Annotated in this window: 49 protein-coding genes, 3 tRNA genes and 1 pseudogene (2 of these 53 cut by a window edge); 29 read left to right on the top strand and 24 right to left on the bottom strand. The window is 65.8% G+C overall.

The genetic code is table 11. The annotated features are described in order from the left end of the window. Together V9K99_RS33975 and V9K99_RS33970 are read left to right on the top strand one after the other, a co-directional pair. A protein-coding gene (locus V9K99_RS33975) for a fibronectin type III domain-containing protein (RefSeq protein WP_337323712.1) crosses the window boundary here: on the top strand, positions 1 to 1,731 show its 3' portion. The gene continues 390 nt to the left of window position 1, outside the view; 1,731 of the gene's 2,121 nt are visible here — the last part of the coding sequence; its start codon lies beyond the left edge, outside the window; its stop codon occupies positions 1,729 to 1,731. Between the two features lie 52 nt (positions 1,732 to 1,783). Beyond that, positions 1,784 to 2,509, top strand: coding sequence for a DUF427 domain-containing protein (locus V9K99_RS33970; protein ID WP_337323713.1), 726 nt, complete (start codon positions 1,784 to 1,786; stop codon positions 2,507 to 2,509). A 9-nt stretch (positions 2,510 to 2,518) separates the two neighbouring features. Here V9K99_RS33970 and V9K99_RS42805 read toward each other — a convergent pair whose 3' ends face one another. Next, positions 2,519 to 2,638 (bottom strand): helix-turn-helix domain-containing protein, encoded by a 120-nt coding sequence (locus V9K99_RS42805; protein ID WP_443137105.1) that lies wholly within the window; start codon positions 2,636 to 2,638, stop codon positions 2,519 to 2,521. Beyond that, positions 2,638 to 3,411, bottom strand: a complete 774-nt coding sequence (locus tag V9K99_RS33965; RefSeq protein WP_337323714.1) for an SDR family NAD(P)-dependent oxidoreductase — start codon at positions 3,409 to 3,411, stop codon at positions 2,638 to 2,640. The genes V9K99_RS42805 and V9K99_RS33965 overlap by 1 nt, the downstream gene beginning before the upstream one ends. Positions 3,412 to 3,850: 439 nt before the next feature. Between V9K99_RS33965 and V9K99_RS33960 the strand changes: the two genes are divergently transcribed. Next, entirely contained in the window at positions 3,851 to 6,094 is a 2,244-nt protein-coding gene (locus V9K99_RS33960) for a bifunctional SulP family inorganic anion transporter/carbonic anhydrase (RefSeq protein WP_337336419.1), read from the top strand. Between the two features lie 117 nt (positions 6,095 to 6,211). On the opposite strand, the pseudogene V9K99_RS33955 reads toward V9K99_RS33960, so the two are convergent. After that, a pseudogene (locus tag V9K99_RS33955) lies at positions 6,212 to 6,625 on the bottom strand (phosphatase PAP2 family protein); the annotation flags it as partial. Positions 6,626 to 7,196: 571 nt separating this feature from the next. Here V9K99_RS33955 and V9K99_RS33950 point away from each other — a divergent pair. Continuing rightward, positions 7,197 to 7,796: an MFS transporter gene (locus V9K99_RS33950; RefSeq protein ID WP_337323716.1), complete on the top strand. Its 600-nt coding sequence runs from the start codon at positions 7,197 to 7,199 to the stop codon at positions 7,794 to 7,796. A gap of 158 nt (positions 7,797 to 7,954) precedes the next feature. Continuing rightward, entirely contained in the window at positions 7,955 to 8,383 is a 429-nt protein-coding gene (locus V9K99_RS33945; RefSeq protein WP_337323717.1) for a hypothetical protein, read from the top strand. Here the strand turns inward: V9K99_RS33945 and V9K99_RS33940 are convergent. From V9K99_RS33940 to V9K99_RS33925, 4 genes are read right to left on the bottom strand one after another with little or no spacing between them, the layout of a single operon-like run. Beyond that, on the bottom strand, positions 8,353 to 9,228 hold the full coding sequence (locus V9K99_RS33940; RefSeq protein WP_337323718.1) for a neutral zinc metallopeptidase: 876 nt from the start codon (positions 9,226 to 9,228) through the stop codon (positions 8,353 to 8,355). The two genes, V9K99_RS33945 and V9K99_RS33940, sit on opposite strands and share 31 nt — an antisense overlap. Positions 9,229 to 9,241: 13 nt before the next feature. After that, positions 9,242 to 9,598 (bottom strand): aconitase X swivel domain-containing protein, encoded by a 357-nt coding sequence (locus V9K99_RS33935; RefSeq protein ID WP_337323719.1) that lies wholly within the window; start codon positions 9,596 to 9,598, stop codon positions 9,242 to 9,244. 50 nt (positions 9,599 to 9,648) lie between these two features. Next, positions 9,649 to 10,905 carry an aconitase X catalytic domain-containing protein gene (locus V9K99_RS33930; RefSeq protein ID WP_337323720.1) on the bottom strand — a complete coding sequence of 419 codons (1,257 nt, stop codon included), beginning with the start codon at positions 10,903 to 10,905 and terminating at the stop codon, positions 9,649 to 9,651. 55 nt (positions 10,906 to 10,960) lie between these two features. Beyond that, positions 10,961 to 13,147, bottom strand: a complete 2,187-nt coding sequence (locus tag V9K99_RS33925) for a S41 family peptidase (protein WP_337323721.1) — start codon at positions 13,145 to 13,147, stop codon at positions 10,961 to 10,963. Between the two features lie 106 nt (positions 13,148 to 13,253). On the opposite strand from V9K99_RS33925, the gene V9K99_RS33920 reads away from it, so the two are divergent. After that, positions 13,254 to 13,958, top strand: a complete 705-nt coding sequence (locus tag V9K99_RS33920) for a M50 family metallopeptidase (RefSeq protein ID WP_337323722.1) — start codon at positions 13,254 to 13,256, stop codon at positions 13,956 to 13,958. Here the strand turns inward: V9K99_RS33920 and V9K99_RS33915 are convergent. Then, positions 13,955 to 14,689 (bottom strand): DUF5995 family protein, encoded by a 735-nt coding sequence (locus V9K99_RS33915; protein WP_337323723.1) that lies wholly within the window; start codon positions 14,687 to 14,689, stop codon positions 13,955 to 13,957. The two genes, V9K99_RS33920 and V9K99_RS33915, sit on opposite strands and share 4 nt — an antisense overlap. 24 nt (positions 14,690 to 14,713) lie before the next feature. Between V9K99_RS33915 and V9K99_RS33910 the strand changes: the two genes are divergently transcribed. Then, the gene (locus V9K99_RS33910) at positions 14,714 to 15,298 is read left to right on the top strand and encodes a hypothetical protein (protein WP_337323724.1); all 585 of its coding nucleotides are present in this window, start codon (positions 14,714 to 14,716) and stop codon (positions 15,296 to 15,298) included. Here V9K99_RS33910 and V9K99_RS33905 read toward each other — a convergent pair. After that, positions 15,279 to 16,310 carry an aldo/keto reductase gene (locus tag V9K99_RS33905; RefSeq protein WP_337323725.1) on the bottom strand — a complete coding sequence of 344 codons (1,032 nt, stop codon included), beginning with the start codon at positions 16,308 to 16,310 and terminating at the stop codon, positions 15,279 to 15,281. The two genes, V9K99_RS33910 and V9K99_RS33905, sit on opposite strands and share 20 nt — an antisense overlap. Positions 16,311 to 16,359: 49 nt before the next feature. Between V9K99_RS33905 and V9K99_RS33900 the strand changes: the two genes are divergently transcribed. Beyond that, positions 16,360 to 16,860, top strand: coding sequence for a mycothiol transferase (locus tag V9K99_RS33900; protein ID WP_337323726.1), 501 nt, complete (start codon positions 16,360 to 16,362; stop codon positions 16,858 to 16,860). On the opposite strand, the gene V9K99_RS33895 is transcribed toward V9K99_RS33900, so the two are convergent. Both V9K99_RS33895 and V9K99_RS33890 read right to left on the bottom strand, forming a co-directional pair. Further along, on the bottom strand, positions 16,853 to 17,968 hold the full coding sequence (locus tag V9K99_RS33895) for a hypothetical protein (RefSeq protein ID WP_337323727.1): 1,116 nt from the start codon (positions 17,966 to 17,968) through the stop codon (positions 16,853 to 16,855). The genes V9K99_RS33900 and V9K99_RS33895 overlap by 8 nt on opposite strands. Then, positions 17,968 to 18,837, bottom strand: a complete 870-nt coding sequence (locus tag V9K99_RS33890; RefSeq protein ID WP_337323728.1) for an exodeoxyribonuclease III — start codon at positions 18,835 to 18,837, stop codon at positions 17,968 to 17,970. Before V9K99_RS33890 ends, V9K99_RS33895 begins: the two co-directional genes overlap by 1 nt. A 76-nt stretch (positions 18,838 to 18,913) precedes the next feature. Between V9K99_RS33890 and V9K99_RS33885 the strand changes: the two genes are divergently transcribed. The 4 genes from V9K99_RS33885 (at position 18,914) to V9K99_RS33870 (ending at position 21,734) form a co-directional block, all read left to right on the top strand. Beyond that, positions 18,914 to 19,456 (top strand): hypothetical protein, encoded by a 543-nt coding sequence (locus V9K99_RS33885; RefSeq protein WP_337323729.1) that lies wholly within the window; start codon positions 18,914 to 18,916, stop codon positions 19,454 to 19,456. 300 nt (positions 19,457 to 19,756) lie between these two features. Continuing rightward, positions 19,757 to 20,662: a sigma-70 family RNA polymerase sigma factor gene (locus tag V9K99_RS33880; protein ID WP_337336418.1), complete on the top strand. Its 906-nt coding sequence runs from the start codon at positions 19,757 to 19,759 to the stop codon at positions 20,660 to 20,662. Positions 20,663 to 20,968: 306 nt separating this feature from the next. After that, a complete protein-coding gene (locus V9K99_RS33875; RefSeq protein WP_337323731.1) occupies positions 20,969 to 21,535 on the top strand; it encodes a hypothetical protein in 567 nt (188 codons plus the stop codon). Positions 21,536 to 21,661: 126 nt separating this feature from the next. Continuing rightward, positions 21,662 to 21,734 (top strand) — tRNA-Asn (locus tag V9K99_RS33870). 232 nt (positions 21,735 to 21,966) lie between these two features. Here the strand turns inward: V9K99_RS33870 and V9K99_RS33865 are convergent. Beyond that, on the bottom strand, positions 21,967 to 22,107 hold the full coding sequence (locus V9K99_RS33865; RefSeq protein WP_337323732.1) for a hypothetical protein: 141 nt from the start codon (positions 22,105 to 22,107) through the stop codon (positions 21,967 to 21,969). Positions 22,108 to 22,236: 129 nt separating this feature from the next. Between V9K99_RS33865 and V9K99_RS33860 the strand changes: the two genes are divergently transcribed. Together V9K99_RS33860 and V9K99_RS33855 are read left to right on the top strand one after the other, a co-directional pair. Then, positions 22,237 to 22,310: transfer RNA gene (locus V9K99_RS33860), tRNA-Ile, on the top strand. Between the two features lie 142 nt (positions 22,311 to 22,452). Further along, positions 22,453 to 24,006, top strand: coding sequence for a GntR family transcriptional regulator (locus V9K99_RS33855; protein ID WP_337323733.1), 1,554 nt, complete (start codon positions 22,453 to 22,455; stop codon positions 24,004 to 24,006). Between the two features lie 49 nt (positions 24,007 to 24,055). Here the strand turns inward: V9K99_RS33855 and V9K99_RS33850 are convergent, their stop codons facing one another. From V9K99_RS33850 to V9K99_RS33840, 3 genes are all read right to left on the bottom strand, one after another. Beyond that, a complete protein-coding gene (locus V9K99_RS33850; RefSeq protein ID WP_337323734.1) occupies positions 24,056 to 24,508 on the bottom strand; it encodes a hypothetical protein in 453 nt (150 codons plus the stop codon). Positions 24,509 to 24,539: 31 nt separating this feature from the next. Beyond that, positions 24,540 to 24,800, bottom strand: a complete 261-nt coding sequence (locus tag V9K99_RS33845; RefSeq protein WP_337323735.1) for a hypothetical protein — start codon at positions 24,798 to 24,800, stop codon at positions 24,540 to 24,542. A gap of 160 nt (positions 24,801 to 24,960) precedes the next feature. After that, positions 24,961 to 28,170 carry an NACHT domain-containing protein gene (locus V9K99_RS33840; RefSeq protein WP_443137111.1) on the bottom strand — a complete coding sequence of 1,070 codons (3,210 nt, stop codon included), beginning with the start codon at positions 28,168 to 28,170 and terminating at the stop codon, positions 24,961 to 24,963. Between the two features lie 604 nt (positions 28,171 to 28,774). Between V9K99_RS33840 and V9K99_RS33835 the strand changes: the two genes are divergently transcribed. After that, positions 28,775 to 28,851, top strand: a tRNA-Arg gene (locus V9K99_RS33835). 677 nt (positions 28,852 to 29,528) lie between these two features. Here the strand turns inward: V9K99_RS33835 and V9K99_RS33830 are convergent. After that, positions 29,529 to 29,744, bottom strand: coding sequence for a hypothetical protein (locus V9K99_RS33830; RefSeq protein ID WP_337323737.1), 216 nt, complete (start codon positions 29,742 to 29,744; stop codon positions 29,529 to 29,531). A gap of 56 nt (positions 29,745 to 29,800) precedes the next feature. After that, positions 29,801 to 29,983 carry a hypothetical protein gene (locus tag V9K99_RS33825; protein ID WP_337323738.1) on the bottom strand — a complete coding sequence of 61 codons (183 nt, stop codon included), beginning with the start codon at positions 29,981 to 29,983 and terminating at the stop codon, positions 29,801 to 29,803. An 88-nt stretch (positions 29,984 to 30,071) separates the two neighbouring features. Here V9K99_RS33825 and V9K99_RS33820 point away from each other — a divergent pair, with 88 nt between their 5' ends. Continuing rightward, entirely contained in the window at positions 30,072 to 33,701 is a 3,630-nt protein-coding gene (locus V9K99_RS33820) for a hypothetical protein (protein ID WP_337323739.1), read from the top strand. Positions 33,702 to 34,472: 771 nt separating this feature from the next. Further along, a complete protein-coding gene (locus tag V9K99_RS33815) occupies positions 34,473 to 35,843 on the top strand; it encodes a hypothetical protein (RefSeq protein ID WP_337323740.1) in 1,371 nt (456 codons plus the stop codon). A 375-nt stretch (positions 35,844 to 36,218) separates the two neighbouring features. Here V9K99_RS33815 and V9K99_RS33810 read toward each other — a convergent pair whose 3' ends face one another. From V9K99_RS33810 to V9K99_RS33800, 3 genes are all read right to left on the bottom strand, one after another. Continuing rightward, on the bottom strand, positions 36,219 to 37,229 hold the full coding sequence (locus V9K99_RS33810; protein ID WP_337323741.1) for a hypothetical protein: 1,011 nt from the start codon (positions 37,227 to 37,229) through the stop codon (positions 36,219 to 36,221). Between the two features lie 642 nt (positions 37,230 to 37,871). Continuing rightward, positions 37,872 to 40,973: a tetratricopeptide repeat protein gene (locus V9K99_RS33805; RefSeq protein ID WP_337323742.1), complete on the bottom strand. Its 3,102-nt coding sequence runs from the start codon at positions 40,971 to 40,973 to the stop codon at positions 37,872 to 37,874. Positions 40,974 to 41,511: 538 nt separating this feature from the next. Further along, the gene (locus V9K99_RS33800; protein WP_337323743.1) at positions 41,512 to 41,790 is read right to left on the bottom strand and encodes a helix-turn-helix domain-containing protein; all 279 of its coding nucleotides are present in this window, start codon (positions 41,788 to 41,790) and stop codon (positions 41,512 to 41,514) included. Positions 41,791 to 41,978: 188 nt separating this feature from the next. Between V9K99_RS33800 and V9K99_RS33795 the strand changes: the two genes are divergently transcribed. From V9K99_RS33795 to istB, 10 genes are all read left to right on the top strand, one after another. Further along, a complete protein-coding gene (locus tag V9K99_RS33795; RefSeq protein WP_337323744.1) occupies positions 41,979 to 42,335 on the top strand; it encodes a hypothetical protein in 357 nt (118 codons plus the stop codon). A gap of 44 nt (positions 42,336 to 42,379) precedes the next feature. Further along, complete coding sequence (locus V9K99_RS33790; protein WP_337323745.1) at positions 42,380 to 42,628, top strand: hypothetical protein; 249 nt, start codon at positions 42,380 to 42,382, stop codon at positions 42,626 to 42,628. 104 nt (positions 42,629 to 42,732) lie between these two features. After that, positions 42,733 to 43,374: a PadR family transcriptional regulator gene (locus tag V9K99_RS33785; protein ID WP_337323746.1), complete on the top strand. Its 642-nt coding sequence runs from the start codon at positions 42,733 to 42,735 to the stop codon at positions 43,372 to 43,374. 103 nt (positions 43,375 to 43,477) lie between these two features. Then, the gene (locus tag V9K99_RS33780) at positions 43,478 to 44,443 is read left to right on the top strand and encodes an ATP-binding cassette domain-containing protein (RefSeq protein WP_337323747.1); all 966 of its coding nucleotides are present in this window, start codon (positions 43,478 to 43,480) and stop codon (positions 44,441 to 44,443) included. Then, the gene (locus V9K99_RS33775; protein ID WP_337323748.1) at positions 44,440 to 45,285 is read left to right on the top strand and encodes an ABC transporter permease; all 846 of its coding nucleotides are present in this window, start codon (positions 44,440 to 44,442) and stop codon (positions 45,283 to 45,285) included. Before V9K99_RS33780 ends, V9K99_RS33775 begins: the two co-directional genes overlap by 4 nt. Positions 45,286 to 45,388: 103 nt before the next feature. Then, positions 45,389 to 45,811, top strand: coding sequence for a DoxX family protein (locus tag V9K99_RS33770; RefSeq protein ID WP_074946215.1), 423 nt, complete (start codon positions 45,389 to 45,391; stop codon positions 45,809 to 45,811). 48 nt (positions 45,812 to 45,859) lie between these two features. Continuing rightward, positions 45,860 to 46,690 (top strand): alpha/beta fold hydrolase, encoded by an 831-nt coding sequence (locus V9K99_RS33765; protein ID WP_337323749.1) that lies wholly within the window; start codon positions 45,860 to 45,862, stop codon positions 46,688 to 46,690. A 12-nt stretch (positions 46,691 to 46,702) separates the two neighbouring features. Further along, positions 46,703 to 46,993: a hypothetical protein gene (locus V9K99_RS33760; RefSeq protein WP_337323750.1), complete on the top strand. Its 291-nt coding sequence runs from the start codon at positions 46,703 to 46,705 to the stop codon at positions 46,991 to 46,993. A 119-nt stretch (positions 46,994 to 47,112) separates the two neighbouring features. Beyond that, positions 47,113 to 48,789 carry an IS21 family transposase gene (gene istA / locus V9K99_RS33755; RefSeq protein ID WP_337323751.1) on the top strand — a complete coding sequence of 559 codons (1,677 nt, stop codon included), beginning with the start codon at positions 47,113 to 47,115 and terminating at the stop codon, positions 48,787 to 48,789. Next, positions 48,786 to 49,565 carry an IS21-like element helper ATPase IstB gene (gene istB / locus V9K99_RS33750; protein WP_106536463.1) on the top strand — a complete coding sequence of 260 codons (780 nt, stop codon included), beginning with the start codon at positions 48,786 to 48,788 and terminating at the stop codon, positions 49,563 to 49,565. Before istA ends, istB begins: the two co-directional genes overlap by 4 nt. A gap of 172 nt (positions 49,566 to 49,737) precedes the next feature. Here istB and V9K99_RS33745 read toward each other — a convergent pair whose 3' ends face one another. Continuing rightward, positions 49,738 to 52,182, bottom strand: coding sequence for a hypothetical protein (locus tag V9K99_RS33745; RefSeq protein WP_337323752.1), 2,445 nt, complete (start codon positions 52,180 to 52,182; stop codon positions 49,738 to 49,740). A 683-nt stretch (positions 52,183 to 52,865) separates the two neighbouring features. Between V9K99_RS33745 and V9K99_RS33740 the strand changes: the two genes are divergently transcribed. Further along, on the top strand, positions 52,866 to 53,126 hold the full coding sequence (locus V9K99_RS33740) for a hypothetical protein (protein ID WP_337323753.1): 261 nt from the start codon (positions 52,866 to 52,868) through the stop codon (positions 53,124 to 53,126). Between the two features lie 47 nt (positions 53,127 to 53,173). Here V9K99_RS33740 and V9K99_RS42800 read toward each other — a convergent pair whose 3' ends face one another. From V9K99_RS42800 to V9K99_RS33730, 3 genes are all read right to left on the bottom strand, one after another. Next, complete coding sequence (locus V9K99_RS42800; protein WP_443137123.1) at positions 53,174 to 54,217, bottom strand: DUF6011 domain-containing protein; 1,044 nt, start codon at positions 54,215 to 54,217, stop codon at positions 53,174 to 53,176. A gap of 621 nt (positions 54,218 to 54,838) precedes the next feature. Beyond that, positions 54,839 to 55,225, bottom strand: a complete 387-nt coding sequence (locus V9K99_RS33735; protein ID WP_337323754.1) for a hypothetical protein — start codon at positions 55,223 to 55,225, stop codon at positions 54,839 to 54,841. Between the two features lie 137 nt (positions 55,226 to 55,362). Continuing rightward, positions 55,363 to 56,757: a hypothetical protein gene (locus V9K99_RS33730; protein WP_337323755.1), complete on the bottom strand. Its 1,395-nt coding sequence runs from the start codon at positions 56,755 to 56,757 to the stop codon at positions 55,363 to 55,365. Positions 56,758 to 57,089: 332 nt separating this feature from the next. Here V9K99_RS33730 and V9K99_RS33725 point away from each other — a divergent pair, with 332 nt between their 5' ends. After that, a protein-coding gene (locus tag V9K99_RS33725) for a helix-turn-helix transcriptional regulator (protein WP_337323756.1) crosses the window boundary here: on the top strand, positions 57,090 to 57,671 show its 5' end (the start). Its footprint extends 2,283 nt past the window's final position; 582 of the gene's 2,865 nt are visible here — the first part of the coding sequence; its start codon is at positions 57,090 to 57,092; its stop codon lies off the right edge, out of view.

The following is a 57,671-nucleotide window of genomic DNA, read 5'->3' as shown; positions in this document are numbered from 1 at the left end:
CAGCTCGGCGGTGACGAGTACGGCCGCCCGATCGCGAACACCAGTCGGTTCCCGCGCGGGATGAAGGCGGTCGGCGACGACATCCACAAGCTCGGCCTGAAGTTCGGCATCTACACCGTGGTCGGCCTCGGCTTCGACGTGTACCGCGACGGCAACACGCCGATCTACGACGCACCCGGCTGTTTCACCCGCGACATCGTCTACCCGGACCTGCGCACCACGAACGGCTGGGACCAGGCGTACAAGATCAACTACGCGAGCCCGTGCGCGCAGAAGTACGCCGACTCGATCGCGAACCTGTTCGCGAGTTGGGGCGTCGACTTCATCAAGATGGACGGTGTCGGCCCGGGCTCGTGGAAGGGCGCGCCGGACGACCCGAACCACAACAACACCGAGGACGTCGAGGCTTGGTGGCGCGCGGTGCAGAACGCCGGCCGCCCGATGATGTACACGCTGTCGTGGTCGCTCAGCCACCGGTACGCCGACGTCTGGAAGCAGAACTCGAACGGCTGGCGGATCGACACCGACGTGGAGTGCTACTGCGACACCATCGTCCGCTGGGACGGCTCGGTGAAGCAGCGCTGGTGGGACCTGCCGCAGTGGGTCGACGACGCCGGACCGGGTCACTGGAACAACCTGGACGCGATCAACGTCGGCGTCGGCGAGATGGACGGCCTCAACGAGGCCGAGCGGCAGAGCTACATGACGTTCTGGGCGATCAACGCGGCTCCGCTGTTCGTCGGTGACGACATGACGAAGCTCGACGCGTACGGTCTGAAGCTGCTGACCAACCGCGAGGTCATCGCGATCAACCAGTCCGGCAACCCGGCCCGCCCGCTGAACCAGGACCAGCTGCAGCAGGTCTGGTACGCCAAGAACGCTGACGGCAGCGTCACGGTCGGCCTGTTCAACCTGGCCGAGACCCCGGCCACGGTGACCGGGAACTTCGACCAGCTCGGCATTACCGGCAAGGCGACCGTCCGCGACGTGTGGGCGAACCAGAACACCCGCAATGTGGCAGGTCAGGTCAGCGCGGCGCTCCCGGCGCATGGCTCGAAGCTGTACAAGATCACGCCGAACAACGCCGGCAGCCCGACCAAACCGGCCGACCTGACCGCGACCGATGTCAGCCGGACCACCGTGTCCCTGAACTGGCAGCCGAGCACGGGTGCTTCGTCGTACAAGGTGTTTGCCAATGGCAAGCAGGTTGCGACCAGCTCGAGCACGAGCACTGTGGTGACCGGGCTGCTGCCGCAGACGCAGTACACCTTCACCGTCCAGGGCGTGGTTAGCGGCCGTACGTCGGAGGCGAGCGCGCCGGTCACCATGTTCACCTCGAAGTCGGGTGGACCGGTGCGGTACGAGGCCGAGGCGTCGACCAGCACGCTGACCGGAAACGCTGGCGTCTCCGGTTGCAACCTGTGCTCGGGCGGGGCGAAGATCGGCAACATCGGTTACGACGCGTCGGTGACGCTGAACAACATCACCGTGCCGACCACCGGGACGTACCTGGTGAAGATCGCCTACACCGACGGCGACACCAGCCGGCAGAGCATGCTCACCGTCAACGACGCCGACAGCTACTGGGTGAACTACCACGGCCTCGGCGACAACGACTGGGGTACGCCGCAGGTCACCTACCTGCCGATGAAGCTCCAGGCCGGAGCCAACTCGATCAAGGTGCACAACCCGACCGGCTACATCGCCGACATCGACTGGATCACCGTCTGATCATGGTGGGGCCGGCCTTCCCTGCGGCCGGCCCCACGCCTTTACTGGACGAATGAGCGCCTACCCCGCACCTCTGGTTCCACCCGGCTCCACGGCTCCGGTTCCCCGGCGGATCCGCGCGACTCTCGGCGATCGCGTCGTACTGGACACGACGGACGCGATCTACCTGTGGGAGTTCCCGCCGTACCCGCAGTACTACGTCCCGGTCGCGGACGTGGCGGACGGGGTGCTGACCGACACCGGCGAGACCAAGACGTTCGAACACGGGGTCGCGCGGGTACACACCGCCGGGTCGGGCAAGGCCTGGGTGTACGACGACGGGATCGCGAAGGACCGGGTCCGGTTCCAATGGGACGCGCTGGACAGCTGGTTCGAGGAGGACGAGGAAGTCTTCGTCCATCCACGGAACCCATACGCCCGTTGTGACGCGATCCGGTCCGGCCGGCACGTCAAGGTCGAGGTGAAGGGCAAGGTTCTGGCCGAGTCCCGATCGACCGTCATCGTCTTCGAAACCGGTCTGCCGCCGCGCTACTACTTCCCACGCCCGGACGTGAACTTCGACAACCTCACCCCGAGCGACACCCGGACCGCGTGCCCCTACAAGGGCCGCACCACGGGCTACTGGTCCGTCGACGGCCGAGACGTCGCCTGGTCCTACGACTTCCCAACCGCACCCCTACTCCCGGTCGCCGGCCTCATAGCCTTCTTCGACGAACGCGTCGACATGACCTTGGACGGCGTACGACAGGACCGCCCGATCACCCCGTTCTCCGACTGAGCTCCGCGATCATCGACTGGAAGTGGGGGCATTCGGGGCAGCTGGGGTGAGCAAGCCCTCGTCCTCCCAGTGCCTGAGGACGTGGGTCGCGAGGCCGAAGCGGGCGGCCAGTACGCCGATTTCGAACATTAGATGGCTGAGGTCACACCGCCGTCCATGGTGATGATGGAGCCGGTGACGTAGCTGGCCAGTGGGGAGGCGAGGAAGACGGCGACGTTGGCGACCTCGGCGGGTTCGCCGGCGCGGCCCATCGGGATCTCGGCGACCATCTCCGCCAGCAGCTCCTCCTTCGGCCGGCCGCTGGCCCGGACCGCCGCCTCGAGCCCTTCGTCCACTCGGGCCGTGCGCGTCATGCCGGGGTTGATCACGTTCACCCTCACGCCCTGACCGGCGTACGCCTTGGCATAGCCGACCGACGCCAGCATCAGTGCCGCGTTGGCCGCGCCGCCGCCGATGTGCAACGGGTTCGCCGCGCGCCCGCCCTGGCCGACCACGTTCACGATCGCGCCGCTGCCGCGCTCGGCCATGGCCCGGATGATCGCCTCGGTCGCGTGCATGTAGGTGAAGTACTTCGCCTCCATCGCCGCATGCAACGCCTTGCTGTCGAGCTCGTCGACCGGCGTACGGCGAGCCGCTCCCGCGCAGTTGATCAGAATGTCCGGTACGCCGATCCGCGCGAAAGCCGCCCTGGTCGCGTCGGCGTCGGTGAGGTCGACCGCCTCGACCTCGTAGCTCAGCCCCTTGGCCGCCAGCTCCTCCTGCGCCTTCGCGAGATTGCCGGGATCACGGGAGATTCCGGTCACCTTCACGCCCTCGCGCAAGAGCGCCTCCGCACAGGCGAGGCCGATGCCCTTGCTGGCTCCGGTAACGACCGCGGTCCGACCAGACAGTTGCAGATCCACGTGCTGGCTCCTCTGTGGCGGGGACTATTGCTGCTGCTAGCGGTGTCAGCGTATAAAACGTGACGAGCAACCGTTGAACCTGTTCATCACCGCCCTTCCCGGGCGTCCGTCGGTCAGGTCACTGGCGAGGTCTGGCGTCGGGTTCCCACGTCATCCAGGCCCACCGACAGTACGCGGCTTCGCCGGGCCGGTGGTGCCTATGACAACCACGGTGCAGGCGTCTTCACTGTTTCCGGCGGGCGGATCGTCGCGGTTCGGGAGTACACCGACACCGACCACGCGCGCCGGGTGCTGTTCCCGCCCGAGTAGATGCCCTGAGCAATCGTCAGTTTTCGCGGGTTCCCGGGCCTTCGGCAACGAATTGGAATTGTCGCTACTCCGGCCTTGAACGGCCAGCTACGATGGGTAATCAGATCGACACTCTTTGTTTCGACGCCTGATGCCCAGAGCACCGACGCCGGAGGGACCCGTGCCGACCATGTCAACATCCCACTCCCCGCCAGTCACCAGTCCTGCGCCTGAACGCAGTACCTGGCGGTCGATTCTCCACCATGACCTACCGGCCTCGCTGGTGGTCTTCCTGATTGCCATTCCACTCTCCCTGGGGATCGCCGCCGCGTCCGGCGCCCCGCTGATCGCCGGCCTGGTGGCCGCGGTGGTCGGCGGTATCGTCGCCGGAGCGCTCGGCGGCTCCCCGTTGCAGGTCAGCGGTCCCGCCGCCGGCCTCACCGTTGTCGTCGCCGGCCTCGTCAGCCAGTTCGGCTGGGCCGCGACCGCCGGCATCACCTGCGCCGCCGGCCTGTTGCAGATCCTGCTGGGCGTCACCCGGATCGGGCGGCTCGCCCTCTCCCTTTCTCCCGCCGTGGTGCACGGCATGCTCGCGGGGATCGGCGTCACCATCGCCGTCCAGCAGCTGCAAGTGGTGCTCGGCGGGCAGGCGCAGAGCTCTTTGATCGCCAACCTGACGGCACTGCCCGGCCAACTCGTCGCCCACCACCCCAACTCGGTGCTGGTCGGCGTACTGACCGTTGTCATCCTGCTGGCCTGGCCCAGATTGCCCAAAGTGAAGGCGATTCCGGCACCCCTGGTCGCCGTTGTCGCGGTCACCGCACTGGCCGCCGTCTTCATGACTGACGTCACCCGGGTCAACCTGCCGGACCAGCCGCTACAAGAGCTGATCGTGCCGGCGGTGCCCGACGGCGCCCCGATGGAGATCATCACCGCCGTACTGACTGTCGCTCTGGTCGCGAGCGTGGAGTCGTTGCTCTCGGCCGTTGCCGTGGACAAACTTCATCGCGGCAAACGGAGCAACCTCGACCGCGAGCTGATCGGCCAAGGCGCCGCGAACGCGGTGTCCGGCGCACTCGGTGGCATGCCGGTGACCGGCGTGATCGTGCGCAGCTCCACCAACGTCGCGGCCGGTGCGCGCACCCGCGCGTCGGCCATCCTGCACGGCGTCTGGATCGCCGCGTTCGTGCTCGCCGCCGGCGCGATGCTCGAACTCATCCCGATGGCCGCGCTGGCCGGCGTACTGCTCGTCACCGGCTTGCGGCTTGTCCAGCTCGCACACATCCGCACCCTGCGCCGGCATGACGAGTTGCTCGTGTACGTCGTGACTGCTGCCGGCGTCGCTGTACTCGGGCTGGCCGAAGGCGTCCTCATCGGTCTGGTGCTCGCACTCGCTCGAGTGCTGTACCGACTGGCTCGGGCGACTGTCACCACGACCGAGCAGGACGGCCTGTGGACCGTGCGGATCCGCGGCACGCTGGTCTTCCTCGGCGTCGCGTCGCTGATCCGGACGCTGCGGACGATCCCGTTCGGCGCCCGGGTGCGCGTCGACCTGGAGGTTCACCATCTCGACCACGCGGCCTACGAGGCCATCGAGGACTGGCGCCGCGGTCACCTCGCGCGCGGCGGCTCGGTCGAACTGAACCGGGTCGCGTTGCGGGCCGCGATGCACACCGATCCGGCCCGGCGGCTGCTGCCCTGGCAACGCCAGGTGATCCCCGAGCCCGACCAGCGCGTGTCGATGCTGGACGGGATCCGTGAGTTCGAGGCGTCGGCCGATCTGATCCGGCCGATGCTGGCGAAACTCGCGGCCGACGGGCAGCGGCCGGCGCACCTGTTCATCACCTGCGCGGACTCGCGGATCGTGCCGAACATGATCACCACGAGTGGTCCGGGCGACCAGTTCTGCGTCCGCAACATCGGCAACCTGGTGCCGCCGAAGGGGTCGAACAGCAACTCCGTCGACGCCGCGATCGAATACGCCGTCGAGGTGCTCGGCGTGAAGTCGATCGTGGTCTGCGGTCACTCACACTGCGGCGCTGCCGCAGCCGCGCTGGAGGCGAACATCCCGGCCGGCTCCGGCCTGCAGAACTGGCTGCGCCATCTGGAGCCGTCGGTACGTCGTGCCGTCGGCCTGCCGGACATTATCGACCCGGCGACCGGGGTGACCCTGTCCCCGGCCGACAAACTGTCCGTCGCGAATGTCGGCGTACAACTGGCGAACCTGCGCAGTTTCGCCTGTGTGCGTACGGCGGAAGCGGAAGGACGGCTCGAGCTGATCGGGCTGTGGTTCGACATCGGCGCGGCCGCAGCCCGGCTGGTGCTCGACCGCGAGCCCTACCTGGTCCGCGCGGACGAGGAACTCGCCACCGCGGGCCCCTCCGCCAAACGCTGATCGGTGACGTCGGCGGGGATGCGCACCCCGCCGTACGTCGAAGATCACCAGCAACGGCAGCGCCAACGCGATCGCGACCAGGCCGTCCAGCCAGTAGTGGTTGGCCGTCACCACGACGACGGCGAACGTGAGCACCGGATGCGCGATCCACAGCCAGCGCCAGCGCGAGCGGGTCGCCCGGATCAGGATCACCGCGACCATGAACGCCCAGCCGACATGCAGACTCGGCATCGCGGCGAACTGGTTCGCCACGCCGGAGTCTGTGGTCGGGCCGTACACGGACTGGCCGAGCACGACGCCGGTGTCCACCCAGCCCGGCATCATCCGCGGAGGCGCCAGCGGGAAGAACATGTGCCCGATCAACGCCAGCCCGGTCAGTGACGCCAGCGCCCAACGGGCTTTGCCGTACTCGGCCGGCCGCCGGATCATCAACCACAGCAGGACCGCCGCGGTCAGCGGGAAGTGCACGCTCGCGTAGAAGACGTTGGCGGCGTCGGCGAGACCGGGGATCTGCAGGGCCTCATGCTGCACGGTCGCCTCACTCGGTAACCCGAGCCACGCCTCCCAACCGATGAGCTTGTCCGCATGTCTGTACGCCGAACCCGCGTGCTCGGCGGACAGGAAACGTCCGAGGTTGTAGACGCCGAACAGGACTGCCAGCAGGGCCACTTCGCGGATGATCCGCCGTACTCCGGCGTGCGGCTTGACCGCCACCGAGTGCTCCACCCGCTCCAGAGTCAGCTGCGCCACGTCGACCCCCACCTCAAACCGAACGTCCGTTCTCTGAACTTCCACCCTGCGCCGGTGGCCCACGGAAAATCAAGAACGGTCATTCGTTTTGCACTGTGATCCTGACCGCATCGAGCCACTCTTCCAAATTATCGCAACCTGCTTATAGTTGCGAAGAATATGAACCAACTCACACCCGGGGTTCAGTGGCACCGGATGGGTGGGGAGCGGGAGGGTGGGGCCTGGCGTACCGACGAACGGGTAGTCATAGGCCGGGATCACGCGCCGCCCGCCTGCGGGCCCATCGCCCACTCCCGGATCAGCCACTACTACCCGTCCCTCGGTACGCCGGGAGGCGAGGGTGCGAGTTGTGGTGACCGTGTTTGTCCGCTGGACGTGGCTGCGGGCGGTGCTGCACAACGGGTGGTGGCTCGTGACGAGCGTCTACCTGGTCGTCGACGCCGGCCTCTCCCCCGCCCAGCTGGTGCTGATCGGTTCAATGCAGAGCGCCTCCGCGTTGCTGTTCGAGGTGCCGGCCGGAGTCTTCGCGGACACCATCAGCCGCAAGTGGTCGCTGGTGATCTCGCAGCTCCTGATGGGTACGGCGATGCTCACCACGGGCCTGGTCTCGTCGTTCCCCTTGCTCCTCGCCACACAGGTGCTCTGGGGTATCTCCTGGACGTTCGCCAGCGGTTCCGACATCGCCTGGATCACCGACGAACTCGACCAGCCCGACCGCATCACCGCCGTACTCGCTCGTGCCGCTCGCGCCCAGCTCACCGGCGCGGCGACCGGCCTGATCGTGCTCGGTCTGCTCGCCTGGGCGACCCGTCGCGATATCACGATCGTCGTCGCCGGCATCGCGATGATGTCGCTCGCGCTCTACGTCGCACTCAGGTTCACCGAGCACCGGTTCGTCCCCTGCGGACCGCGCGCTGGTCGGCGTCCTGGACCACCTTCCGCCGAGGTCTGACGCTGGTACGGCGAAGTCGCGAGATCCTGCTCATCTTCGCCGCGACCTTCCTCGGCAACGGCGCCTGGGGCTCCGCCGGCCGGCTGATCCAGAAGCGACTGCTCGATCTCGGCCTGCCCAGCGATCCGGATCCGGTTGTCTGGTTCACCGGTCTCGGTGTGATCGGGCTGATCCTCGGCGCGCTGGCCCTTCGTGTGGTCGCCAAGCGCATCGACGGTGCCCACGCCCGCAACGACTACGCCCTCGCCGCTGTGGCCGGTGTGCTCGGCATGCTCCTGCTGGCGTTCGCCCGCGATCCGGTCGTCGGCGCCATCGCCGTCGTACTGGTCTCAGGCATCGTCAACCCACTCACCCGGGTGATCAGCGCGATCTGGGTCAACGCACGGACGACTGCTGACATCCGCGCGACCACGCACTCGTTCCTGGAACAGCTCAAGTACCTCGGCGAGATCGTCTGTGGTGTGGGCATCGCGGCAACCGCCCAATTGACGAACCTGCCGCTGGCGCTCGGCGCGTCTGCGGTGCTGTTCGCGGCGACCGCCGTACTGATGAAGGGTCAGCCGACGAAAGAGGCGTCCGCGTTGTAGGTGTTGCAGGCGCCAGGCCCGCCTGCCTCGAAGCCTGCATCGGTCCAGTGGGCGTGGTTCGCCGCGCTTCCGTGGTCGCCGGCGGGGTCCTCACTCGCGGCGATGACCTCGTCCCAGACCTCCCGCCACCCGTCGTCGGCCGGGAAGTAGTCGCGGTCGGCCCCGAGGTAGGCGGCGCTGAAGCAGGAAGCCTGGAGCTCCAGCCGACGGTTCTCCTCCAGTTGCAGGTCGACACCGTTGAGCTGCAGGCCGCGCTTGTACTTCGCCTCGAGGATGCCGGTCAGCGCCTGGACGTGATGGCCGTACTCGTGCCCGATCAGCAACGCCATCCACGCCCGGGCCCAGTCCGGATCCTCCTTGTACGTCGTGATGTCGACCTTGGCGTCCATGTAGATCGTGTCACCGCAGTAGTAGGCCTGCCCGTCGTCGAAGTCGCACGGCGACGAGGGTGACTTCCCGAGCACGACGACCAACTTCGGGGCGACGAACGTGAAGCCGGCCTTGCGGATCGCCGGCGCCCACACGTCGTTGAGGCAGGCGACGTACTGCGTGTAGTACTCGCGAACGTTCGCGAGCGAAGTGGCCGGCGCTGTCGGCTCCTCACACTGCGATGCGGCCAGCTTGCCGACGCGGTAGATCGGGTTCTTCGCCAGTGCGGCCGGCTGCGGTGGCGCGGAGACCGGTGCGGATGGCTCGGGCGTCGGCGTGGTGGTCGGAAGCGCCGACCTGAGTTTCTCCGCCTCCGACGCGGCCGCCTCATCGGCGGCAGGCTCGGCGGTCGACGTGCAGCCGGCGAGCAGTAAGACAGCGGCCGCGCAGGTGGCGGCCAGACCCCGTGTGTTCACCCGGCGAATGTAGTCACCAGGTGATGGTGGCGTCGACTGAACCGGCCTCGACTTGCAGGAACCGGTCAGTCGGCAGGTCGTCGTACGCGGGGCGGTCGACGACGACCACCGGGGTTTTCAGGCCGTAGAGCTCGTGGGCGACGAGGGCGCCCAGGGCAATGATCGTGTCTGGGCGGGCGAGGATGATCGCGGCCGGTGCGGTGTGGGCGCGGATCTGCTCGGCGAGCACACTGGACGCGGAACTGGAACCCCGGCCGGACTCCATCACGAGTACTCGACCGGCCAGGATCGTGCCGCACTGCGGGTGATGCGCGTCGACGATGCGGCCCTGCTCGTCGGTCCCACCCCAGAAGGACAACGGAGCGGTCAAGCGGATGGGCTCTCCGGATGCGCTCCCTGGATGGAGCGTGCGCGCGGGGATCATGCTTCGAGCTCGTGGAGGACGACTTGACCCGCTCGGGCGGACGCGACGCATTCCTCCAGGGAGCCGAGGACGACGTCGACGTTGATGTTGCCTGGTGCGTAGTGCGCCCACTTGCCGGAGTTCGTCATCACGTTCTTCCAGGCCGGGGACAGGATCGAGGTCACGTACGTGCAGGTGTCCACGACGACTGTGACACCGGCCGACTCGAGAGTCCGCAGTACGCCGGTCTCCTCGGCGCGGGCGCGCGTCGCCCGTCCGGTGGAGAGGTAGAAGGCGACCTTCAGCGGCGGCCCGTCGTGGACCAATCGCGCTAGCTCTTCGCATTCGGCGTACGACGCATGCGGCGTACCGACGCTCACGGCGTCCAGTCCGCCGGACGAGAAGGTGGACAACTTACTCCGGGTAACTCGCATCGTCTCGAGGTCGACGTCGTACGTCGGCAGCTCGTCGAGCGGACCCGTCGGCGCCTCCGGTGTAACTCCGACCGCGTGGAACAGCGCGACTCCGCCGGCCGACGCGGCGGCGGCGCCGAACGCCTTCAGCCGGTCCTCGCTCACATCCTCGGGAATCCCCACCAGCACAGGGATTTCGCTGCCCACCACCGACCCGACGTGATGCCCGAGCAGCGGATACGCGAGGTCCGACCGCAGGAACCGCTCACCCAGCGGACGGCAGTCGAAGACCACGGTCCCCCTGCGCGCGTCGATTGTCTGCAATCCGGAGTACGGCGCTCGTCCGGTGATCGCGGCGCAGATGTCGAGGAAGTCGCCGTACCGATCCGTCCGTGCACCGAGGACCGAGTTGGCGAACACGATCGCGTTCGACTCCGCCCAGGCGATGTGCTCGCCGAGACCTGGCCGATTCGGGAGCTGGTACGGCGCGCAGGTCCACGTCGGCGTGCAGCCGAGGTCGACGTACGCGGACATCAATTCGCGGCCGCGGAGGGCGGCCTCGCGTTCGGCGTCGGTGGCGGTGCGGATCAAGCCCGGGTGGAGGAGGTCCATCGAGCCGACGTTGAGGGTGGTCGGGACGCGGACCTTTGCGCCGAGATCGACCAGCTTGTGGGCGAAGTCAAGGCTGACCTGGCCGTGGTAGAGACACGAGTCGACGTGGGCGGAGGTGATCTCGACCAGTCGCGGCGCAGCCTCGATCCGGGCCAGGCTGACGATCACGCGCATCGCGAGCGCGACACCGTCGCCGTCCTGACCGCCGAGCATGAGTTCTTCCTCGGCGGTCAGGCGTAGATTGTCCACAATCCGAAAGTTACATCGTCCGACAGTTGACGATCCTCCCGACGGATCGGCGATGTCAGACGGTGCGGCGGCGGGAGGCGACCAGTTCACCTGCCTTGTAGCCGTCGGCCCTGAGCAACTGCCCCGGCTTGACGTCCAGGATGTCGATGCTGAGCGGTGCGCCGGTGAGGTCCTCGGAGCTGATCGGCCGATCGTCCAGGTACACGTCGACCCGGTCGATCCCTAGCACGTCCAGCGTGACCGTGAGCGTCGTACCAGTCAGCGAAGTCGTCACGCCGAGCCGCCGGTTCGGCATCTCCGCCAGCAACGAGCCGGCCTTGGCCAGCAGGTCGACGTTGCCTTCGAGCAGGTCGGCCCGCGTCATCCGGTGCGTCTCGTGCGGCCGGATACCGAGGTCTTCGACCGGGGTCCCGGACAGTTCGCCGACCCGCAGGGTGCGGCGGATCGAGACGCGCAGGTTGGCACCGTTCGGCAGCGCAACGTACGGCGAGGTCGGGTCCGGTGGCGGTGGTTCGTTCAGCAGCGCGGCGAGCAACCCGTGGGTCCACACGTTCGCGCCACCCGCGCCGGTGTTGTCGTCGACGCCGAGGATGGTGCCGATCTCGTGGTCGGCGAACCCGGCGGCGAAGATGTCGGTCGCCGAGTACACCCGGGCGTCGGTGATCAGCACCACCGGGCCGTGGTACGTCTGGCCGATGTCGTTCGCGCCGGCCTCCGGCGTGATCGGCTTCGCGGCCGAGTACGACGCACCCGTCTCGGTCGAGAGGTCGAGCGAGTCGAACCACGGGCCGAGGTCGATCCCGGCCGGGTTGTCCTTGTGCCGACGGCAGATCCTGAGGTTGAGCGGCGTACTGATGAACTGCACCGGCTCCGGCTCGATGTGTCGTGGGGTCATCGTCTGCAGGGTGAACTCGCTGGCGAAGATGTGTCCGCCGCCGTTGTCGCGAACGTCGACAATCAGACCATGCTGCGGCAATAGGCCGGCCAGCCGGACGAACTCGTCCCGGAAGGCGACCGGGTTCTGCACGCTGAAGGTGAAGATCCGCAGGTGCCCGAAGGTCCCGGACGGCGTAACCACCTCACGAGCCCGGAACACACCGGGCATCGTGGTCGGCAGATCAGCGCCGCCGACCGCGGCCGGCGTACTCAGCTCGGCCGAGCTCTGCCCCTCTTCCAACTCGACCACTTCGCGCACGTAGAGAGCCTTCTTCGCCCGGGCCTTCTCGTCGGAGTCCAGATCCAGGCCCATCGAGGCGGACGTCTCGCTGATCGCGTCCAGGTCCGTCATCGGCGGCAGGTTGGTGGCCACCTTCCACTGCGCACGCAGTTCCTGGGTCGAGCCGTCGAGACCGATGTAGGTGACATTCACCCAGTCCTCGTCCGGCGGCGACTGGATCACCAGCGGTCGCAGGGTGAGCGAATCCAGGCCGCGCGCGAGGTTGGCCGCGTCGTTGCTGCCGGCGAACTGTGCGCCGTTCAGGGCGACGGCGCGGGCGATCGGCGTACCGTTCCAGTGCGTCACCTCGGCGCCGGCGCCGAACTGCGGAGCCGAGAGGCCGGTGACGGTCCGGGTGATCAGGTAGTGCTCGTCGCCGGCCGCGTTGTGGCACTTCTCGATCATGAACGGCAGGAAGGCGATCTTGCCGGCGAACGGGGCCGGCAGCAGGTAGTTGGTGTGCAGGTCGCGGACCGAGTGGAAGATGCTCGACATCTGCCGGTGGAACATCCATTCGGGTTCCATCGTCTCGGCGCTCTGGCGCTCCATCCGCGAACGCATCACCCGCAACCGCTGCAGCGGGTTGACTGCGTGCATCGCGGCCTTCAGGGGCAGATGCACGTAGTTCTGCTCGAGGATCAGCAACGCTTGGTCGACGAGCAGTTTCCGCTGGCCGAGGGTCAACGTACCGGCCGCGGCGAGGAAGTCCGGCAGCGGTACGGCGGCCGCACCTTCGACAGCCGCGGCGCGGGCCTGACTGGTCCTGGTGGTGCTCGCCATCGTCTGCTTGGCCGCCCGCTTGCCACCGGTCGTCCTTCTCGTCGGCGTCTTCTTGGCGGTGCTCGTCTTCTCGACCGCACTGGCCCTCTTGGCAGTACTGGACTTCTTCGCGGTGGTGGACTTCTTGGCAGCACTTGTCTTCTTGGCAGTGCTGGACCGCTTGGTGGCAGTCGTCTTCTTGGCGGTTCCGGTCTTCTTCGCCGTCGTCTTCTTGGCAGTGGACTTGATGGTGCGTGGCTGTGACATCTCTCCCCCAATACGGCAGCCCCTCCCCGGGCCACGATTCCTCCACCGTCGTCCGCCCCCCGCACTATGTCAACGCCCTTGACCACCCTCCTGCAAAGATGGGGCGGTGAACGAGGTCTGGGACAGCTTGACGTCGGTGCAGCCGGAGCCGTCGCTCCGGGTGGTGATCGGTACCGGGATCGCCGCGTTGCTGCTGATCGCGTGGCGGCCGATCTGGCGGTACACGCGGCAGGTGGTGACGATCGCGCACGAGGGTGCGCACGGGCTGATCGCCGCGCTGGTCGGACGGAAGCTGGCCGGGATCCGGCTGCACTCCGACACCTCCGGGGTCACCGTGTCGCGCGGCCATCCGACCGGCCCGGGGATGATCGCCGTACTGCTGGCCGGCTATCCGGGGCCTGCACTCTTCGGGCTGGCCGCGGCTTTCGTGCTCAGCCGTGGGTACGCCGTTGCCCTGCTGTGGGGACTGTTGCTCGCGCTGGTGATCCTGCTGCTGCAGATCCGCAATCTGTTCGGTCTGTGGTCGGTCCTCGTCTTCGGCTCGGTCGTCTTCGCGGTGTCGTGGTGGGGATCGCCGGACGTGCAATCCGCCTTCGCACACCTGCTGACGTGGTTCCTCCTGTTGGCCGCGCCTCGCGCCGTACTGGAGTTGCAGTACTCGCGCCGTGGCGGTGGGGGTCGTAGTTCTGACGCCGATCAGCTTCGGCGGCTAACCGGCGTACCGGCGCTGCTGTGGGTCGGAGTCTTCGGCCTGGTGACGCTCGGCTGCTTGGCGCTCGGCGTCCTGTGGTCGGGAGTGCTGCCGGGCTAGGCCGGTGGTGGGAGCGTCACGCCGAAGCCGCTGATCGCCAGGCGGAGGAGCACCTGGCCCGGGCGGAGGAGGTCCGCGATCTTGGCGGCGCTCAGGAGTTCCAGCTCGTCGAGGCGAGTCGCGTACGCCGTTGGGCCGTCGAGCCGGGCGCGTTGCAACTCGGCGGTGTTGTGCCAGACCTTCTGGCGGGACTCACGAAGGAAGCGCTGCGACGAGAGCCGGTTGAGCGGAGTGAGAACTCGGTCCACCAGGCTCCTGGCTCCGCCGAGAGCGTCGTCTTCCGCGCCGACGCGTTCCGCGAGTACGCCGTCGATTCGTTCGTGGTCTCGTCGCCGCCGTTCCATCAGGCTCGGATCGGTGAAGTCCTCGTCACTGATGACGGCCAGCAAGGCCTGCGGCAGGTCGTAGTTGACGTGCGCGTTGATGCCGAGCAGCACGTGCCGCAACGGCGGTAGGTCCGCCGGCGCCTCGAACGCCAGCCGCCACGGCCGCGGGGTGCTTCGACCAGCCAGGTCAGCGTCGTGGGCATCGAGATAGAGCTCGGCGAACCTCACGTCCCAGTCCTCGACCCAGTCCGGGTCCTCGAAGCGCGCCTGCTCGATCGCCGTACCGACCGCCTGGGTGGTGCGAAGGTAGGTACTGAGAAAGATCTGCCGATGCTTGAACTCGGTCGGCAGGTCGTCGAGCCGCTGCTGCATCCGGGCGACGACGGCGGCAATACCATCGTTCATCGGATCTCCTCAGCTGGAGGGATCATGGGAGCACGCTCTTTCGATCCGGTTGTGGTTGGCAACAGGGAAACCGACGCCTGGGCTGCCTACTACCTGCACGACTGGCGTCGCTTCCTCGTCGCCTCCGTCGGCCTGGTCGGAGCCGCCTTCGGGATGTCGCCGCGCCGAACGCTGGCCGGAGCGTGGTACGTGTTGCGCGCCAACCAGTTATGGGCACCGTACCCCGACAATCAGCCGGACGCGGCGCGCGCATACATGCGCCGGTTCTACGAGCTCGTCGTGCAGGATGGCGGCCTCTCCCTCGACCCGGCTCGAGCCGCCAGGTTGGAGGTCGAGTGGTGGCGCGTCCACCGCGCCCACCAGCACAACGGCACCGAGGAGTCACTCGAGGACGCGCTGGTCGAGCTGTATGCCTATGTGTACGACGCTGACCCGGAAGCCGTCCGCCCGGCCGCACGCAAGCGGGTCGAGGCGATGGACCTGTCCGACCGATGGGCCAAGGCAGGTCGCCACCGCGACGACCCCCTGCTCGCCGGAGAGCGGCGCGCACTCGTTGCGTCGTACGCCGCTCTCCGGAGCGCAGTCGAGGTCAGGCCCGGCCCCCACTGATCGGACGGCCCCGCTGGGCGATGCCGGGACCGCCGTACGGGTAATCAGCGGCGCCTGGATCGCTGGCCTCGTTCAGCTTCGCGGTCTCCTCCTCGGTGAGGTGGAGGTCGGCTGCGGCGAGGTTGTCGTCGAGCTGCTCGAGGGTGCGCGCACCGAGGATGACGGAGGTGATCGCCGGCCGGTCGACCAGCCAGGCGAGCGCGACCTGGGCCATCGAGATGCCTCGGGCCTCGGCGATCTGGCGGACCGCGTCCACCACGTCACGGACGCGCTGGTTGCGGCTGCGGCGATGCCAGGACTCGACACCGCGGTCCGGGTTCTCACCCAGGCGGGTCGCGCCGGTCGGCTCCTCGTCGAACGAGTACTTCCCGGTCAGCCAGCCACCGCCGAGCGGCGACCACGGCAGCAGACCGAGCCCGTTCTCCTGTGCGGCCGGGACGATCTCCCACTCGATCTCACGCACCAGCAGGTTGTACTGCGGTTGCAGCGTGACCAGCCGCGACCACCCGCGCCGGTCGATCAGGTCGCACGCCTTCTGCAGCTGCCACCCGGTGAAGTTCGACAGGCCGCCGTACGAGATCTTGCCCGCGCGTACGGCGTCCTCGAGGAAGCTGAGCGTCTCCTCGAGCGGCGTGACCGGGTCCCACGCGTGCAGCTGGTACAGGTCGACGTGCTCCACGCCGAGGCGGCTGAGCGACGCGTCGAGGGCGCGGCGCAGGTGCCGCCGCGAGGTGCCGACGTCGTTCGGCGAGTCGCCCGTCGGGAACCGGCCCTTGGTGGCGAGTACGACGTCGTCGCGGGCGGAGCTCTTCGCCAGCCAGCGGCCGATGATCTCCTCGGAGGCGCCGGCGGTGTACACGTCGGCGGTGTCGATGAAGTTGCCGCCGACCTCGACGTACCGGTCCAGCTGCACGTGCGAGCCGGCCTCGTCAGTCTCGTTGCCGAACGTCATGGTGCCGAGCGCGTAGGTGGAGACGACGGCGCCGCTGGCGCCCAGAGTGCGGTATTCCACGATGCTCCCTTTCTCAGAACTGTCCCACCCGCAGACTACGGTGGCGTTCATGAAGACGAGTGAACTGCTCATCGACGCACACAGCCGGATCCAGGAGGTCGTGCACGAGGTCGTGGAGGGGCTCGACGACAAGTCGCTCGCGGCGCGACCGGGCGAGACGGCCAACTCGATCGCCTGGCTGGTCTGGCACCTGACCCGGGTCCAGGACGACCACTTGGCCGACGCCGGCGGGTACGAGCAGGTGTACACCGCCGACGGCTGGCACGAACGGCTCGGCCTCCCACTGGACCGCGCCGACACCGGCTACGCGCACACCTCGGATCAGGTGGCGCTGGTCCAGCTCTCTGGCGACCAATTGCTCGGGTACTACGACGCCGTGCACGCCAGCACGGTCGAGTTCCTGAAATCCGTCACCGACGAGGGCCTGGACCGGATCGTCGACCGCCGGTGGAACCCGCCGGTCACGCTCGGCGTGCGGCTGGTCAGCGTGATCAACGACTGCGACCAGCACGCGGGTCAGGCGGCGTACGTGAAGGGCCTGCTCAGTTGAGCTTGGTCTCCCAGAGTGACGTTCCGGCGATCAGGTAGAGCTTGCCTTCGCGGGTGAGTGCGGCGTCGGTGACCGGCCCCTCGGGACCGCCGGTCGACTCCTGGACGGTCCAGCTGCCGTCCTTGCCGGTGATCACCTTCACCTTGTTGTCCTGAGCAACGATCTGGACGATCCGGTCGCCGTCGACGATCGGCGGCGGCAGCTTGTCCTTGTCCCCGACCGGGATCGACGGTACGCCGGTCAGGCGCCTGGCGGACCCGTTCTGGTCGAGTTGCCACATTGCCAACTGACCGTCGACGTACCCGGAGATCACGCAGGACGTCGTACAGGTCGCCGTGTTCGCCTGACTGCGGTTACCGGGATCGGGCAACACGATCCGGCTCCAGCCCTGGTTGAGCTTGGTGGATCGCCAGACCGCGGCCTCCTGGGCGACCACGTTCGGCGCCAACCGCACCTGCGATCCGAGGATCACGAAGCTGTCGCCGAGCGTCGTACCGAAACTCGGTCCGACCAGGAGGGAGGGCGTACTCTGCAGGGCCGTCTTCGCCGGGTTCTGCCGGACCCACTTGGCGTCGCTCTCCGGCAGCCAGACCGCGGCGTCGTTCCCCGTCTCGACACCACCCCAGGAGCCGAGCAACGCACGGCCGCTCGGGGTGATGACGGCCGAGTACAACGCACCCGCCGTTTGTCCGCCGAACGTGTTGAACTCTTGCGGACGCTCGACCAGACCACCGTCGACCGAGCCCGTCCACACCGTCCAGCGCGTGTTCGAGTGCGCCCCACCGGCCGCGCCACCGAGGGCGAGCAGCTGCTTGCCGTCGTACGCGATGGAATACCAGATCGCCTCGAAGGCGTACGGGCTCTTCGGGGACGGCGTGACCTTGACCTGCTTACGCTGGTCGCCGTTCAGGACGAGTAGTTGTGGGACCACCTTGGCGCCGCGATCGCGTAGGCCGACCAGGAGTTGATCGCCGTGCTCCGTGAGTACGACGGGCTCCGCGCCGACGTCGACCTTCGTCCAGTTGACCGGCGTGCTGGACGGCTTGTCCTCGCTGCAGGCAGTGAGCGTCACCAGGATCAGGGCGACGGCCGCCGCTAGGCTCCGCATCAACGGTTCTGCGGGAGTTTGGTGGTGGTCTTGCGTCCGGTCCGCGGTGCGGACGGCGGTGGTACGACCGGGCCGATGTCGCCGTCCGGAGCGACGTCGAGGTCGAGGATGACCGGCGCATGGTCGCTCGGCCCGGTCCCCTTGCGGGCCTTGCGATCGATCCACGCGGCCTTGACCCGCTCGGCGACCGGCTCGGTCGCGAGCATCAGGTCGATGCGCATACCGAGGTCCTGGTGGAACATGCCGGCGCGATAGTCCCAGTAGCTGAAGATGCGGTTGTCCGGCCAGCGATCGCGGACGACGTCGTGCAGGCCTTTGGCCGACATCAGATCGGCGAGCGCCTGCCGCTCCGGAGCCGTGACATGCGTCTGACCGACGTACGCCGCCGGATCGAACACGTCAGCGTCCGTCGGGGCGATGTTCATGTCCCCGCAGACGATCTGGTCGGCCGGTCCGGCGGCGACGACCTCACGCAGGGCCGCCAGCCAGGCGAGCTTGTAGTGATAGTGATCGGAGTCGGGGACGCGACCGTTCGGCACGTACAGCGAGTGGATGCGGATGCCACCGCAGGTCGCCGCGACCGCGCGCGCCTCCGGATTCGGGAAGCCGGGCGCCTCGGCCACGCCGGACACCACATCCTCGAGTCCGACCTTCGACAGCAAGGCGACGCCGTTCCACTGCACCTCGCCGTACAAGGCCGTCTCGTAGCCGCGCGCGGACAACTCCGCACCGAGCAAGTCGGTGAACGCGTCGTCCGCAAGCTTCGTCTCCTGCAGGCACACCACATCCGGCTGCCGCTCGTCCAACCACCCCAGCAACCGGGGCAGTCGCTGCTTGACCGAGTTCACATTCCACGTCGCTACTCGCACCCGACCACGGTAGACCCGACCACGGACCATTTCAGCGGTTACTGTGTGCGCAACCGACACCCTGGGGGTGCTGCCGGTGGATGCACCGGGCCGTTTCGTCGTCCGTCCGCCGGCTGGCTCGTTGTTCGGAGGGCTGGCGATCGGTGGGTTCTTCGCCGGGCTGGGCCTGTGGTTCGGCTCGCTCGCCCTCGACGACAGCACCACGGCTCCCTTCCTGCCGAGCATCCTCTCGCTGCTTCTGCTCGTCAGCGGAATACTGCTGGTCGCCCAGACGATCACCATGGTGGCTCGTCCGCTACTGCGCGCAGACCACCACGAACTCCGTCTCGGGAAACTGGCTCCGGTCCCTTGGCCAGACCTCCGCCAGGTGACCATCACCCGCATCGAGACCTGGATCAAACACACCCCCGACGCCGACGGGCGCTACCGCTACGTCCCGCAGCACGTCATCCGCCTGGAGCTCAACGACGGCGAGGTACGAGCGTGGACGACCCCCAACGCCGAGCCTCCCTGGACCGCCGACAACCTCGCACCCGGCCTCCGCCGCACGTCGCCAGCCACCCCCATCCACGTGGACCCGATAACCCAGTACCGAGGCGGCCCTCAGATCTCGAGTTGACGGGCCTGCTCACCTATCGCTTTGGCCACTCCAGCGGATCCGGCCCGTCGCCCTCGCCCCGGACCGGGCCTGCCCTACCCCGCCGCTAGCCACAATCTGCCCCGCCCGTCCCGTCGGTCAGCTTCCTGGCCAGCTCCACCCGCTGACCGTCCGTACCACCCCCGAGCACCGCGGCGGCGCATGATACTGCCCGGTCAAGCCCTGAAGCCCTTTATCCACAGAGCAGATCCGATGACGTGGGGTAGTTATCCACCGACGGAAAGTCAGTGCGTTCCGGCGGGCCAGATCACGGCACTCTCTATGACGAAGAGAGGGGAACGGATGGCCGAGCTGGACTGTGAACCCGCCGACGTGACCGCGCTGGTCGCCTACCTGCGCGATATCGGGAACCACGAACTACTGACTCTGGAGGAGGTCAACGAACACTCGTACTGGATCGAGGCCGGACTACTCGCGGCCGAACGGCTGGCCGGCGAGCCGGGTCGGCACGACCGCGCGGAGCTGCAGCAGGTGATCGCCCTCGGGAAGCATTCACGGCGGCGAATGATCGAGAGCAACCTGCGCCTGGTCGTATCGCTCGCCAAGCGCTACACCGGCAAGGGCATCTCATTGCTGGACCTGATCCAGGAGGGCAACATCGGGCTGATGCGTGCGGTCGAGCGGTTCGACCACCGCCTCGGCCACCGCTTCTCGACGTACGCGATCTGGTGGATCCGGCAGTCCATCGGGCGCGCGATCTCGGACCGCTCACGCCTGGTGCGGATGCCGGCCCAGGCATACACCGACGCCTGCCGCCTGGCAGCGATCCGCCACGACCTCACCCAACGCCTCGGCCGTGAGCCCTCCGTCCAAGAGCTCGCCAAGTCAGCCGGCCTCACTATCGCCCGAGTCGAACGCGCCCAAGCCTGGCGCATCCACCCCGAAACCCTCGACCTCGACGACTCCGAACCCCTGATCGACGACGACGCCGTCGTACTCCGCGCCGCCCTCCGCCGAGACATCGCCCACCACCTCCAGTTCCTGGACGACCTCCACGTCCAAGTAATCCACCACCGCTACGGCCTGAACGACCACACCCCCTCCACCCCCGAAGAAACCGCCACCGCCCTAAACCTCACCCCCGAAGAAGTCCGCACCCTAGAACGAGAAGCCCTCCGCCACCTCCGCCGCCGAGCCACCCACCACCTCCGCGACTACGCCGCCTAACCCCCACCCACAAGCCTCGACGCATCGGCACCAGCCACGTCCCTCACGCCACAACCACCCGCCCGGGCACCCACCGATCTCGCCCACCACTCATCCGCGCATGCGCTCACCAGGCACACACCCACCCGATCGCACCTCCGGCCCACGGCGTCCGCGGGCCTGACACAGCCGCGGCCACCACACCCGCTCGCCTAGCCCGCCCGCCCGCCCGCCGACCCAACCCCAACTGCTCCCCTCACACACCGTGGCGGCCGCGGCAGCGGCACCCCACCCGACGACCCTTGGCTCAACTGGAATGATGGGAGCGTGAGACTCAGGCGCACCACCTGGCCCCGCGAGCTGACCGAGTCAGTGAGCGCCACCTCGAGGCACGCCTCCGGCGGCAAGGAAAACATCCTCGCCGCGGTACAGCTGACCGACGGCCACTGGGTCGCCGGCACCCGCGCCGCCGTATACCTCCCCACCGACACCACAGACCCGACGGAATCCACCGACTCCACCGAGCCCATCCGCCGCGTCGGCTGGGAGCAGATCGAGCGCGCCGGCTGGGACTCCGAGGCCTCAGTGATGCACATCTACGAGACCACCGCGTTCGGCACCCCGCTCCGCGCCACCGAGCTCAAGGTCGACGACCCCGGCCGCTTCGGCCAGCTCCTCCGCGAACGCGTCGACGCCAGCATCGTCGTCCAGCGCCACGTCCCGCTGTCCGGCAAGCGCGGCGTACGCATCGTCGGCCGCCGCAACCCGGCCGACACCAACGCCCCGGTCGCCTGGAACTTCGTTCTGGACAAGGGATTGGAGCCCGACCAGCCCGGCGTCGTCGACGCCGCCGAAGCCGCCCTCAAGTCGGTCCGCGACGAGTTCGGCATCTAACCGGCAGCAGCCCTCAAAGCTGCCCCGGAAGCCAAGATCCCTGCCCTGGAATCCCGTTTTTGTAGTTCGACCCGCGCCTGCTAACCTACTCAGGTCCTCGGGGATCGGGGGCAAGATACACACCGATCCCGCGTAGCTCAATTGGCAGAGCAGCCGGCTGTTAACCGGCAGGTTACTGGTTCGAGTCCAGTCGCGGGAGCAACACGAAGCCGGTTTCCCTCCCAGGGACCGGCTTTCTTCATCCCAACCGCCGTACGACGTACGCCGTACCGCAGACCAAACAGCCCTCAACCGGTCACGGCTGAGGGCTGTTGAACGCACGGAAACCTCGACTGGCACACAACGTGACGAACTCTGACCCGTCGCGTGCAGGCGGTCAGCTACCAGACGACCTGCAGTCAGAGCCCACGACTGAAATCAGCTGCGGGTGCTCAGTGCTTGTCCTTGCGGCGGTCGATGGCGCGCTGAATGCGGTGCTGCGGCTGCCCCGTCAGCTTCGCCAACAGCGGGACGCGGTACTTGTACGCCGCAATCGCACCCACCACGAGCACGAGGAATATGAACCAGCCCATCAGACTTCCCTTCGTCGGGACCTGCCTCCATCATGCCCGGTCCCCGGTAACCACCCCTCAGTCAAACCCCTGACCCACCCCTGGTTTCCCCACCCACCCACCCACACCCGATACGATCTCTCCGCACACGGGGCGGTAGCTCAGCTGGTTAGAGCAGGGGACTCATAATCCCTGGGTCGCGGGTTCGAGTCCCGCCCGCCCTACTTCGTATCACCGCAGGTCACGGCCATATTCAGCCGTGACCTGAGGGCTGCATCGGGGAAGCCGCGGAAGCGGCAGCGTGGCAACATCACGCCGCTCCCATCCGGGGCGCTGCGAGTGCGGGTCTACGCTGGCCAAGACCCGGTGACGAAGAAGGACTTCTACCTCCAAGAGAGCGTGCCGCCTGGGCCGCGACAGGCCCAGGAAGCCGAGAAGCTCAGGACACGCTTCCTAAACCAGGTGGACGAAGGACGGAACCCAAAGACCCGCGCCAACGTCGACCAGCTCATCGAGAAGTACTTCGAGGTTGTCGACGTCGACGTCCAGACGCTGCGGGGATACCGCTCGAAGTACAAGAACCACATCAAGCCGCTTCTCGGAACAACCCCTCTGTCGAAGCTGGGCCAAATCGGTACTGGCGTCGAGATCCTCGATTCGTTCTACGCGGAACTCCGGCGCTGCCGTATTCACTGCGACGGCAAGAAGTCCATCCAGCACCGCACGACGCGCCCTCATCAGTGCGACGAGCACGAAGGCAACCGATGCCCTCGCAACAACCCACAGGGATGCCGACGCTGCCGCCGCATGTGTAAGCCGCACGTGTGCAAAGGCCTCGGCGACTCAACCATTCGCCAGATCCACTGGATTCTCAGCGGTGCCCTCGATCGCGCGGTGGTGTGGGGATGGATCTCGGTGAATCCCGCTGAGCATGCGAGCAAGCCGGGATTGCCCACGCCGGACCCGCACCCGCCGAGCGTTAACGAGGCCGTCCGCTTGCTCACAGGCGCTTGGGAAGAGGACGAGGACTGGGGTGCATTCCTGTCAACAAAGACAACGACCGGCAGCCGCCGCGGCGAGATGTGCGCGCTGCGGTGGAGCGATCGCACCCGCGAGGAGGGTGCCACGTCGGTACTCACTGTCCGACGCTCGATCTTCGTGAACGACGACGGCCAACTCGAAGAGAAGGACACCAAGACGCATCAACAGCGTCGGATCGTCATGGACCCCGAGCCCGACGCAGTTCTCGACGAACACGGAGCACGCTGCCGCCAGCGCGCCGCCGCGGGCGGCGTCCCATTCGACCCGAACGGGTACATCTTCTCGCCGGTGCCAGATGGAAGTCGGCCACTGCATCCTGACTCAGTCAGCAAACGCTATGCGCGGCTTGCGAAGCGTCTCGGGATCGACACCGAACTCAAGAACCTTCGCCATTACAACGCAACCGAGCTGATCATGGCGGGCTACAACGTTCGCTCTGCAGCTGGCCGCCTAGGCCACTCGGGCGGCGGCACCACGACGTTGCGCGTCTACACGGCCTGGTGGTCCGAAGCAGATCAACGCGCGGCAGGATCGACTCCCGTGCGCCTCCCCGCGCGTCCGGCGGCACGCGAAATCGAAGCTTCCAAGCCTGCCGTACCTGATGTCACCGACGAAGATCTCAAGCCATATGAGCGCATCGCCGCCGACCTTCGGGGAGCGATCGACGCCGGCATCCTCGCTCATGGCGATCCGCTGCCGCCAGAGAAGGCATTGGCCGCCCGCTACGGCGTCGCAGCCAGCACGGCCCACCGGGCGGTGGCACTACTCGTGGCGGCCGGCATCGTCACCGCGGCGAGAGGAAAACGCGCAACCGTTGCCGTTGGCTCCGATCCGGAGCCCGTGACCGTCTCCGAGCTGAGGGCAGCGAAAGCCCCCTAACACCGCAAGAGTTCGCCCGACGGCAGTCGCTGGCCTGATCGGTCACGCGCTATCCCACCATGCCGGTGCGGCAAAGGGTCTTCAGTTGCGTGAGTGAGAGCTCCTGAGTATGCGCAGCGGCCTTGCTGCTCACCCAGGCGAACACCTTCTCGTTCCTGCCCTGCGTGTGCGGTGGTTCAGTGGCCGATACGTCGTACCCGTCCGACTCGACAATTTGCTCGATTATCTCGCTGAGAGCCGCAGGCCCGCCGCCGCTGTACCCAGAGCTGTAGCCGCGGCCGCTGCGCTCCGGCAGGATGTGCAGAGTGCCATCCTCGGTGCGTAGCCACTCCACGCCGGCCTCGTGGTCGAGAATCAAGGTGCTCAGACGCTCAGTGCCTGCGAGCTGGAGCGGGGCGAAGGTGTGGTGAGTCCAATTCTCGATGTTGCCACTGACCGTCCGGTAGTGATGCGCGGCAACCGGTAGCCAGGTGATGGGGTCGCGGAGTGGCCGCCAGCACACGCAGCCGTCCCGTGCGATGGCGGAAGGCGAGTCAGGATCGTCGTAGACGCACGGGTCCCACAGGGCGCGCGTCCTTGCTACCGACTATGGCTACGTGGAGAGCGTCGGGATCGCATGGATCGAGTCGGTGGAGCCATTCCTTGGCGTATCGGCTCGGCGCAGCGTCGAAGCTCTTGCCGGCGTTGATCGCGGTTCCGGCGTCGGCTGGTGGTTCGACGTAGAGGACGAAATGCCAATAGCCGCGATCGTGCTCGTACGTCAGATGCAGGTCACGGTCGTGCTGGTATGCCATTGGAGCTCCCTCCCCCTTTGATAGCGATCCGCGGTGGCGTGCGCAGATGCCGTCTCAGCAGGTTACCGAACGTGACGCCGTCCCGCGCGCGGAGTGGCATGTCCGCCAGGCCGCCAGCGCATCCGGCCCTGTGGAAAACTCGGGCCGACCAGACGTGATGTCACCGCTCTTCAACAGCGCCGTAGCTCACGCCTCGCCGCAATTCTGTGAGAACTGTACTGAGCTCAGGGGACGGGTCGTGCGCGATCTTCTGATCGACGAGTGTCTCCATCTCGGCTCGCAGCTGCGGCCGGTCGCAGACCTCTGCGATCGGCAGCAAGCTCGACCCGAGGAAATCCGACGAAAGTCGGTGAAGATCAGCTCGAAGGGCCCGCAGGACTATCTCTAGATAAATCGGCACCACCCCTGACCTCTCGATCCTTGCGCAATTAGTCAAACATATCGAATACGCGTCTTCCAAATCCGACATTTCGCTCGCTGATGTCAGCGTAAGCAGCCTGACCAAATCACCAGCCACGCCCACTACTCGGCCCTCGCCGGCTCCGCGGAACAGGATCAGAAGCTGGGGGTCCAGACGTGCAAACTGCGCCGCCAGCTCACCTAGGATATCGGTCGTTTCATCAAGAAGGATTCGGTTGCTTTCGTTGATGACCTTAGCTCTCAACCCGAGCAAGATCAGGTCCGATGTCTCCACCTCCTTTATACCGAGGATCCACGTCAGGTCAGAATACTTATCAGCTACCGATTCAGCAGTGTAGGCCGCAGAGACCTCCAGGTCACGACCCCTCTTGTCGACCCAGATTCGGTCGACCTGCAGCATTCCGACGAAAGCCTCCCATGCTGCGGGCGCGGTGCAAGACTGCCACAGGCGAGTGAGTTGGCGCCAAGCCTGAACTGGATCTGACTCTTGGAGTAGCTCACTCACCCGGATTGGCTCATCTGCGAGAAGAGTGATGAGCATGAACAGGTTGACACTGTAGATGCCTAAGCGGCTGGTCGTTTGAAGGTCGACCGGCCGATATTCTCGGTAACCTCGGTTCGCACGATCGTACAATCCGCGTCGGAATATTCGCGGAAGTAACCGACGTAGCGCCACGCATTCACGCTCATCCAAACGTGAAAGGCATTGCCGAGTGAAATCTAGCGTCGCTGCTCGCGACGATAAGGGTTGAAACGATAGCAATGCGAATATCAAGCCGTCGTCAGGAAGCGCGGATGGATTCCAAGCAGATGACTTCTCAGCCGCTCCCGCCAGATCTTTCAATCCACGTATCACGAAACGTGCGGTCAGATACTCACCGAAGGTGGCATGCATGAACTCGTATGTTCGTCGCGGAACTACTCCAGATGTCTCGGACCTATGAATGAAGAAGAACCTGCCGACTGTGATGTCGGCTTCGGTCAGCCGCTCGTGAAAATCAGCCTCGTCGTCTGCGTCCAGCGCTGCTACCGGCAGCAAGTGGCTCATATCTGCATTCAGATCCTCAGTAGCCACCCATTGTTGTCCCCGATTGAACATCGAAGCCGCAGTGACGGATAGACGCTGCAGGTTCCGTTCAATTGCACCTGGCAACGCGTCGTCCGAAAGTTCGCGGCCACGTTCTTTCGAATGAACCTCCCGCCGAACGAATCGCGACAGCAACTTCTCATAGAGATCTGCACTGTCGAAATTCCCCTCCTCTCGGACCAGCGAATTGTTGTCCGCATCATAGAGTGCGAGCATCAGCAAAAGCAGCGGCTGCTCTGAGAGTGACGGATATTTCATTGCAACATTCGTAGGCAGCGGTTGCAGTTTCTCGCGCGCGAAGAACGTACGATTAGTGTCGTTCCAGACGCGAAGCCACTGCTCGACTTGCGACTCGTCGAACGGATCGAGCCTGATAGCGACGCTCCCAATCGGGAAGCGCGACCGCCCAGCCACGATCGTCCGACTTGTAATAACAACCGCGGTCGGCCGCCCAAGCGCAGATTCTCGGGCCTGAAATTCCTGTATAAGCTCCAGATAGTCGGATCGATTCACCCGCGTGCTCTGCAGAAGTTCATCAAATCCGTCGAGGAGGACAACGCGAGGAGCCCTCGGCGCATCACCGACGAAGCTTGGCCAAGAGATATCCCGACCCGTACTCCGCAGAATCCCTTGCTCGATTTGAGTCTGAATTGGAGAGTTCGGAGCGACATGGCGGAGTTCGACACGTACAGCAACAAACCCTGCCTCGGAGAGACGGGCGTGCAGCACCTTAGTGAGAAGCGATTTGCCGGCGCCCGGTGGTCCGAGGATTACGAGCGGGGCGTCGAAGGCCTCCGGCCGGATAAGTTGTCCCGCGATCGCACTTTGTACATCGGTCGCGCGTAGCAGACCGTTCCACCAATGGTCCTCTCCAGGCCGCGCCCGCTCATCAATCTCAGCTATCCTGCCGCTGGGATTGATGTAGCCGTCCTTGAGCCGTGGAAATTCCAATTGTGGGTGCGTATCGAGCGAGGCCCGGTCCACGAGAGGCCAATCGAGTTCTTGCCGAGCTATGATAGCGAGATCGGACTGCGCATATCCGCGATCGCCGGTGGCGGTCAGTGCGAGCATACGCTCCATCCCGGCAAGACCGGTGTGGATATCGTCGACGACAGAATAGAGTTTCGAGAGACGTTGTGAGACGTCATCGCGAAGTTCATGCACTGAATTTCGAGTGGCTTGATGATCTACCAGACTCGCCCAAAGAAAGAATTCAGGATTGTCGGCCGCAAGTCGACGGAATCCCTCGTCGTATCGATCCAGGGCGACAGGTGCGGCATCCACAGTCAACGCCGAATCGAGCCGTGCAACCTGCGTGTCGTTCAGTCGATCCCTGACATTCAGCCCTTCGATCAGAGCGAGGAGCCGCTCCGACATCCTCGTAAAGAACCCCAGCAGTTCAAACCGAGTATCTTCATAGGGGGTCGCCGGACTTGGCATTGGCACCCCCGCTGACGTCAGCATGTCCAGCATCTCTGCCTGAGCTGGAATCGACGGGCGTCCGGCTAGGGAAATCTGGTCACCCATGGTGAGCTTCAATTCTTTCATGTCGACCGGGAGATCCAGGCTGCTCACTGCCTCGAAGTATGCATTGATGACGATCACGGTATGTGCGGCGGTGAGTTTCTCCGACCTACTGGTCGCTGGCTCGTCTCGGAATCGTCCGCGCAGCGAACTGACAACTTCGCGGACCACGCGCATCGCCTCGGAACGCACGTCGAAGAGGGCCAGTACCGCCGGGTTGCCAGTCGCCGCCGCACCGAGCAGCACGCCAGCGGAGGCCAGATCGAGCACCTTTAGGAGCTTGCTTTCCCCGCCTTCAAGCACCCGTATGGCGTCTCTATAGGACAACCCGTGCCGCATCTGTAGGCGTTCCCGTTGCGTTGACTCGATCGCTGCCTCCCAGACTGCGTCGGCAGCACCCACTACTTAAGAGCACCAAAGCTCGAGTGTGATACGTGTGCAGCTGCAAGCCGATGCTCGGCCAACCGGTGCTTGTCCAACATCGAAACCGACTACCGAGCTCGCTGGGGTGTTCACCCAGGCCCTCGTTGTTCTCTGCGCTCTGCGGCCGGCTCAGGGTGGGCCGCACCCTGGCTTCGTTGTCTCTCGGCTGTCAGCCAGCGGGTCAGGGGCTCCGTTGCCCTCGTAGACGCAACCCGCCCGGAGGACTGCCCAGCTTTCGCTGGGCGCGATTAGCGGCGCGAGCCAGTCATGCCGACTCGCGGAGTGGCTTGGAGGTCGGGTCGTGGTCACCGTGCGATCGAGTGGCCTGTCGGGCACCGACCACCGGGCACAACGTCGAATCCAGCAGCTTGTGCAGTACCACCCGTCTCGCACACCGCAGCTCGGCTGGGAACGGCATGGGAACGAAGAGTCGTCGATTCAAGTCAACCGGAGTCGAAGGCGCTCGAACTGGTGATGCCTCACGCAGTTCCCGGCCGGAGATCCAGGGGCGTTCCACTACGCCTGGAGGGACCGGTGTCGACGGAGTCCCTCGGTTTCCTAAACCGTGCGTCGCAGGTTCGAATCCTGCCGGGGGCACAAGGCATATGAGCAGGTCAGAAGCGGATTGAGTTGAGCTCTCACTTTGATCTTCACTCCGTCGTGGGGCCACACGTGGTGCGAACTGTCGTTAGGCCGAGTCAAACCGAGCCGTTAGAGCAGGTTCGGATAACCTTCGCCACACCACGAGGCCGCCCGCCTCGTCACGTGCCAGTATTAGGGTGGTGAGCCAAGCGGTCCTGGGTGAGGGGCCGCTTGCAGAACGCTGACTCGCGAATCTGAAGACCGGTTCGTGATGGCCGTCATGCCCCAGGCCGCGGGCGGCGGCCGGGTCTGCTCGGTCAGCGCGGGCGTGCCAGACGTGGCCGGCAGTTAGCGGTCCAGGCACATCGCTTCTGCTCCCGTCCTTCACAGCGACACAGGGCGAACCGGCTGATCTGGTCGGTGGCCAGAGCGACGACGATAGGTCGAAGATCGTCTTCGTCCACGGGTGCCCAGGATCGTTCAGGTGGGTGCGGACCCCGTCCGAGGATGCCTAGGCGGCCCCGAGGCAGAGCCCGTCTAACGGATCTGTCCGGCCTCGTCGAGCATGATGTAGAGGCCCGGGATCGTCTCGGCGATCTCAGTGATCGCGCTCCACCACGTCGGTCCGCTTGACCACTTTCCGACGGCTGCAGCCAGGCGGTCGCGGTCCCCCCGGCGTGAGCACGCGGTGCTCACGGTCCCTTGCCGTACTGCAGGTCGTCGGCCCCGCGGGCCATCAGCTTGCGCCCGATCTTGATGACGTCGTCGACGGTGTCACTGCGGATCTCGGTGATCGGCGCCTCGGTGGGCTCCGAAGAACTCCCACAACGCTGCGGCGAAGACGTCTCATCCGCCGAATGGCTGCAACGCGTCGTCCGCCTCCAGCGTGGTCCGCCGATGCGGCTCACGAGCCGGCAGTCGCATCTGTTTGGATCGTCAGCGGTGAGCTGGCCGTTGTGCCCACCTAGGTCTGGTCCGGGCGATCGGTGCTGGTGCCGCGCGTCAGGAGAGCGAGGACCTGCAAGGCGGCGAGTCGCTGCTCTTGGTCGGTGGTGGCGAGGGCGGTGATCGCGCTGATGGCGATGGTTCCTGCGTACAGGAGGCCGGCTGCGCCGGCGGTGTGGGTGAGGAGCTGGAGTGTCGTCATGGGCAGAAGCTGACGCTGTGGCGGTGCTGTTCGGCAGCGGGTAGTTTCGCGGGAGGCGGAAACGCGCAGTTCAGAGCCGGGATTCGGCTTGTTCGGCCGGATTCGGTTCGAACGGCAGAACGGGGTCGGGGAGGGGCAGTCATTGGCTGGTGAGGTCTTCGAGGACGAGCTGCGGCGGCTCCGGGACGCTTCTGGGCTGTCGCTGAGCCAGATGATCGAGTGGGGTGAGGATCAGATCCCGAAGCTCGGACTGGCCAGGTCGACGTTGAGCAACTGGTTCACGGGCAAGAGCTCCGGGTCTGACCAGAAGTTGAAGGCTCTGTACAGGCTGATTGGCTACCTGGAGGCGATGGCGCGGCGTCGGGATCCGAACCACGAGTTCCATACCCTCGAGTGGTGGCGGGAACTGCGCGAAGGCCGGGCCACGACTTCCCAGAAGCCCGGTCGCGTGGCGCTTGGAAAGGTCGTCGGAGATCTCCCCGACGACGCTGCGCAGCTGTACGAGGTCCGCCGGTCAATCCAGACAGGGCAACCCGGTGCACCGGTTCTGCCTCCGTACATCAAGCGCGCCCACGACGAGGAGCTCCGCGGCGTGCTGGCCGCGGCGGACTCGGGAAGTCAGATGGTGATGCTGGTCGGGGGGGCAGCGACCGGGAAGACGCGAGCTTGCTGGGAGGCAATCCGGGCAGTGCTGCCCGGCTGGAAGATGTGGCACCCGCTCAACCCTGACCGGCCCGAGGCCGTGCTGAAGGAGCTGGCCGCCGGTCGGGTTGAGCCACGCACGGTGATCTGGCTCAACGAGGCCCAGCTCTACCTGATGCCGACAGAAACGGGAGGCCGTGTTGCGTCGGTTCTCCAAGAGCTGCGCCAGATCAGCAGCGGTCCGCTCGTGGTTTTGGGATCCATGTGGCCGCGCTACTGGGAAGAGCTGACTGACAGCCAGTCCACTCAGCACGCCGCAGCTCGGGAGCTTCTGGCTGGCTGCCGCGAAATCCCGGTACAGCCTGACTTCACTGCCGCCGAGTTGGCTGCCGCGCAGGTGGAAATCGCCGGTGACGACCGGCTGCGTGCCGCAGTAGCGGCTCCGGACACCGGCATCACTCAGTATCTGGCTGGCGGGCCGGAACTGATCGATCGGTACACACTGGCTGATGAGTTCTGCAAGGCGATCGTGCATGCGGCACTCGACGCGAAACGCTTGGGTCAGTGGTTGTTTCTCTCAGCTGAGTTCCTGCGCGAAGGCGCTCTGGGATACCTAGATGCAAGCGCGCTCGGCAAGACGGACGAGGCAGGAGAGTGGTTCAAGCGGGCCATGAAGACGCTCACAAAGGAATGTCACGGCGCTGACGGGATTCTTGCCCCCCGCAGATCCGTGGTCGCGGGTAGTCGGGCAAAGGGCTACAAGCTGGCTGACTACCTTGAGCAGCATCTGCGTCAACTTCGCCCCGCGGTCTATCCGCCCAGCTTGTTCTGGGATGCAGTGGGTGAAACCTGTAGTCAGCCGGCGCAGCTCGTCGCCTTCGCGCAAGCGGCCAGACGCCACGGCCGCCTGCGCAGGGCGGCGGCCCTTCTTGACCTGGCGGCCGCGTTGGGTAGCGCCTCGGCTCTGCGGGATCTCGTCGGCCTTCTTGATGCTGCCGGTGATGAGGAGGGTGCTGAGCGGCTGCTCGGCAGCCTTGTTGAGCGCGGCGACATCGACGCAGTACGAATACTGGTTCTGCGTCGGTCAATGACTGGCGACGACGCCATCCTTGATCGAATCGCTTATGAAGCCGCCGAACGCCTCGATGCGTACACACTTCGAGACCTGGGCGAAATGGTGCGCCGCGCCGGCGCCGATCGCGCTGCGGAGAGGTTCCTTCGGGGCGCTGCAGACCGTGGGGACAGTGACGCGCTATGGGCTCTGTTCGAGATGCGGAAACAGGCCGGTGATCCGGAAGGGGCCGAACGATTGCTCCACGAAGCGGCCGATCTCGGCAGTATCTCGGCGATTCTGCACCTTTACGGGCTGCGTATGGACGCTGGCGACTTTGAGGGTGCTGAGCTGCAAGCTCGGCGTGCTGCGGATCTGGGTGCCACCGATGCCCTCGGCAATCTCTCCACGCGACTTGAAAGCGCCGGAGACCTCGAGAGTAGTGATCGCCTTCTGCAGGAGGCCGCCGAGCGAGGCGACGCGGAAGCGCTCAACACTCTCTATCGGCGTCGCATGGACGCTGATGACCAGGAGGGCGCCGAACGACTCGCCCGCCGGGCCGCAGACCTGGGCCACACCGACGCGCTGGGAGATCTCGTCCAAAGGTGGGACGCCGCCGGCCATCACGATCGCGCCGAACGTCTCGCGCGGAAGGCGGCCCGTCACGGCGACACCTATCCACTGGCTGTCCTCGCTGAACGTCGCCAGGACTCTACGAGCTCCGAGCGACTCGCTCACGAAGCAGCCGACCACGGTGACACCAATGTCCTAATGCATCTCGCCTGGAAGCAACGCAAGGCGGGAGAGCACGAATCCGCTGACCGGCTCCTGCGTGAAGCCGCCCTCCGGGGTGAGATCCGCGCGCTCTGGGAGCTAGCGGAACGCGCCGGCAAAACTTCGATTCCAGCGTCAACTGGCCCGGTGACGATGCAAGACCTCGTGCATCTGCTGGTTGAGCTTGGCGATTCAGAGTCCGCCGAACAACTTGCCCGCGAAGCCGCTGGCCGCGGTGACAATGAGCCGCTCAACCTGCTTGCCGTGCTCCAATACAACAAGGGTCGTCACGCGGTGTCCGAACAGCTTGCCCGCGAAGCCGCGGGCCACGGCAACGTCTCCGTTCTTCGTAACCTCGCGCTGCGCCGCGACGCTGCCGGTGACTCTGATGGCGCCGAGCGTCTTCTCCGTGCGGCCGCCGATCACGGTGACACGGAAGCGCTCCGCGACCTCGCGGATCGCCACGATGCCGCGCGGGACCATGGAGGTGCTGAGCGCCTGCTCCGAGAGGCCGCCGCGCTTGATGATGTTCGTGCACTGCGCCAGCTTGTTCAGCGCTTGGACGAGTCCGGCGATCGGCAAGGCGCCGAACTGTTGCTCAGTGAAACCGCGGAGCGGGGTAACACCTACGCGATCCATGATCTCGCGCGGCGGCGCGATGCAGGCGGTGATGCTCAGATGGCTGAGCAGCTTGCTAGCGATGCCGCGCGCCTAAGCGATACCAGCGTGCTCCGAACACTCGCCTGGCGGCGCGATGTCGCCGGCGACCGTGAAGGTGGCGAGCGGCTCGCCAGTGCCGCCGCGCACTTCGGTGATTTCGCGCCCCTACGAGATCTGGTGCGCCGCCGGGCCGCAGCTGGGGATCTCGAGGCTGCCGAACGGCTTGCCCGGGACGCAGCACGCTACGGAGACACCTACGCACTTCGCGACCACGCCTGGCGTCGCTACGACGCCGGTGACCTTGCCGATGCAGAGCGGCTGCTTGTGGCCGCAGCCGACCGCGGCGACACCGCGTCGCTGCGTGACCTTGCCCGCCGTCGGAGCGAGGCCGGCGACAACGACCATGCAGAGCGACTGCTGGTCTCCGCAGCCGACCGCGGCGACACCGCGTCGCTGCGTGACCTTGCCCGCCGTCGGAGCGAGGCCGGCGACCACGACCAAGGAGAACAACTGCTTCGATTCGGTTTGTCAGATGACGGCGGGTGTGCCCTGCCGTGGACCTTGGATTCGATCCGCCAGGCGCCGGAGTAGGATCCTTGGGACGAAGTCCGCCTTCTGGGGTGACGCCCGTCAGCGGGGGAAGCCGTAGGGCAGGCGTGGGTCATCAGGCTGGTGCCGTGCGGAGCTCGCGACATGCTTGCTCGTGCTCGGCGGTTAGCCGCTTGATCGAAGTCTGCATGTCAGCAATGTGGTGTTGGTCGGCGTCCGGTCGAACGTGGTCAGCTCAGCGACCTCGCGGCTCGACCGGGAGCGTCTTTCACGTGACCGACAGCTTTGGCCGCGCCGTAGCGCCCCATCGCGGTTGCCTGTAGGAATCGAACGGACGACCTTCTCATTACGAGGAGGAACGACAACGCCTCATCTGGTCTCCACCAGCAACTTTGCCGTCGCTGTGTTCGCACCATGACCACATGGCCCGCAGGGCTTGACACCACTTCGCACCACGACCGGCACCACGAACGCAACCAGGCCGACGGAGGCGGTTCGAGCTGCCGACACGGGTCAGGGCGCAGGCCCCGCAAGCTCCGAAGCCAGAGCGAGCGGATTGAAGTCTGAGGGACCTGTCTGGAGCAGAGGCGCCGGCGGCGCGGCGCGAATCCCCCAGGCCAGAACCCGGCACGGCGTCATCGGCAGGTCGGTATATCGACTCACCCCCAAATGGCGCCGACATTGCAGAGATCCTTGCCGGTTCCACAGCCAGCACCTAGTGGGAGCGCTGCGCCTTGCTAGGGCCCCGCTGCAGCGGCACGTCGGATCTAGTCTGTACGCGGTCGACTGCAGGAATCTGACCGGGAGGAGTCGATGATGGAGCTCCACGTTGCACTGCGCGATCTGACCAAGCGACTCGTCCTCGGGCTCGCTCAAGACTGCACTCACAGGGAGCTCGACTCTGCATTCGCAGAACTCGGGATTCCGGGCCCATCCGAGACAAACCTCGACCAGGACGATGCTGCCCCAGTGCTGACGAAGCACCAGCGATGCCTGCGGGTCTTCGACCGCCTGGATGCCGACCACTACCCAGCTGTACTTACGTGGTTTCTCGCTCGTGGTCTGCCGCCACCTGCGCGCAACGAGGTGCAGGACGTCCTGTGGTCGCGCGAGCAGTGGCCCGTCATCCCGGAACGAGTGCGCCGCGACGTGGCCGCAGCCCTGGACACCCTGGCGCCTCTGGGCGAAGAGGCCGACGGGTTCATGGCACTACTTCACCGTCTGTGGATACTCGAGACGGATCTCAGCCCCTGGCTTGGGCAGAGCCTGGCGAGTGAGGTCGAGCGCCACGTCATTCAGAACCCTGGCGACTGGGATGTCCTGGAACTGTTCAGGCAACTCGGTGCCCTCAGCAGCTCCGACAGACGATTTGCCCTGTTCATTGAAGGACTGCTGTCTGGCGCAGTCACCCCGAACGAGGATCATCAACGCAGGATGGTCGACGCCATCTCACCCGCCCTGTCCCGTGCCGGCCTGAAGGTCAGCGAGGTCGGTGAGACCGGTGGCTACCCAGACTTCTGCATCGTCCCCACCGGCACGCGGACCAGTCCGCCTCAGCTAATCCTTTTCGCCTCGACATCGCGAAAGCCGGACCTACGTCTCAGCGACGTCCTCGACCAAGAGATCGAGGTCATGAGCGCGAATGACGACGTGCTCAGTTACGACAAGCCCATCCCCGACTGGGGACTGACCTGGAACCAGCTTCAGGCATGGTGGGCGGCGCGCTACGATCTGGCCCCCGCCGATGCCAAGCACAGCCTGTGGAGTCGTCTCCGCGCTGCTGTTCCCAGAAACTCTCCTCCACAGCTCGCTCTCTTTGACGAGTACTACAAGGTCTACGGCTCAAGAGAACAGCTCGTGGCTCTTCTACCCGAGGTGTGGCTCCACTGGGACCCCACCACTAAGGAGCGCCGGGGGTCCGACGGGCTGCTCACACAGCGCATGGACTTCCTCATGTTGCCAAGGGGTCACCGGCGGATTGTGCTGGAGGTCGACGGCGCCCAGCACTACTCCGCTCTCGGCCGACCTAGCCCGGCCGTCTACGCCGAGACCACACGCGGCGACCGCGACCTCCGACTGTCTGGTTACGAGGTCTACCGCTTCAGCGGGCACGAGCTACAGCCTGACCGTGCACGGTCCACCGTGACAGAATTTTTCAACCGCCTCTTGGACGGACCCCGATAGCAGCCTGCCGTAGCACATCGATCCCGCGGCCACCCTTCTTTCGCTGGGCCGCTCAGCCCGTGGCACCATCTCTCGCCCTCTTCGGGAGAGCATGAGATGCACCTCTGCGACGAGTCAGTGCGCGCCGACTGAAGCCCAGCGCCGCGGATTAAAAGTCTGAGGGCTGACACCGACCGGCTTGACTGAGCGTGACATCCGTGGCGTCTTGCGTGTCTGTGGCGGCAGATCTGCCCTGATAGGGCTCCGGTTCATTGACGGAACCATTGACAGACCGGAGCCCGGCTGCGCCCCGCTCCTCAGCCGTTGGCGATGCAGGCGCTGCCGTCCGCTCCAGGTTCAAGATATGTCTTGATGTCGTGGGGACCTGGAGTCCTGTCAGACTCCGCTTTGCGCTTCCGTCCACACATCGCGGAGCGCGGCGGTGAACCCAGCAAGGTACTCGGCGCCAACTGTGAAGGACCACTGCTCGTGGCCGAGTGGGTCCACGAGGTCGCCAAGGCACCCGGCAAGGATCGGCAGCCACCTCGCGACTGATGCGCCTGTCGGGGCCCGACCGAGTTCAATGTCGAGCCACCCGTTTTTCCAGCTTTGCAGCCACTTCGCAAGTTCGAAATTGTGCTGAGCAAGCTGCTCAAGCACCGCCCACGGCAGCGAGGGCATTACGCCAAGGGCGTCGCGGTAGCCTCGATCGCGTTCTGTGCGTCGGGCGTTTCTCATGGCATCGGTGACCTGGGCTGCTAAGTCCGACAAGGCGTGGCCGTCGGCTTGCGTTGGAGGTCTGCCGGCGAGGGTGCCAGTCGGTGCGAGCGATGGCCGGCAATAGAGCTCCTTCGTGGCTCTTCCGAAGTAGATCTCGACGAGATCCGGATCGTTGCGCAGCCGCTCGGACAGTTGGTCGCCATCCCAGATTTCGTAGCGGATGTCGCGGTCTCGCAGACGGTTCGCGGCGGACTCCACGGCATCGGCTAGCTGGGTCCGCTTTGTCGAGGCTCGGGTTGCGTATATGAATGTCGTTGTGAGGTTGGCCCACTTTCCGTCGAGGAACTCCTCGACGGCCGACGCTATGGCGTCCGGTGTCACTGTTGTGATGTTGCGGCATTGAATGGTTGCGTAGCGCCGGTCGGCCTGCGGCGACGCCGTCAGGCGTAGGTACAGATCGATGCCGTGCTGCTTCTGGCCTGTTAGGCCGTACTGTTGAGCGTGGTCGACGTCGAAGCTCCGGCGCGCGATCGCAAGAACGAGGCGTTCAAAGTTGTCCGGTGTCAGCGCCTCGAACGGCAGTCGGCTAGGCGCAGCAATGGTGATCGGCGTCGGCACCTCGGTCGGCGGCTGCTCAAGCCACTCTGGGATAGGCCTAGCCATGCCAGCGTCATCAGAACCGTCCACCTGGCCATTTTGCACGTGCCAATGCGTCGGACGCTCCAGGTTCCCGCGGGCGAGCAGTATCGGAAGTGGAGCGGTAGGCGTGTGATTCGTGCCGCTGCCCGGACTTGAACCGATGACATTCTCATTACGAGGAGGAAGTACAGCGGGGCATCCACTCTCTACCAGGGATTTTGTCCACACCGCCGGCCGCATCGTGTACGAGATCCCCATAGGTATCCGCGACTTCGTGCCACGAACGATGCCACGGGCGGAATCCGTCGCGGGTGGCCGCCCATCTGCTCGTATCCGGCCGCGAGGAGCCCGTGATCACCCCAGGGCTGGCGCGCCAACGTCGGCCCACTGACCGCCGATGGCAAGAATCGGTGAGCGAACCGGAGCAGGATCTGAGGTCCATCCGGCTCCCAGGTGGGGACGCGTCGTGGCCACAGACGGGGTCGTACCGGGGGTAGTGATCGATCCGGAGCCTGCTGCGCCGGTCAGCCATTCTTGCGGGACTTCGTTGCGCAGGGCAATCGACCTGCTGTTCCGCCAATTTGATGCATGGTGCCCGCTCGCCTAGGTCACCCGATGGTCACATGGGGACGTCCCCACGCATGTGAGCAGTTAGCCGAATGACGTCGATCAGCCGAGAGCTCCTTCAACCTAGCCTCGTTCCGACCAGTCGGAACGCGCAGCCTCCACAGTCCAGGGCGCTGCGGGCGTGCCGTCATCTGAGAGTCCGTAACGGCGGAGCAATTCGCCGCCTTCGTGGTCGCCAGCCTGACGCCGGTGTTTTACGACCTCCCGAAACGCCTGATGATCGCCGTTAGCAGCGGCATCGAGGAGGAGCTGCTCAAAGCCTTCATTGTCCCCAGCCTTGCCCCGTTCCTCCGCCAGCCTCCGGAGGGCATCGGTGTTGCCATAGCCCGCCGCTTCGCGGGCGAGTCGTTCGGCGGTCGCGTGGTCGCCATCCCGATCCCGAAGCAAGGCGATGGAACGGAGGGCATCGGTGTTGCCATAGCCCGCCGCTTCGCGGGCGAGTCGTTCGGCGGCCGTGTGGTCGCCATCCCGATCCCGAAGCAAGGCGAGGAAATGGAGGGCATCGGTGTTGCCATAGCCCGCCGCTTCGCGGGCGAGTTGCTCGGCGGTCGCGTGGTCGCCATCCCGATCCCGGAGCAATGCCAGAGAATGCAGGGAGTCGCCGTAGCCGTGGGCGGCGCCTTCCTGGAGCAGTCTTTCGGCGCGCTCGTGATCGCCAGCTGCCTGGCTGCGAAGTGCCAGGAGATGGAAGGCGCTGGCATCGCCGTGGGTCGCGGCTTTGCGGGCGAATTGTTCGGCGCGCTCGTGATCGCCAGCCGCCTGGCTGCGAAGTGCCAGGAGATGGAAGGCGCTGGCATCGCCGTGGGTCGCGGCTTCGCGGGCGAATTGTTCGGCGCGCTCGTGATCGCCAGCCGCCCGGCTGCGAAGTGCCAGGAGACGGAAGGCGCTGGCATCGCCGTGGGTGGCGGCTTCGCGGGCGAGTCTCTCGGAGCGCTCGTGATCGCTAGCCTGTATCAGATTGTGGAACGCTTGGGTGTTGCCCTGGGTGGCAGCCTCGCGGGCGAATTGTTCGGCACTGTCGTGGTCGCCGGCCTTGTCGCGGTGAACTGCCAGCTCTTGGAGCGCGAAGGGGCTGCCGAGGGTGGCGGCCTTTAGGAGGAGTTGTTCCGCGGCGGCCGCATCATCGGCCTCGTGCTGGAGCTTTGCGAGGTCCAAAAGGGCGTTGGGGTTGCCGTGGGTGGCGGCTTCGCGGAGCAGTTGTACGGCGAGCTCGTCGCGACGGAGTCTAAGCAGACTCCTCGCCAGTTGGAGCAGTCCATCGGTGTCGCCATGGGTGGCGGCTTCCCGGGCGAGTTGTGCTGCGCCTTCGGGGTCGCCAGCCTTGTCGCGGCGGACCGCCAGGAGCAGGAGCGCACTGGCATCGCCGTGGGTGGCGGCTTCCCGGGCGAGTTGCACTGCACCTTCGTCGTCACAGACCCTGTCCCTTCCGACTACTAAGCTCCGGTAGGACTCGGTGCTGCCGTGGGTGGCGGCTTCCCGGGCGAGTCGCACGGCGCTCTCGTGATCGCCTGCCCTGTCCCGGCTGGCAACCAGATCCCGGAGAGCACCGGCATAGCCGTGGATGGCGGCTTCCCGGGCGAGTTGCTCGGCCCTCTCGTGATCACCAGCGGCTTCGTGGAGAAGTGCCAAGTCTCGGAGCGCAGCAGTACTACCGCGATCTGCAGCGAGGCTGCGGAGCTTCGCCGCGCGTCGCAGCATGCTACGACGCGCGGCGGCCTCCGTGAGGTCGTAGAGCGCCGCAGGATCCTCACAAGTCTCGGTAGCAGCGTCCCAAAAGCTGCTCGGTGGGTACGCGGCCGGGCGCCTCCGGCCGTGTTGCTCGAGGTAGTCAGCTAGCTTGTACCTCGTTGCTGTGTTGCCACCACTGAGGATCTTGCGTGGAGCAAGAACCCCGTCTGCGCCGTGGCACTCTTTGGTGAGCGCCTCCAGAGCTTCGTCGAACCACACGCCTGCGTCGTCGGTCTGGCCGAGCTTTCTCTCACTCAGGTATCCGAGAGCGGCGTGACGCAGGAAGTTCGCCGGCAGGTAGAGCCATCGACTGTGTCGTCTCGCGTCCATCGCGGCGTGGACAATCGCCTTGCAGTACGCATCGGCGTCTTCATAGCGTTCGATCAGTTCGGGCGCACCGGCCAGATACTGAGTGATTCCACCGTCAGCCGCTACGGCGGCCTGCAATCGGATGTCGCCCGCGATCTGCGCCTTTGCTGCCGCGACCTCGTGCGGCGCAAAGTCTGGGGGAACGGAGATGCGGCGGGCGCTGGCCAGCAGCGCACGGGCTGCTCCGTGCTCGGTGGAGTCGCTGTCTTTCAGCTCGTCCCAGTAGTCAGGCCACATCGAGCCGAGCACCAGGATTGGACCGCCAGCGCCATGGAGCAGTTGCTGCAGGATGGATGCGGCGCGTTCACCAACGTCCACCCGTTGCAGGTACATCTGGGCTTCATTCAGCCAAATCACGGTGCGCGGCGCGACCCGGCCTGCTGTCAGTTGTTGCATGACGGCATCGGGTCTGTCCGGCGTCAGCGGATGCCACACCAGCCAGTCGGGCAACTCAGTCCGGATCGCTTCCCAGCAAGCCCTGGTCTTCCCCGTGGAAGAGCCGCCAACCAGCATGACAACCCGGCTGCCCGCCTTCGCCGCGACCAGTTCGCGACGTAACGCGGCGTCGTGGGCACGGACGATGTAGGGCGGCAGCAGCGGCGCACCAAATTGAGCCATCTCAATCGATCGGTGAACCTCGTAGATGAGGGCGTCCTCCTCCGACATGCCGCCAATCAGCCGGCCCAGAACCTCACGCTCCGGTTCGTTTTGCCTCTTGCGCAGTGCACGCCACCACTCGATCGGGTGGGACCTGTGGTCCTGGTCTCGCCGCTTAGCCTCAGCTTCCAGCAGCACGATCAGACGGTCTTGTGCCTTCTCGTCCTTAGGTATCTTGACCTTTCCAGTGAACCAGTCGCTGAGCGCCTGCTTGGTCAACAGGATCGGCGGCTTCTGCTGCTCGGCCCTGTTGATCATCGCCTGGTAGGTCAGGTTGCCGGCCGCGGCGCGCAACTTACGCAGCTCTTCGTCGAACTGTCCGTGGTCAGCCAATATGTCCCCCCAAATTTCTTCCCCGCGGGTCCGGCGCGGATCCGCCCGGACAATCCGGACGAGCGCCCTGACCTGCACGTTTTCGCACCGTAGCGGACTTACTCGTTGCGGCACAGCACCATGAGCAGTCCAACTCGGTGCATGACATCTCTCCAGCTCCTCCAAGACGCGGCTGGCGCCGCTGGCCTGCTGTACGGCTCCACCATCACGATTACCGTCTTGACAGCGCTCGCCTCCCCGGATCCCGAGCAGCGCAAAACCGCGATCCAGGTTCTCTCACTACTCGTCCGAGGAAAACGAAGCCCCGACGACCGGGCATAGCGTGGTCATCGACGGCGCTCGCGGCGCCTGCACATCCTGGTCGCCTCCGTCCCGCTCACCGCTAACGCGAGCTACTAGGCCAACGTCGACCGAAGAAGGTGATCCGACGCCGCTTCGTCGTCGTCGACCACGGCTAGGTCGAGATCCACGAGGTAACGGGAAGCGCACCACCGTGGTCTACGCGCCGCTCAGGGACATGGAGGGCGCCTCGACGAGATCGAGGCGATCGACTCCCGAGCGGTGGCCAACAGAGTCGGCTTCCTCGCGTTCGAACTCACGGCACCCGGCTGGAGGCCTAGGTGCGACGGCGGTCGAGTCCGAGGACGCCCAGATCGTCGTCGTCCACTCCTTGCAGCAGCTCGCGAAGATCGACGTCGAGCACCCGGCAGAGGGCGATGGCATCGGCGACTGTCACTCGGCGGCGTCCGTTCTCCAGGTCGCCCACGACGGGACGAGACCAGCCCAGCTCGGCGGCCAGGTCCTCCTGACGCTCCTGCCGGCGGGCTCGAATGGCGCGCACGTTGGCGGCGATTGCCGCGTCAACCTCCTCCGTGGACACCTCAGCATCGTCCACGCTTCTCCTCCAGTCGGCACGTCGCTATCCGCTTCTAGTGGAAAGTTCTAACTACCGGTAGGCGCTTGTATAGTCCTCATGAAGCTATTAGCGCCCCAGGGACGCTAAATTCTTCATGCGTCGAGGCTCGCTGGCTGAGGCTCGTTACGCGGTGCGAAGTTGGAACGGCACGACGCTGGGGAGTATCGATGACGTCTGGCAAGCATGTGAGCGAGGCCGTCATGGACTGGCAGTACGGCGTGGTGTACTGGCTCGCCCTGGCGAGCGAGCCCCTGCTCGAGGCCGCGCCGCCGGCCGGGGACGGGTGGGTTCCCAACACCGACGTCGGCGAGGCGGGGCATGTAATAGTCGTCCCGGTCTGGTCCGATGGCTCGATTGTCCAGCACCGCACCCACTGGCGACGGTTCTCACTGGGCATGCGGCAGTGGCGGCAGAACGCTCACATCCGCATGGACCGTCGACCGTGGTGGTCAGGTAGCAAGGTGCCAGACCGACTCGGGACCGTCCCTGATGGCTTTGGAGGTCTCCACCAGCACCGCTTGTAGGTCAGTGCTGACACCACCCGGACCAGGAGGGCACCCTAGTGTTGGTGGGAGTTGACACCACCCTGACGGGCGCGCAAGCGGAGCTCGTAGAGCAGGCCACGTGGCGGGAGCACCCCAATCGGGACGCCCCCGAGCACGTCCGCGATCAGGCCGAACTGTGGGCGGGACAGGCACGCACCGAACTGGAGTGGGCGAAGAGCCTGAGCAAGCGACTGTCTGAGGGCGCCTACACCATGGCCGATGATCCGGGTTCGTGGCGAACGGTCCCCGATCACCTCAAGATGCACTCCTAATCAACCTTGACTAGACGTTTCCTCCTCGTTTACTCTGGCCAAGTAGTCAAACTGGACTAGCCTCAGCCGATCCGTTCGCAACACCGAGAGAAGGAATCGAACCCATGGGAAAGTTCGCGATCGAGACGAGAGGGTTGAGCGGAGGTGGGCGCACGTCGGCGACGAAGCTCCTGGTACTCGGTATCGTGCACCTCTCCGGCGGCGCGCATGGCTACCAGGTGCGGTCCGAACTGCAGAGCTGGGGTGCGGAGAGTTGGGCCAAGATCAAGCCCGGCTCGATTTATCACGCGCTGAAGAAGGCGGCGGCTGATGGCCTTCTCACCGAACACGCCGAGCCGGGCAACTCCGGGCCGGAGCGCGTTCTGTACCGCGCGACTGCTCGGGGACGTGACGAGATGGTCGAACTGGTCCGCGACGGTCTGCGGCGCACCCATGACCCGGACATGCTCAACGCGTCCATCGCCATGTTGCCCATGCTGACCAGGACAGATGCCATCGCGCAGGTTAACGAGCGGGTCGCGCGCCTGGAAGCGGAGCTCGTAGTGCAGGCCACGTGGCGGGAGCACCCCAATCGGGACGCCCCCGAGCACGTCCGCGATCAGGCCGAACTGTGGGCGGGACAGGCACGCACCGAACTGGAGTGGGCGAAGAGCCTGAGCAAGCGACTGTCTGAGGGCGCCTACACCATGGCCGATGATCCGGGTTCGTGGCGAACGGTCCCCGGCCACCTCAAGATGCACTCCTAATCAACCTTGACTAGACGTTTCCTCCTCGTTTACTCTGGCCGAGTAATCAAACTTGACTAGCTCAATCAATCCGTTCGCAACACCGAGAGAAGGAATCGAACCCATGGGAAAGTTCGCGATCGAGACGAGAGGGTTGAAGAAGAGCTTCGGCACGACCCACGCGGTCGCCGGTGTGGACCTGGCCGTGAGCGCCGGGGGCGTGTACGGCGTGCTCGGTCCGAACGGGGCGGGCAAGACCACCACGATCCGCATGCTGGCCACGCTCCTGCGCCCCGACGCCGGAGAGGCGCAAGTGCTCGGCTACGACGTCGTGCGTGACGCCCAGGCGGTGCGGAGCAGGGTGGGCCTCACCGGGCAGTTCGCGTCGGTCGACGAGGACCTCACCGGGGTGGAGAACCTGTTGCTGCTCGCCAGACTGCTCGGCTACTCACGCCGGCGAGGCAGGGAGCGGGCGACCGACCTGCTCGACGCGTTCGGTCTTGCCGAGGCGGCCGATCGGCAGGTGAAGAAGTACTCCGGCGGGATGCGCCGGCGCATCGACATCGCGGCGAGCCTGGTCGTCCCCCCGGAACTGATCTTCCTCGACGAGCCCACGACCGGGCTCGACCCGCGCAGCAGGAACCAGGTCTGGGAGATCGTCAGGGGCATGGTCGCCGAGGGCACCACCGTGCTGCTGACCACGCAGTACCTCGACGAGGCCGACCAGCTGGCCGACCGGATAGCGGTGATCGACCACGGGAAGGTCATCGCCGAGGGCACGAGCGGCCAGCTCAAGGCATCGGTCGGCGCCGGCTCGCTGCACGTTCGGCTACGTGCGCCCGAGCAGCGGGCCGAGGCCGAACGGGTCCTCGCCGGCGTCCTCGAGGTGCCGGCCGAACCGTCCGCCGACCCGGCCGCGCTGTCCGCGCGGATCTCCGACCCCGAGCGGGTCGCCCGCGCCCTGGCCGAGCTGTCCCGCAGCGGCATCGACGTCACCGACTTCGCGCTCGGTCAGCCGAGCCTGGACGAGGTGTTCCTCGCCCTGACCGGGCACGTCGCCGAGGAGACGCCCGAGGAGGGTGCCGCATGAATGCCACGTCCGCGGAGCAGGCGTCGGCGCCGGTCACCGAGGACGCGCGGCGCAGTGTGTTGTTGGCCGGTGAGCGGCCGTCTCCCCCCGGTCCGGTGCTCACCTCGTTGACATTCGGCTGGCGCGCTTTGCTGAAGATCAAGCACGTCCCGGAGCAGCTCGTCGACGTGACCATGTTCCCGATCATGTTCACGCTGATGTTCACCTACCTGTTCGGTGGCGCGCTCGCCGGGTCGACACAGGCGTACCTGCAGTTCCTGCTGCCCGGCATCCTGGTGCAGGCGAACGTCATGATCACCATGAACACCGGCATAACGCTGAACACCGACATCCAGAAGGGGGTGTTCGACAGGTTCAGGTCACTTCCGGTGTGGCGACCGTCGCCGCTGGTCGGCGCCCTGCTCGGCGATGTGATGCGCTACTCGATCGGGTCGGCGATCGTGATCACGCTCGGCCTGGTCCTAGGGTTCCGGCCGGAGGGCGGCGCCGTCGGCGTGGTGCTCTCGGTGGTGCTGCTGCTGGTGTTCTCGTTCTGCCTGTCGTGGCTGTGGACGATGCTCAGCCTGATCCTGCGCACGCCGAACTCGGTGGCGGGGGTCAGCATGATGGTGATGTTCCCGCTGACGTTCGTGAGCAACATCTTCGTGGACCCGAAGACGATGCCCGGGTGGATGCAGGCGGTCATCGAGGTCAACCCGATCACCCACCTGGCGATCGTGGTACGCGGCCTGATGCACGGCTCGGTGCCCGCCGGGGAAATCGGCTGGGTGCTCGTCTCGTCCGTACTTCTCGTCGCGGTCTTCGGTCCCATCACCATGGTCCTCTACCGCAACAAGAAGTAGATGCCGCTACCGCGAGCACTTGGTCGAAATCAACTCCGACAACCCGGCCCACTCGGCCAACGCCATCACCGGTACCAGGCCCGGACACGACAAGGAGAGCCGAATGAGCACCATCCCCAAGAACAACTCGGAAACCGTTGCGCACACGCCCGGGCGGGCGAGCAGCATCGGGGTCTGGATTCTGCAAGTCGTGCTGGCGGCGATAATCGCCGGCGGCGGAATCTCGAAGCTCGCCGGCGACCCGGTCATGGTGGACATGTTCGCCGACATCGGGGCTGGCCAATGGCTCCGGTACCTGGTCGGAGCGCTGGAGGTCGCGGGAGGGGTTGGACTTCTGATCCCGGCTCTGGCGGGCCTGGCCAGTCTCGGGTTGGCGGCATTGCTGACCGGTGCTGTCATCACCGATCAGTTCGTGCTCGAGCAGAGCCCTTGGCTGCCGCTCGCCTTACTCGTCGTGGCGGCCGTGATCGCAAGGACGCGGTGGTCGCGCACCGAGGCCGTCGTCGGCACGCTGCTCAGGCGCTGAGACAAACCTCTCGAACGGAGATGTGAGATGAACGAGATGGCCTTTCGCGTGACATCAAACGATGGCACCACCATCGCCTACAACAGGGAAGGAAGCGGCCCGGCCGTCATTCTGGTCGGCGGGGGACTCGACGACGGCGTGGAGAACGCGCCCTTGGCGCCTGCTCTCGCCGAGCACTTCACGGTCTACAACTATGCCCGTCGGGGACGCGGCGCGAGCGGCTTCACCGAGCCCTACGCCGTGGAAAGGGAGATCGAGGACCTGGATGCGTTGATCGCGGAGGCGGGCGGCTCGGCACACCTGTTCGGGGCGTCCTCAGGCGGCGCGCTGGCGCTGGAAGCCGCCGCGGCCGGGTCAGCCATCGACACGATCGCCGTCTGGGACGTGCCCTACGCGGTCGGGGACGACATCCGCCCGCGATTCGAGAAGTACATCGCGGACACCCGACGCGCCTTCGACGCCGGGCGGGACGAGGAGGTTCTCGAACTGTTCATGCGCGTGACCGGCGCCTCCGACGACGACATCGCGGCAGGGGCGATGATGCGTTCGAGAATGTCGACCGCGGCCAAGCAGACGCCGCATTGGGCGCATTCGGTCGCCCTCGCGCCCACGCTGGTCCACGACAGCGTCTTCCTCGACCGCTACCAATTGCCGGCCGATCGACTGGCAACGGTCACCCAACCGGTCCTGGTCACCACCGGAGGACCGATCTCGTCCCCCTACTTGGCAGGCCTGCCCTCGGACTTCTTCGACCGCGCAGCCGACGAGCTTGCAGACCTACTACCCCACGCTCAACGGGAGACCCTCGAGGGGCCGGATCACGTCGTCGACCCACAGACCGTCGGCCCGCTGTTGCTACGGTTCTTCAGCGAACACTGAGGGGCCCGCGAGGTGTTGCGGGAAGACCGATTAGGCACCGCGCAAGCAGATCTTCGTCGCGCCAGGGACACGGGGCGGACAGGTGGTGTCGAGGTTGATGTCGTCGGCGGCATCACAGGCCTGATCCTGGGCGTGCTCGTCACCAACGTCTTCGTCACCACGCAAGGCCGGGCCGTCGTACTGACCTGGGGCTTCAGTGGGACTCGACCTGGCCTACTCGCTGCTCATCGGCTCCGTCGTCGGTCGTACCCCGCACTCCGGGCCGACTCAGTACCGCCCACCGAAGCCCTGCGCAGCACATGACCAGGCACCTCGGTAGGGCCAGTGATTCCGGGCTGTGGTCGCATGCGGTCACCGTTCCCGGGCGGTGGCCCGGTGCCGAAAGTCGTGCCCACGGCGTGCTCACGTCAGGAGTGCCACCGATGACGCAGCCGCGTTCCCGGGTCGACCTGTACGCGGCGATCCGACGGGATGCCCGATCTGGGATGTCCAACCGCGCGCTGCAGCGCAAGCACGGCGTCGGCTTCCGAACCGTGACAGCGGCGCTGGAATCTGCATGGCCGAAGGAGAGAAAGCAACCGCCCAAACGCGGCTCACGGCTTGACGCGTACCGAGTGGTGATCGACGACTGGCTGCGCTCGGACCTCGACGCGCCGCGGAAGCAGCGACACACGGCGAAGCGGATCTTCGATCGACTGCTTGACGAACATGACGGGGCCGGGGTGGTGTCGTACTGGATGGTCCGCGAGTACGTCGCCACCCGACGCCGTGAGATTCGCGTCGAGGTCGGACGGGAACCTGCCAACGCGTTCATCCCGCAAGAGCACCTCCCGGGCCGCGAGGCCGAGGTTGACTTCGGCGACGTCGCCATCCGCCTGCGCGGCGAGCTCGTAACCTGCGCGCTGTTCAGCCTTCGGCTCTCCTACTCGGGCAAGGCCGTGCACAGGGTCAGTGCCTCGGCTGGGCAGGAAGCCTTCTTCGAGGGTCACGTCCACGCCTTCAACGTGCTCGGCGGGGTGCCGACCGGGAAGATCCGCTACGACAACCTCAAGGCCGCCGTCGCGAGCGTGATCGGGTTCTCCCGCCAGCGGGTCGAGGCCGACAGGTGGACCGCCGTCCGTTCCCACTACGGCATCGAAGCCTTCTATTGCCAGCCCGGAATCCAAGGTGCGCACGAGAAGGGCGGCGTCGAGGGGCAGATCGGCTGGTTCCGACGCAACCACCTCGTCCCCATCCCAGAAGTCGACTCCCTCGCCGAGCTCAACGCTATGGTCGACGCCTGGGACGAAGCCGACGACGCCCGGCGGATCGGGTCCCGCGCCCGCACGGTCGGGGAACACTTTGCCACCGAGCAGCCACTCCTCGCGCCCCTTCCGACCGAGCCGTTCGAGACCGGCCGCTGGTTCACCCCGCGCCTGGACCGGTACGCCCAGGTCACGGTCCGGATGAACAAGTACTCCGTGCCCGCGCGCATGGTCGGCCGTCAAGCCCGGGTGCTCCTGAACGCCAGCGACCTGGTCGTGTTCGACGGCAGGACCGAGATCGCCCGCCACGAACGGCTCATGACCAAGGGCTCGACCCGGGTCGACCTGGACCACTATCTCGAGGTCCTCCTCCGCAAACCGGGCGCGCTATCCGGTGCGAAAGCGCTGGAGCAGGCCAGGGCATCCGGGCGGTTCACGCCCGTTCACGACGCCTGGTGGGCCGCGGCCTGCAAGGCCCACGGTGACGCCGACGGCACCCGTGCCCTCATTGAGGTCCTGATGATGCACCGGCACCTTCCACACGACCACGTCGTCGCCGGACTCGCGACGGCGCTGCGTGCAGGCGCGCTCACCGCGGACGCTGTCGCGTTGGAAGCGCGCAAGTACAACGACACAGCAGATGGCGGAGCCGACGACACGACAGCGGACCACCAGTCCCTGATGAGCGGCGACAGGGCACGCGGAGAAGGCGAGATCCCTGCCGTGCGATCGCTGACCGAGCGCCGGCTCCGCGCCCACATCCCGGCCGACACTCGGCCGCTGCCGAGCGTGGAGAAGTACGACCAGCTGTTGGCCAGCCGACGTGACACCCCGAACGAAGGAGCCGCACCGTGACCACCAAGCGCCGTGGAATGACCGAAGAAGCAGCCGACGCCGCGATCGACCAAGCGTGCCGGATGCTGCGAATGCCCACCATCCGCAACTCCTTCACCGACTACGCCGACCGGGCAGGGCGTGAGCAGATGTCTTACCGCGGGTTCCTCGCCGAACTATTGCTTGCCGAGTGCGACGATCGCGCCCGACGCCGGTCCGAACGCCGGATCAAGGCCGCCAAGTTCCCCCGCGAGAAGTCCCTGCGGGCCTTCGACTTCGACGCCAACCCCAACATCGATCCCGCCGTGATCCACACCCTCGCGAAGTGCGAATGGGTCCAGAAGGGACAGCCGCTGTGTCTGATCGGGGACTCCGGCACCGGCAAGTCCCATCTGCTGATCGCACTCGGCACCGAGGCCGCCATGGCCGGCTACCGGGTCAAGTACACCCTGGCGACCCAGCTTGCCAACGAGCTCGTCGAGGCCGCCGATGAGATGACGCTGGCGAAGACCATCGCCCGCTACGGCCGCGTCGACCTGCTGTGCATCGACGAACTCGGCTACATGCAACTCGACCGCCGCGGCGCGGAACTCCTCTTCCAGGTCCTCACCGAGCGTGAGGAGAAGGCCTCGGTCGCGATCGCGTCCAATGAGTCCTTCGGCGGCTGGACCAAGACCTTCACCGACCCCCGGCTATGCGCAGCCATCGTCGACCGACTCACCTTCGGCGGCACCATCCTCGAGACCGGCACCGACTCCTACCGTCTGGCCCAAGCCACAAAGCAGCGGACAACCTGACACCCGTCGGGCGCGGAAGCGGTGTCGACGCAAACCAACATCCGCGGCACCGACACGTGCCCGGCGGTGTCAGAACTCGCCAACAAGCGGTTTCGGACGAAACCTCTGCAGCCAGCAGAGCAGCCGTCGAGACCGAGTTACGCGGCAACTCCTACGTCTGGACCAGCTGTAGTCATGTCTTCCGGACAGCGCCGGTGAACCCGGCGATGAACAGAGTCGCGAACGCCCACGCGGCCATCTGGAGGATCCACCCGGCAACCGCGACGGTGTCCCCCGCCGCAGTTGCGGTGGTCGTGCAAATGTCCCGTGCACCGGTCCTGATCAGTGGAACGCTTAGATCCAAGCCCACGCCGACCCGCTCCACCATTGTGCAACTTACATTCGGTACTGCTGCTCGTGGCGTATGCCTCAGACCGCCATGTCCACCGACGATCGTGGACAACGCAACTGATGCTCCAATCACGACAAGGAGGCCGAGAAGCGCACGCCACGGCTGATAGCCGTAGCCGAGGAGAAAACCGGTCAGACGGACCCAAATGCGGTCGGACTTGCCAGTGATGGTTCGCCGCCTAAGCTGATCCTCACGTTGAGCGATCATGATTCTGCGGGTGTCGCCATCGTGGCCCGCTGCTTGTGTCGCCGCGGCAAGTTGGCGATAGGGCTGTGCTGCATACCGAGGCGTGCGGTGTGCGAGGACCGCGAGCCACTCAGTTACCGATTGCTGCTCTGGGAGACCCGTGTACTCCAGTCCGTCTACATGCAGGTCGCCAGGCCGACCCGATGTGTCTCTGATTTGATCGAGTTCAATATCTAGTGTCCTGACCTGCGTTCCATCGAAGCGCACAACACCTTCTTCGCCTGCGCCAACGGCCGCGAATCCGGCACGAATAAGCAGGTCCAACTCCACTCGCATGCCGGCGGCATTTAGAGCGGGTCCAGACTGATTGCTCAAACAGACTGCCCCGGTCGCTCCGAGTTGGCCGCGGATGTGGGCGTTAAGCAAACTCACTGCCCCGTGACTCCCGGAGCCCGTTGCGTTGAAGCCATCCTCTAGGTAAAAGTAGTTGGCGACTTCCATCCCATCACATAGGAGCGCTGTGCCCGTCGGGTTATTTATGGTTCCCTTTAGCGAGCCGTCACCAATTTTGGCGCCGACGAATCGCACAGCGCCGTCGCCGGAACCACTGGCAATCAACTCAACCCCCAGAAACAGATCGTGGTCGACTTTCAGTCCATCCGCGTCCAGAGCAGGCCCGGAAATACTGCTCAGACTGACCTTTCGGATGTTGAGGCTGCCGCCGATGTGAGCATGCCATAGCCTGACCGCGCCGGTCACAATGAGTCCAGCCTGGAGCGTCATATCAGCGCCCACGCCCATCTGCCCTGCGGATATCGCGGGCCCGGATGCGTTGTGAATTGTTGAACCCGAGATCATCAAGCTTCCCGCGATCTGGGCTGCGTACAAGCGCAATGCCCCCTGGCCGCCCGCTCCACGCACGTCGAGCCCGGCGAGCATCAGCAGGCTCTGGCCGACTTGTAAACGGTCCGCGTAAAGAGCTGGCCCAGACGTATTGACGAGTTGCGCCGATCGCAAAATCAGTAGCCCAGCGATCTGCGCTCCGAGGAGACGCACAGCGCCATATTCGCCGTCGCCGGTAGCAATGAATCCGTCGCCGAAATCCAGGTCCTGGTCGACTCTAAGCCCATCGGCGATCAAAGCCGACCCTGCAGGGTTGTCGATGGTTGCCGCCGCGGCGGAGATCCGACCACCGATGTGAGCACCAGTTAGGCGAACGGCACCGGCACCGGCACCGGTGGCATTGAACCCACGACCCAGAATCAGACTCTGCTCGACTTTCAGTCCATCAGCGATAAGCGCGGAGCCTGACGAACTGGTGAAGGTGCCAGCGGTTGCGTCGAACTCACCGCCAACCTGCGCACCCACTAGCCGGACAGTTCCATTGGCTGTAAAATTCCGGTCGAGCTTCAGATCCTGCCCTATCTGAATCCCGTCGGCGTCAATGGCTATCCCTGGTGAGCGCGCAACAGTCCCCGATGCGACGAGCCTGCCACCAATACGGGCGCCAACCAAGCGAGCCGCCCCATCCAATGTGAGACCGGCCAACGTCAGGTCCTGCCCAACTCTCAGGCCATCGGCGATCAAGCAAACATGGGACGTGGCATTGAAACGGGAGCCAGAAAAGCTTAGTTGGCCACTTATGATAGTTCGCACAGCCACAACAACCTGTTCGACAAGGCACCGCCGAATCCCAACGTCGCGCAGTTTGGCGTCGCGGAGTTCTACCCCGCCCGGTAAATGGCAGTCCAGCAAGTCGAGCGGTACATCGCTCGTCACACCTCTTAGATCCATGCGATCGAGAACGCGCGCTCCACACAAGCGGACACCTCGCGGGTCCGGATCGTCGAGCAATCGACCGGTTAGCAAATCACGAATCACCCAGGCGCGAATGTCGTGCGCACTATCCCAGGATTTCATCTCATCGCCACTGGGTCGTGGTCTGTCACCCGTGAGGTCGAGCACGGTTCCTGATCGCACCGATTCAATCAGCCGCGCTTCCAGTTCCGTCAGGGTCGCGCGCGCCATCTCGTCTACCACAACGCCTCCGCACTACAAGCCTTCAAATGTACCGCCGCCGCGGTCTTGCGCAGCCGGATTTCCGCGAGCGTCTGGCTTACAGGCACAGGCACCATCTTGCCCGCGCTCACAGGCGGCAACCCTGCCAGGGTTCAGTGAAGGTACCCGTCCCACTTCACCTCGTAGCGGAGCCGCCCGGCAGTGCGTGCGGCCCGGGAATCTGATCGGCCGAGCGGGCCAGAGCAACCTCGACCGGCGCGGCCAGATCTGGCGGGACGTGCACGGACGGTTCAGTGCGCCGCCGGGCCACCACCGCTCCCGCTCCCCTGACGAGAGCGTCCGAACCGCGGCCACACACGGCCACCACTCGATCCACGGTCAGTCGGGGGTCGCGGTGAGGGCATAAGCGATGGACTGGCAACAGGTACATATTCGAAGTGTGCGCTATTCCCTGGCCGGTGAGCCCGTCAGGCGTCGTCTCGCCGAGCGAGCTATAGCATCGCGGCCATGTCTGGCGCCCACATCACGGCGAGACTCGAACTCTGGCCAGCCATGGCGCGCTCACCCGCGCCTGTTCGACCGCCCCGGCAGCAGCAGTCCGACCGTTTACAGCGGCTCCGGCGCTGGCGACCATGCCGCTAGTCTCGGCATCGGCATCGGCGTCCTCCTCCGCGCACACCGTGGGCACGCAACCACATCCGCGCGTGCGAACTGCGCGAGCCACCCGCCGGGTCACGCCGAGCGTTCTGGCAGCCCGCGCAGCTGAACACAGCGAACCAGGCGAGATTCTCGCCGAGCATGGCAGGCATACGGTCGACCTGCTCCTGGACCGGTCGCGAGTGCGCGCCGAACGGGTCGCGGCTGGCCAGGCCGCGGTAGTCGGCCTGCGCTACCGGCTGGCCGACTGGAGAGCTCAGGTCGCGGCGGCCCACGGCTTCGAGGCGGTCACCGCGGCCGCGCCCTAACCCGGTCGACTCGAACTCGGCACGAGATCGTAGAACGAGGTCTGAGGTCAGTGCCGAAGGACTTGGTCTGCTTCACGCCACGCTGCTCGGAGGTGATGGACTGCCTCCACCTCGGAGATCAACTCTCTGAATTGGGGTGAGCTGGACGCTGTTGCCGCGACCTTGGCGATCACTTCGGGACGATAGTGCGCTCGACAAACCGGCCCGACGCCGACCAGGAGGCTGTAGGGATCGCTGAGGGGATGGCCGCAGTAGTCGCAGAATCCCGCAGCCGGCTGCCCGTGCCCGCGGGGGACGGGCCCTCTGCGGCGCAATAGGCGTTGCACCTCGGACTCGTTGCGTGTTTTGTGAATCTCTTGCGGCGAGTCCTGGATCTGTGCTGCGTCGTAGGTCAGGCCCGGCAACGAGGCGAAAACTGCCTCGACCTGCGCAACCGCCGCGGCGACGGTCCTGCGCCGCCAGATCAGGGCAGCAGGTAGCCCTGGAGAAACTCTGGGAGCTGGCCGCAAGGGAAGTGACCAAGTCTGGCTCAGTGTTTCGGCCTTCGGGAACAAGCGTTCCCAGAAGCTCCGAACCTGGACCTTCGCACATACCCAGAACGGATCCGGCGAGTCCAGCGTCAATGCACGAATTTCAAAGGGAGCGAGACCAAGCTCGGCGCTGGCAGCGGTGACAATCACGGGACCGGAGCGAGGATTGCCCGCGGGTGTCACGAGCCGGCTGCGGAGCAACGATGACCGGGTGAGCCGCAGTCGACCGTCTGTGGCTACCACGCCGTCGTGCCCCTGGAGGAGGACGGCTCTGACGTAACCCCCAGGCAGCCCGGTGGACAGCGAGATCCTGTGACCGAGGCGACTGACATCTTCGCTGTCTCCTCCGCGCAGCAAAGCCAGGGCCTCGTCCCAGATCCGCTGTTGGAAGCGCGCGCCTGCATCGCTCGCTGTGGCTCGAGGCGAAGCATCGGCAGCCTGCGAAGGGCGGCCCGCTAACCAGACTGGTGGGTGAGCCTCCACCTTACGCACGGCCCCTTGGCGCTCGAGCCGATGCAGGATGCTGTTCACGGTCGATTTGTCGCAGTCGGCGAATCCCATAGCACGAAGGGCACTCGCCAGGGATTTCGCGTCGCGTCCACGCTCGTGCACCAGCAGGAATACCGCATCGGACAACGCTCCCCGATGCGCTGAGTTCTCGCCTGCCGCCGACGCCGTTGGCTGGTCCATCTTGTCCCCGTTTCCCCCGGAACCACAACGGGCTCCAATTCCCCCTGACTATCGGCACACACTGACAAGTTGTTACATCTGGCAAGGTGGCCCGATCCGAATTCGGCCGGGCGTGCCGATAAGGAACGGCGACGGACGACGACGGACCTCGGCGCGCTGGCTCGGGATTGGGAACACCGGGTGTGCCGCGGGCTCACGCCCACCCGAACAACTGGAACCGGGCACACCCGGAAGAGCGCGGCCGGGAGCAATCGCCGAATGCTTCCCGTTGGCTCCTTACTTGCTGGCGTGGCAGACGGCGAGGTAGTCGGCCCAGCTGTCTTGTGCGTACCGGGCCCAAACGCAAGTCATCCTGTTTGACTGGCAACCGGTGCATATTCGGAGTGTGCAGTATCGCGTCCGCCTCAGGCGATCGGGGATCTGAGTTCGTGAGCGGTGTTGGATCAAGAACATGACCGGGCGGCATCCCGGTCGAGCTTCGACATCTAATACTCAAGCGCGTGTGAGCTCGTACGCCTGGAATATCCGCTCTTGGCCTGTGCACGAGACGACGTCGGCTACGGCTGTGTCTACATAACCTCCACCGACATACACCTCATTGCCTGGCCGGGCGGCCAGCTGCCCAGCTGCGTCAATCAGGGCCGGTGTGCCGTCACGGAGTGCGACACTCCAGCCTGGGGGCCAGGCCACATCGATGTCGACGAGGCGGTTGGTGCCGGCAGCAGTGCCCATCGGGGTGCGGACTACCAGGCAGTTTGTTGAGGTGTCGATCTCGAGGGTTCCGATCAACTGAGCCTGTAACGCCACGGTAGGGGCTTTACGTTGAACAGTCAGACCGGGCATCGCAGCGTCGGGGTTCTGCGTCGCGTCGCGGTTCATCGGATCATCTCCAGGGCTGTCTCTGAGCGCCCGATCACCGTGCCTGCTAGCAACCTCGAGAAGCGAGCACGATGAGGCGTCCGCGGCCGACGAACGTCCGGGCTCTTGATGCTCGGCGTCGCCGCTCTGGGTCTTGTCTAGGGCGTGAGTAGCGAGGCCTGCACCTTGCTGCTGATGTAGGTGACCGGTACCCAGACACACGCACCCTGGTACGTTCCTGAGCTGACGGCGCCGCGATGCTGACCCCAGGCAATGACGTCGCCGGGGTAGACGCTGTTGGGACCCGCCGTGGTCAGCCAGGGCGCGCCCGAGTCGCCTTTCGCGCACGTACTTGTCCACATCAGGACGACGTAGGCACCTATGCCAGAGTCATAGAACTTCGTGCTCCTGATGGTTGAGACGACAAGTCCGCTCCTGGCCCCGCTCAGGGCGACGGTCGCTCCCGCCGCTGGCGCGGCTGCGCCGCGCACGAACCGCCAGTTGTTTGTGGCCTGGTCTCCAACGAAAGCCGAAGGATGGAAGTCGTAACTGGAATAGAAGCCTCGGATCAACGTCGTATCCGCGGCCGCGCTGTAAGGAACAGGGGCTTCACCCGACTCGCCGGTTTCCCAGACGCCGACGGGTCTCTTGTCGTTGAGCCAAGGGACGTAGTCACCGCCGCCTTCGTTGCAGTGGTTTGCCGTGCTGCCGTACTCCCTGCCGGTGCCCCACTGCTTCCAGTTGAAGCCGGCCGTGCACAGCGCATTGGTGGTCGTCGCGGTCACGTCGGCGCGGCTGAGCCACGCGCCGCCGCTCCAGGATAATGCAGTGTCGTGTAGACGCGACTGGGTCTTCACGATCCCGTCGGCCGGTTGGTCGGGTGCCGGTGTGTACGGCTGGAAGACGATCCTGTCATCGTTCAAGGCCGTGATGCGGTCCGCCCACGCCTGGGTGTCACCTCTGTCGTTGCGCACGAGGAACACCACACGGTTCTTCTCGGGGTCATACAAGCCGTCGGCCTCGGTCAGACCGGCCGCCCACTGCTTCTGGGTCGGGAAGAGCCGATCACTCAATTGTTCGAGCTCCGCTCGCGAATACTTCACCGACCGGAATTCGAGTGTGAGGCCGTCGCGTGCCGCACGGGCCAAGGACTTGGCCTGCTCGACCGCTGGCGATGACCCGTCGACAGGCCCGACGAGCTGGATCACCAACACCTTGCGGGCCGACTCCCACATGAGGCCGCCGTCGAGGAGGGGCACCTTGTTCAACGCGGCCTGGACGTGCTCAACCCGCGGCGGTACGTCAGCTTCTCCGGTGATATCGAGTCGGACGGGTTGATCTGGATCGCAGCCGCCAGGCTTTGTGCGCAGCAGCTCCGCACATCCTGGGTATGGCGCGATGTTCGGGTCCGCCGGCGTCGGGTCTGCTTGTGCCCCCTGCATGCTGCTCCCACGGGTATCTGTGACAGACCCGGCTGCGTTGGCCGCTGAAGCACAGGCCAGCCCCGCAGCGATCGCAACGAGAACCAATAGTTTCGCTTTTGGTCTAGACATGTTCCCCACCCCCGGCCTGATGGTACGAGGACCCAACGCGAAGTGGAAGGGTGAAGCCGGCACGGCGCACCGTCCGGGATGCGGTCGGTCCGACCGGCGCTCATTGAAGATCGGCAACCGGATTCTCTGCACTAGTCGATCGCTGTCGCACGGCGCGCGGATTCGTGGCCGGGATGACTCGCTCCGTCACGTTCCTCGCAAGTCCAGTGTCATGACTGAGGAGCTTAAGCCCGCAGCCTAAGGAGCAGGCGCAACGACATCTTACGGCCGACCGATCTGCGGAGGCGGCTCCGCCCCTGGTTGTCTGTCTGACGCTGCAGCATCATGAGGTTGTGACCGCCATACTGCCGGGTCGCGGGGAAGAGGTCGCGTTTTTCGGGCGGTTGGTCGCCGAACTGCCGACATCCTCGGCTGCCGTGATGGTCCGGGGCGAGGCGGGCATCGGCAAAACCGCGCTAGTTGAGTCCGTGCTCGAAGGCCGACCGGACGATGGCCTGCGCGTTCTGCGGGGTGCCTGTGCGCCGATGGCGGGTGCGGCGGCGTACAGCGGGTTGGACATCGCTCTCGGTGCTGCGCTCAGCGCCGGTGTCGGGCTGGGCGACATCCTGTCACCTGCGGCAGGTCGTGCGCGGGCGCTCGAGTCGCTTCGGCAGGGACTGGAAGACGGTCCACCGGGCGGCACAGTGCTCCTGGTCGAGGATGCGCACTGGGCCGACTGGTCGACCCTCGACTTCCTGGCCTACCTGACCCGCAACCTGCCTGTACGCGGGCTGCTGGTCATCCTGACCTGGCGCGACGAGGTCACCGATGCTGATCGGGAGGCCTGGCTTGCTGAGCAGTTGCGCAGCCCAAGGCTCACCGATGTGCAGTTGCGACGGCTCACCGCGGCCGAGACGGCCCTGCAGGTAAGGAAC

This window comes from Kribbella sp. CCNWLW201 (assembly GCF_037203805.1).
Classification (GTDB): Bacteria; Actinomycetota; Actinomycetes; order Propionibacteriales; family Kribbellaceae; genus Kribbella.
Note: the sequence above shows the minus strand (reverse complement) of the source record. Positions and strands in the feature narration are given on the sequence as shown.

Bases quoted from the DNA above. Each gene is read 5' to 3' on its own strand.
- V9K99_RS33970 (WP_337323713.1), top strand. From the start codon at position 1,784: ATGAGCGCCTACCCCGCACCTCTGGTTCCACCCGGCTCCACGGCTCCG.
- V9K99_RS42805 (WP_443137105.1), bottom strand. From the start codon at position 2,638: ATGTTCGAAATCGGCGTACTGGCCGCCCGCTTCGGCCTCGCGACCCAC.
- V9K99_RS33960 (WP_337336419.1), top strand. From the start codon at position 3,851: ATGCCCAGAGCACCGACGCCGGAGGGACCCGTGCCGACCATGTCAACA.
- V9K99_RS33925 (WP_337323721.1), bottom strand. From the start codon at position 13,147: ATGTCACAGCCACGCACCATCAAGTCCACTGCCAAGAAGACGACGGCG.
- V9K99_RS33915 (WP_337323723.1), bottom strand. From the start codon at position 14,689: ATGAACGATGGTATTGCCGCCGTCGTCGCCCGGATGCAGCAGCGGCTC.
- V9K99_RS33910 (WP_337323724.1), top strand. From the start codon at position 14,714: ATGGGAGCACGCTCTTTCGATCCGGTTGTGGTTGGCAACAGGGAAACC.
- V9K99_RS33900 (WP_337323726.1), top strand. From the start codon at position 16,360: ATGAAGACGAGTGAACTGCTCATCGACGCACACAGCCGGATCCAGGAG.
- V9K99_RS33895 (WP_337323727.1), bottom strand. From the start codon at position 17,968: ATGCGGAGCCTAGCGGCGGCCGTCGCCCTGATCCTGGTGACGCTCACT.
- V9K99_RS33880 (WP_337336418.1), top strand. From the start codon at position 19,757: ATGACGAAGAGAGGGGAACGGATGGCCGAGCTGGACTGTGAACCCGCC.
- V9K99_RS33865 (WP_337323732.1), bottom strand. From the start codon at position 22,107: ATGGGCTGGTTCATATTCCTCGTGCTCGTGGTGGGTGCGATTGCGGCG.
- V9K99_RS33845 (WP_337323735.1), bottom strand. From the start codon at position 24,800: ATGGCATACCAGCACGACCGTGACCTGCATCTGACGTACGAGCACGAT.
- V9K99_RS33840 (WP_443137111.1), bottom strand. From the start codon at position 28,170: ATGCGGCACGGGTTGTCCTATAGAGACGCCATACGGGTGCTTGAAGGC.
- V9K99_RS33825 (WP_337323738.1), bottom strand. From the start codon at position 29,983: ATGACGACACTCCAGCTCCTCACCCACACCGCCGGCGCAGCCGGCCTC.
- V9K99_RS33815 (WP_337323740.1), top strand. From the start codon at position 34,473: ATGATGGAGCTCCACGTTGCACTGCGCGATCTGACCAAGCGACTCGTC.
- V9K99_RS33795 (WP_337323744.1), top strand. From the start codon at position 41,979: ATGACGTCTGGCAAGCATGTGAGCGAGGCCGTCATGGACTGGCAGTAC.
- V9K99_RS33785 (WP_337323746.1), top strand. From the start codon at position 42,733: ATGGGAAAGTTCGCGATCGAGACGAGAGGGTTGAGCGGAGGTGGGCGC.
- V9K99_RS33780 (WP_337323747.1), top strand. From the start codon at position 43,478: ATGGGAAAGTTCGCGATCGAGACGAGAGGGTTGAAGAAGAGCTTCGGC.
- V9K99_RS33775 (WP_337323748.1), top strand. From the start codon at position 44,440: ATGAATGCCACGTCCGCGGAGCAGGCGTCGGCGCCGGTCACCGAGGAC.
- V9K99_RS33770 (WP_074946215.1), top strand. From the start codon at position 45,389: ATGAGCACCATCCCCAAGAACAACTCGGAAACCGTTGCGCACACGCCC.
- istA (WP_337323751.1), top strand. From the start codon at position 47,113: ATGACGCAGCCGCGTTCCCGGGTCGACCTGTACGCGGCGATCCGACGG.
- V9K99_RS42800 (WP_443137123.1), bottom strand. From the start codon at position 54,217: ATGGGATTCGCCGACTGCGACAAATCGACCGTGAACAGCATCCTGCAT.
- V9K99_RS33735 (WP_337323754.1), bottom strand. From the start codon at position 55,225: ATGAACCGCGACGCGACGCAGAACCCCGACGCTGCGATGCCCGGTCTG.
- V9K99_RS33730 (WP_337323755.1), bottom strand. From the start codon at position 56,757: ATGTCTAGACCAAAAGCGAAACTATTGGTTCTCGTTGCGATCGCTGCG.